This window comes from Rothia nasimurium (assembly GCF_928381415.1).
Taxonomy (GTDB): domain Bacteria; phylum Actinomycetota; class Actinomycetes; order Actinomycetales; family Micrococcaceae; genus Rothia; species Rothia nasimurium_H.
The window spans coordinates 115343-171956 of the sequence record NZ_CAKMSF010000002.1 but is presented as its reverse complement, the minus strand read 5'-3'; the positions used below and the strand labels follow the sequence as shown (position 1 = coordinate 171956).

At 60.2% G+C, this 56614-nt stretch carries 52 protein-coding genes and 1 riboswitch (1 of these 53 only partly in view); of the genes, 29 read left to right on the top strand and 23 right to left on the bottom strand.

What is annotated here, in order from left to right:
• Positions 1–6: 6 nt before the first annotated feature.
• Positions 7–768 carry a hypothetical protein gene (locus L7A20_RS02640; RefSeq protein ID WP_237222315.1) on the bottom strand — a complete coding sequence of 254 codons (762 nt, stop codon included), beginning with the start codon at positions 766–768 and terminating at the stop codon, positions 7–9.
• 341 nt (positions 769–1109) lie between these two features.
• On the opposite strand from L7A20_RS02640, the gene mfd reads away from it, so the two are divergent.
• On the top strand, positions 1110–4754 hold the full coding sequence (gene mfd / locus L7A20_RS02635) for a transcription-repair coupling factor (RefSeq protein ID WP_237222314.1): 3645 nt from the start codon (positions 1110–1112) through the stop codon (positions 4752–4754).
• A 157-nt stretch (positions 4755–4911) separates the two neighbouring features.
• Here mfd and L7A20_RS02630 read toward each other — a convergent pair whose 3' ends face one another.
• The 4 genes from L7A20_RS02630 to L7A20_RS02615 all read right to left on the bottom strand — a co-directional run bounded on the left by L7A20_RS02630 (position 4912) and on the right by L7A20_RS02615 (position 8538).
• Positions 4912–5238, bottom strand: a complete 327-nt coding sequence (locus L7A20_RS02630) for a hypothetical protein (RefSeq protein WP_237198656.1) — start codon at positions 5236–5238, stop codon at positions 4912–4914.
• An 87-nt stretch (positions 5239–5325) separates the two neighbouring features.
• The gene (gene deoC, locus L7A20_RS02625; protein ID WP_237222313.1) at positions 5326–6018 is read right to left on the bottom strand and encodes a deoxyribose-phosphate aldolase; all 693 of its coding nucleotides are present in this window, start codon (positions 6016–6018) and stop codon (positions 5326–5328) included.
• 28 nt (positions 6019–6046) lie between these two features.
• The gene (locus tag L7A20_RS02620; RefSeq protein ID WP_237222312.1) at positions 6047–7735 is read right to left on the bottom strand and encodes a phospho-sugar mutase; all 1689 of its coding nucleotides are present in this window, start codon (positions 7733–7735) and stop codon (positions 6047–6049) included.
• Positions 7736–7752: 17 nt separating this feature from the next.
• On the bottom strand, positions 7753–8538 hold the full coding sequence (locus L7A20_RS02615) for a purine-nucleoside phosphorylase (RefSeq protein ID WP_237197539.1): 786 nt from the start codon (positions 8536–8538) through the stop codon (positions 7753–7755).
• Positions 8539–8658: 120 nt separating this feature from the next.
• On the opposite strand from L7A20_RS02615, the gene L7A20_RS02610 reads away from it, so the two are divergent.
• Entirely contained in the window at positions 8659–10077 is a 1419-nt protein-coding gene (locus tag L7A20_RS02610; RefSeq protein ID WP_237222311.1) for an NAD(P)H-quinone dehydrogenase, read from the top strand.
• Positions 10078–10366: 289 nt separating this feature from the next.
• Here L7A20_RS02610 and L7A20_RS02605 read toward each other — a convergent pair whose 3' ends face one another.
• From L7A20_RS02605 to L7A20_RS02595, 3 genes are all read right to left on the bottom strand, one after another.
• Positions 10367–11761, bottom strand: a complete 1395-nt coding sequence (locus tag L7A20_RS02605) for an MFS transporter (RefSeq protein ID WP_237222310.1) — start codon at positions 11759–11761, stop codon at positions 10367–10369.
• A gap of 165 nt (positions 11762–11926) precedes the next feature.
• Positions 11927–13744 (bottom strand): acetyl/propionyl/methylcrotonyl-CoA carboxylase subunit alpha, encoded by a 1818-nt coding sequence (locus L7A20_RS02600; protein WP_237222309.1) that lies wholly within the window; start codon positions 13742–13744, stop codon positions 11927–11929.
• A 109-nt stretch (positions 13745–13853) separates the two neighbouring features.
• Positions 13854–14564, bottom strand: coding sequence for a Maf family protein (locus tag L7A20_RS02595; RefSeq protein WP_237222308.1), 711 nt, complete (start codon positions 14562–14564; stop codon positions 13854–13856).
• 108 nt (positions 14565–14672) lie between these two features.
• On the opposite strand from L7A20_RS02595, the gene L7A20_RS02590 reads away from it, so the two are divergent.
• The 4 genes from L7A20_RS02590 (at position 14673) to L7A20_RS02585 (ending at position 16468) form a co-directional block, all read left to right on the top strand.
• Entirely contained in the window at positions 14673–14879 is a 207-nt protein-coding gene (locus L7A20_RS02590) for a CopG family ribbon-helix-helix protein (protein WP_237205964.1), read from the top strand.
• Between the two features lie 261 nt (positions 14880–15140).
• Positions 15141–15917, top strand: coding sequence for a transposase family protein (locus tag L7A20_RS12065; protein WP_423817418.1), 777 nt, complete (start codon positions 15141–15143; stop codon positions 15915–15917).
• Positions 15914–16072, top strand: coding sequence for a DUF6973 domain-containing protein (locus L7A20_RS12060; RefSeq protein WP_423817422.1), 159 nt, complete (start codon positions 15914–15916; stop codon positions 16070–16072). Before L7A20_RS12065 ends, L7A20_RS12060 begins: the two co-directional genes overlap by 4 nt.
• Before the next feature lie 78 nt (positions 16073–16150).
• Complete coding sequence (locus L7A20_RS02585) at positions 16151–16468, top strand: hypothetical protein (RefSeq protein WP_237198649.1); 318 nt, start codon at positions 16151–16153, stop codon at positions 16466–16468.
• Between the two features lie 880 nt (positions 16469–17348).
• On the opposite strand, the gene exaC is transcribed toward L7A20_RS02585, so the two are convergent.
• Positions 17349–18872 carry an acetaldehyde dehydrogenase ExaC gene (gene exaC, locus L7A20_RS02580; RefSeq protein ID WP_237222307.1) on the bottom strand — a complete coding sequence of 508 codons (1524 nt, stop codon included), beginning with the start codon at positions 18870–18872 and terminating at the stop codon, positions 17349–17351.
• 222 nt (positions 18873–19094) lie between these two features.
• On the opposite strand from exaC, the gene L7A20_RS02575 reads away from it, so the two are divergent.
• Complete coding sequence (locus L7A20_RS02575; RefSeq protein ID WP_237222306.1) at positions 19095–20498, top strand: dicarboxylate/amino acid:cation symporter; 1404 nt, start codon at positions 19095–19097, stop codon at positions 20496–20498.
• 76 nt (positions 20499–20574) lie between these two features.
• Here the strand turns inward: L7A20_RS02575 and L7A20_RS02570 are convergent, their stop codons facing one another.
• The 4 genes from L7A20_RS02570 to L7A20_RS02555 all read right to left on the bottom strand — a co-directional run bounded on the left by L7A20_RS02570 (position 20575) and on the right by L7A20_RS02555 (position 24919).
• Positions 20575–22278, bottom strand: coding sequence for a DUF885 domain-containing protein (locus L7A20_RS02570; protein ID WP_237222305.1), 1704 nt, complete (start codon positions 22276–22278; stop codon positions 20575–20577).
• Positions 22279–22331: 53 nt separating this feature from the next.
• Entirely contained in the window at positions 22332–22646 is a 315-nt protein-coding gene (locus L7A20_RS02565; RefSeq protein ID WP_237222304.1) for an acyl-CoA carboxylase subunit epsilon, read from the bottom strand.
• A gap of 14 nt (positions 22647–22660) precedes the next feature.
• Positions 22661–24265, bottom strand: a complete 1605-nt coding sequence (locus L7A20_RS02560; RefSeq protein WP_237209512.1) for an acyl-CoA carboxylase subunit beta — start codon at positions 24263–24265, stop codon at positions 22661–22663.
• A 369-nt stretch (positions 24266–24634) separates the two neighbouring features.
• Positions 24635–24919 carry a YciI family protein gene (locus L7A20_RS02555; protein ID WP_185173348.1) on the bottom strand — a complete coding sequence of 95 codons (285 nt, stop codon included), beginning with the start codon at positions 24917–24919 and terminating at the stop codon, positions 24635–24637.
• A gap of 116 nt (positions 24920–25035) precedes the next feature.
• Here L7A20_RS02555 and L7A20_RS02550 point away from each other — a divergent pair, with 116 nt between their 5' ends.
• The 9 genes from L7A20_RS02550 (at position 25036) to gatB (ending at position 35865) form a co-directional block, all read left to right on the top strand.
• On the top strand, positions 25036–25884 hold the full coding sequence (locus tag L7A20_RS02550) for a biotin--[acetyl-CoA-carboxylase] ligase (RefSeq protein WP_237222303.1): 849 nt from the start codon (positions 25036–25038) through the stop codon (positions 25882–25884).
• A 58-nt stretch (positions 25885–25942) separates the two neighbouring features.
• Positions 25943–26437 carry a PH domain-containing protein gene (locus tag L7A20_RS02545; protein ID WP_237222427.1) on the top strand — a complete coding sequence of 165 codons (495 nt, stop codon included), beginning with the start codon at positions 25943–25945 and terminating at the stop codon, positions 26435–26437.
• A gap of 221 nt (positions 26438–26658) precedes the next feature.
• A complete protein-coding gene (locus tag L7A20_RS02540; protein ID WP_423817417.1) occupies positions 26659–27786 on the top strand; it encodes an adenylate/guanylate cyclase domain-containing protein in 1128 nt (375 codons plus the stop codon).
• On the top strand, positions 27783–28859 hold the full coding sequence (locus L7A20_RS02535) for a PP2C family protein-serine/threonine phosphatase (RefSeq protein WP_336603562.1): 1077 nt from the start codon (positions 27783–27785) through the stop codon (positions 28857–28859). The genes L7A20_RS02540 and L7A20_RS02535 overlap by 4 nt, the downstream gene beginning before the upstream one ends.
• Before the next feature lie 100 nt (positions 28860–28959).
• The gene (gene ligA, locus L7A20_RS02530; protein ID WP_237222426.1) at positions 28960–31116 is read left to right on the top strand and encodes an NAD-dependent DNA ligase LigA; all 2157 of its coding nucleotides are present in this window, start codon (positions 28960–28962) and stop codon (positions 31114–31116) included.
• 539 nt (positions 31117–31655) lie between these two features.
• Positions 31656–32306 (top strand): transglycosylase family protein, encoded by a 651-nt coding sequence (locus L7A20_RS02525; protein WP_237222302.1) that lies wholly within the window; start codon positions 31656–31658, stop codon positions 32304–32306.
• A gap of 157 nt (positions 32307–32463) precedes the next feature.
• Entirely contained in the window at positions 32464–32760 is a 297-nt protein-coding gene (gatC, locus tag L7A20_RS02520) for an Asp-tRNA(Asn)/Glu-tRNA(Gln) amidotransferase subunit GatC (RefSeq protein WP_083093415.1), read from the top strand.
• Between the two features lie 9 nt (positions 32761–32769).
• Complete coding sequence (gatA, locus tag L7A20_RS02515) at positions 32770–34359, top strand: Asp-tRNA(Asn)/Glu-tRNA(Gln) amidotransferase subunit GatA (RefSeq protein WP_237222301.1); 1590 nt, start codon at positions 32770–32772, stop codon at positions 34357–34359.
• A complete protein-coding gene (gene gatB, locus L7A20_RS02510) occupies positions 34360–35865 on the top strand; it encodes an Asp-tRNA(Asn)/Glu-tRNA(Gln) amidotransferase subunit GatB (protein WP_237222300.1) in 1506 nt (501 codons plus the stop codon). It abuts the gene before it with no gap.
• Between the two features lie 497 nt (positions 35866–36362).
• Here gatB and L7A20_RS02505 read toward each other — a convergent pair whose 3' ends face one another.
• From L7A20_RS02505 to L7A20_RS02495, 3 genes are read right to left on the bottom strand one after another with little or no spacing between them, the layout of a single operon-like run.
• Positions 36363–37259 carry a hypothetical protein gene (locus L7A20_RS02505; RefSeq protein ID WP_237197364.1) on the bottom strand — a complete coding sequence of 299 codons (897 nt, stop codon included), beginning with the start codon at positions 37257–37259 and terminating at the stop codon, positions 36363–36365.
• A 4-nt stretch (positions 37260–37263) separates the two neighbouring features.
• Positions 37264–38301 (bottom strand): hypothetical protein, encoded by a 1038-nt coding sequence (locus L7A20_RS02500; RefSeq protein WP_237197362.1) that lies wholly within the window; start codon positions 38299–38301, stop codon positions 37264–37266.
• Between the two features lie 8 nt (positions 38302–38309).
• Positions 38310–40493, bottom strand: coding sequence for a S9 family peptidase (locus L7A20_RS02495; RefSeq protein ID WP_237222299.1), 2184 nt, complete (start codon positions 40491–40493; stop codon positions 38310–38312).
• Between the two features lie 138 nt (positions 40494–40631).
• A riboswitch (SAM riboswitch) is annotated at positions 40632–40749 on the top strand.
• A gap of 120 nt (positions 40750–40869) precedes the next feature.
• On the opposite strand from L7A20_RS02495, the gene L7A20_RS02490 reads away from it, so the two are divergent.
• From L7A20_RS02490 to L7A20_RS02480, 3 genes are read left to right on the top strand one after another with little or no spacing between them, the layout of a single operon-like run.
• Complete coding sequence (locus L7A20_RS02490; RefSeq protein ID WP_237222298.1) at positions 40870–42216, top strand: O-acetylhomoserine aminocarboxypropyltransferase/cysteine synthase family protein; 1347 nt, start codon at positions 40870–40872, stop codon at positions 42214–42216.
• Positions 42217–42230: 14 nt separating this feature from the next.
• Complete coding sequence (gene metX / locus L7A20_RS02485; RefSeq protein WP_237222297.1) at positions 42231–43457, top strand: homoserine O-acetyltransferase MetX; 1227 nt, start codon at positions 42231–42233, stop codon at positions 43455–43457.
• A gap of 31 nt (positions 43458–43488) precedes the next feature.
• Positions 43489–44175 (top strand): alpha/beta hydrolase, encoded by a 687-nt coding sequence (locus L7A20_RS02480; RefSeq protein WP_237222296.1) that lies wholly within the window; start codon positions 43489–43491, stop codon positions 44173–44175.
• Between the two features lie 27 nt (positions 44176–44202).
• Here L7A20_RS02480 and L7A20_RS02475 read toward each other — a convergent pair whose 3' ends face one another.
• From L7A20_RS02475 to L7A20_RS02465, 3 genes are read right to left on the bottom strand one after another with little or no spacing between them, the layout of a single operon-like run.
• Positions 44203–44517: a type II toxin-antitoxin system PemK/MazF family toxin gene (locus tag L7A20_RS02475; protein ID WP_237205947.1), complete on the bottom strand. Its 315-nt coding sequence runs from the start codon at positions 44515–44517 to the stop codon at positions 44203–44205.
• Positions 44518–44527: 10 nt separating this feature from the next.
• Positions 44528–44761 (bottom strand): ribbon-helix-helix domain-containing protein, encoded by a 234-nt coding sequence (locus L7A20_RS02470; RefSeq protein WP_272878323.1) that lies wholly within the window; start codon positions 44759–44761, stop codon positions 44528–44530.
• Between the two features lie 39 nt (positions 44762–44800).
• Positions 44801–45019 (bottom strand): RNA-binding S4 domain-containing protein, encoded by a 219-nt coding sequence (locus L7A20_RS02465; RefSeq protein ID WP_237206731.1) that lies wholly within the window; start codon positions 45017–45019, stop codon positions 44801–44803.
• Between the two features lie 139 nt (positions 45020–45158).
• Here L7A20_RS02465 and L7A20_RS02460 point away from each other — a divergent pair, with 139 nt between their 5' ends.
• The gene (locus L7A20_RS02460) at positions 45159–46541 is read left to right on the top strand and encodes a glycine--tRNA ligase (protein WP_237222295.1); all 1383 of its coding nucleotides are present in this window, start codon (positions 45159–45161) and stop codon (positions 46539–46541) included.
• 151 nt (positions 46542–46692) lie between these two features.
• On the opposite strand, the gene L7A20_RS02455 is transcribed toward L7A20_RS02460, so the two are convergent.
• On the bottom strand, positions 46693–47313 hold the full coding sequence (locus L7A20_RS02455; protein WP_237222294.1) for a GNAT family N-acetyltransferase: 621 nt from the start codon (positions 47311–47313) through the stop codon (positions 46693–46695).
• A gap of 196 nt (positions 47314–47509) precedes the next feature.
• Between L7A20_RS02455 and L7A20_RS02450 the strand changes: the two genes are divergently transcribed.
• Complete coding sequence (locus tag L7A20_RS02450) at positions 47510–48484, top strand: GNAT family N-acetyltransferase (protein ID WP_237222293.1); 975 nt, start codon at positions 47510–47512, stop codon at positions 48482–48484.
• A 6-nt stretch (positions 48485–48490) separates the two neighbouring features.
• Complete coding sequence (locus tag L7A20_RS02445; protein WP_237222292.1) at positions 48491–48826, top strand: MGMT family protein; 336 nt, start codon at positions 48491–48493, stop codon at positions 48824–48826.
• A gap of 7 nt (positions 48827–48833) precedes the next feature.
• On the opposite strand, the gene L7A20_RS02440 is transcribed toward L7A20_RS02445, so the two are convergent.
• Both L7A20_RS02440 and L7A20_RS02435 read right to left on the bottom strand, forming a co-directional pair.
• Positions 48834–49217: a hypothetical protein gene (locus tag L7A20_RS02440; protein WP_237222291.1), complete on the bottom strand. Its 384-nt coding sequence runs from the start codon at positions 49215–49217 to the stop codon at positions 48834–48836.
• Positions 49189–49728, bottom strand: coding sequence for a DUF3887 domain-containing protein (locus tag L7A20_RS02435; RefSeq protein WP_237222290.1), 540 nt, complete (start codon positions 49726–49728; stop codon positions 49189–49191). The genes L7A20_RS02440 and L7A20_RS02435 overlap by 29 nt, the downstream gene beginning before the upstream one ends.
• Positions 49729–50146: 418 nt before the next feature.
• Here L7A20_RS02435 and L7A20_RS02430 point away from each other — a divergent pair, with 418 nt between their 5' ends.
• Complete coding sequence (locus L7A20_RS02430; RefSeq protein WP_237222289.1) at positions 50147–50929, top strand: DUF2382 domain-containing protein; 783 nt, start codon at positions 50147–50149, stop codon at positions 50927–50929.
• A 127-nt stretch (positions 50930–51056) separates the two neighbouring features.
• The gene (dusB, locus tag L7A20_RS02425; RefSeq protein WP_237222288.1) at positions 51057–52253 is read left to right on the top strand and encodes a tRNA dihydrouridine synthase DusB; all 1197 of its coding nucleotides are present in this window, start codon (positions 51057–51059) and stop codon (positions 52251–52253) included.
• Positions 52254–52275: 22 nt separating this feature from the next.
• Here dusB and L7A20_RS02420 read toward each other — a convergent pair whose 3' ends face one another.
• Positions 52276–52695, bottom strand: a complete 420-nt coding sequence (locus L7A20_RS02420) for a hypothetical protein (RefSeq protein WP_237222287.1) — start codon at positions 52693–52695, stop codon at positions 52276–52278.
• 203 nt (positions 52696–52898) lie between these two features.
• On the opposite strand from L7A20_RS02420, the gene L7A20_RS02415 reads away from it, so the two are divergent.
• The 5 genes from L7A20_RS02415 to dnaG form a co-directional block, all read left to right on the top strand.
• Entirely contained in the window at positions 52899–53261 is a 363-nt protein-coding gene (locus tag L7A20_RS02415) for a DUF6176 family protein (protein WP_237198459.1), read from the top strand.
• Between the two features lie 177 nt (positions 53262–53438).
• The gene (locus L7A20_RS02410; protein ID WP_237222286.1) at positions 53439–53999 is read left to right on the top strand and encodes a GNAT family N-acetyltransferase; all 561 of its coding nucleotides are present in this window, start codon (positions 53439–53441) and stop codon (positions 53997–53999) included.
• Positions 54000–54047: 48 nt separating this feature from the next.
• Positions 54048–55385: a deoxyguanosinetriphosphate triphosphohydrolase gene (locus L7A20_RS02405; RefSeq protein ID WP_237198462.1), complete on the top strand. Its 1338-nt coding sequence runs from the start codon at positions 54048–54050 to the stop codon at positions 55383–55385.
• Between the two features lie 25 nt (positions 55386–55410).
• Complete coding sequence (locus L7A20_RS02400; RefSeq protein WP_237198463.1) at positions 55411–55614, top strand: hypothetical protein; 204 nt, start codon at positions 55411–55413, stop codon at positions 55612–55614.
• Positions 55615–55684: 70 nt separating this feature from the next.
• A protein-coding gene (gene dnaG / locus L7A20_RS02395) for a DNA primase (protein WP_237222285.1) crosses the window boundary here: on the top strand, positions 55685–56614 show its 5' end (the start). The gene runs 975 nt beyond the window's last position; only the first 930 of its 1905 coding nucleotides appear in the window; its start codon is at positions 55685–55687; its stop codon lies off the right edge, out of view.

The window sequence follows — 56614 nt, the reverse complement described above, 5'->3', positions numbered from 1 at the left end:
GTGTGTTTAGCAATCTGCGTTGTTGGGGAAATCGTGGGAAGCAATCTTCCATTCCCCGTTGTTTTCGACCAGAGTAAAAATGTTGAGTGAGCGGGGGAACTGGTTGGAGCTGACGGTGTTACCCGCAGCATCTACAACTTTGACTCCCGAGGAATCGAGGCAGACTTCCATGATTTTGGCTGCCTGGCCGTTGTACTCACCATCGGCGATGCGGGGGGTGCCCACGACGGCTGAGGTTCCCTCAACATGCCAGCCTGACTGGGCGTACTCGGTTGCGGTGGCAAGGTACTGGTCAAGGGCTGTGCCGGTGGCTGCCGCTTCAAGCTGCGCTGTGGTTTCTGCAGAGACGTAGCTATCAACCGCGTTTTCGTTGGCTTGAACGCTTTCGGTATCGCTGGAAATTTCTTCCCCGGTGCTGTTTGCATCGCTGGACCCGGTAGCTGGTTCAATTCCGCCGAGCGCCCCTTGGATAGCGGTGTAGAGCTGTTCGGTGGTTTGAACTTCTTCGGTGTCTACAGCGGCTTCGCTCGCTTCAGCGAGGGCTTCGGAACCCGCGAAGTTTTCGGTGAGCGTTTCACCGGCGCTATTTGTTGCGGTTGCTGCTGCTGCAGAGGCTGAGCTTGAAGCGCTTTCGGAGCTGCTAGCGTTGCTGTCGGATGAGCCGCAGGCCGCAAGGGCTAGAGTGGCGCTGGCGCACAGGGCAAGGACGCCGGTGCGCAGGCTGGGCGCGCGCAGGGCAGCAGAGAGGGGTGTCCCTAATTGTTTCATTAAGTCCCTAAAAGTTGTGGTGCGTGGTGGGGTAAAGCTCGCTGGTGCTCCGTGCGAAAGGAGTGGGGTTTTGCCAGAGTGCTTTACCGGTCATCTCATACTACCGGTTGGTCCTCGGGTGGGTTAATAGCCTTAGGCGGAAAAGATGGGGTTACTCGGTAGTAACTTATGGGGACAAGAATGGTTTTCCTCGAAAATACTATTGGTGTTTATCACACTTGTATTAGTTATTTCCTTGAATAGAGGCTTCTACCATCTTTGCGGTTTAGCCCTTAGGGTAGTGAAGATGCCTGTGGGATAATGGAGCCTGCACCAACCGGCCTTACCCCAGGGGAGCGAAGATGTCACTGAGCGGCCTTGCCCAAGCCCTCACCCACGAGCCCAGCTATACCGCAATCATCACGCAGGCAGGTGTAGACCCCAAAGCGCGCATCGACGAATTTTTGATTGGCTCTCCTGACGGGGCCAGGCCCTTTCTGCTTGCCGGTATAGCCCAGCAACTTGCCGCCCAGAACGAGTCGACCCCGCCCGTCCTGCTAGCTGTCACCGCTACCGACCGCGAGGCCGAAGACACCGTCACCGCCCTAGAATCGGTGTTAGAGCCTGGGCAGGCCCAGCTCTTCCCGGCCTGGGAAACGCTGCCCCATGAGCGTCTCTCCCCGCGAAGCGATACCGTGGGCCAGCGCCTAGCGGTCTTGCGCGCCCTCGCCGAGGGGGGTGCGTCCGCTCCCTGGGTGCTCGTTGCCCCTATCCGCTCGGTGCTGCAGCCCCTGGTCGCAGGTCTCGAAAAAATGCAGCCGGTGACCCTGCGGGTGGGCGAAGAACAAGACTTTGATGCCCTGATTAAATCTCTCGCATCGGCCGCCTATTCCCGCGTTGACCTGGTGTCAAAGCGCGGAGAATTTGCCGTGCGCGGCGGCATTATCGATATTTTCTCACCGACTGCAGCTCACCCCGCCCGTATCGAATTCTTTGGGGACGAGGTCGAGAATATCCGCTGGTTCTCGGTTGCTGACCAGCGCACCCTGCCCGGCAAAGACCACCCCACCGAGCTACTCGCCCCTCCCTGCCGCGAACTCCTGATTACCCCCAGCGTGATGAGCCGGGCAGCCCGCCTCAAGGGATCCTTCCCGGGCGCTGCCGCCATGCTCGAAAAAATTGCCGGTGGTATTTATGTTGAGGGCATGGAGTCCCTGATTCCCCTGCTGGTTGACGATATGGTGACCCTGCTCGACCACCTGCCCCCGGGGTCCCTGCCCCTCATTATCGAGCCGGAAAAGGTACGCTCCCGCGCAACCGACCTGGTTGCCACCAACGAGGAGTTCCTGCTGGCGGCCTGGGATTCTGTCACCGACACAACGGACGCCCCCATCGACCTGGGTGCCAACGGCCCCGATGGTCTGAGCGCCGGTAGCTTCCGCACCATTGCCGCCCTGCGAGAAACCGCCCTCGCGAAGGGCTTTGGCTGGTGGGCTATAACGGCCCTGGGCGTCGATGATGCCATCGATGACGGGATTGACTCGGTCCAGCTGGCTGCCCGCGCCCCCCATACCTACTCGGGCAACGTGACCGAGCTGCTGACCGAAGTTGGGAAGAAGGTAAAGGACGGCTGGCGGATTACCGTGGTGACCGACGGGCCAGGCCCGCTCACCCGCCTGCTCGATCTTTTCCAGGAAGCCGAGATACCGGCGTCCCGCGTGGACAGCCTGACAAACCTTCCTGAGCCGGGCATCATCGAGATGACCACCGCCTCCATGGGGCGAGGCTTCATGATGGACGGCGAAAAGCTGGGTCTACTGACCGAGGCAGATATCCTGGGCCGCACCAGCCCCTACGCCACCCGCGACCTGCGCAGCGGCAAGCTACCGGTGCGCCGCCGCAAGAACGCGGTTGACCCCATGAGCCTGTCAGCCGGCGACTACGTGGTGCACGAACAACACGGTATCGGCCAGTTCGTCGAGCTGATCCAGCGCCCCATTGCCGGGGCAACCGTCATGCCCGGGCAGCCCAAGCCCATGAAGGAATACCTGGTGCTGGAGTACGCCCCCTCCAAACGGGGCGGGCCCAAGGACCGCCTTTTTGTGCCCTCGGACCAACTGGACCAGGTCTCTAACTACGTGGGCGGCGACGCCCCGGTGCTCTCAAAGATGGGTGGCTCCGACTGGGCTAAGACCAAGTCAAAGGCCCGCAAAGCCGTCAAGGAAATTGCTGCTGACCTGATTAAACTCTACTCAGCCCGCCAGGCCTCCCGCGGCCATGCCTTCGGCCCCGACACCCCCTGGCAGCGGGAACTGGAAGAAGCCTTCCCCTACAACGAAACCCCCGACCAGCTCTCGGCTATCAACGAGGTCAAGGCCGATATGGAGCGCGAAATCCCCATGGACCGCCTGATCTCGGGCGATGTGGGCTACGGCAAGACCGAAATCGCCGTGCGTGCTGCCTTCAAGGCTGTGCAGGACGGCAAACAGGTGGCCGTCCTCGTTCCCACCACCCTGCTGGCCCAGCAGCACTACGAGACTTTTACCGAGCGTTTCTCGGGCTTCCCGGTCTCCATCAAGGTGCTCTCCCGCTTCCAGAAAGCCAAGGAATCGGCTGAAATCGCTGAGGGCATTAAGAACGGGTCGGTCGATGTGGTCGTCGGTACCCACCGCATTCTCTCCGAGTCGGTGGACTGGAAGGACCTGGGCCTGGTCATTATCGACGAGGAACAGCGCTTCGGTGTTGAGCACAAGGAAAAGCTCAAAACCATGCGCACCAACGTGGACGTGCTGGCCATGAGCGCTACCCCTATCCCGCGAACCCTGGAGATGTCCCTAACCGGTATCCGCGAGACCTCTACCCTTGCCACCCCGCCCGAGGAGCGCCACCCCGTCCTCACCTTCGTTGGCCCCCGCACCGACAAGCAAATTACCGCAGCTATCCGCCGCGAACTTATGCGTGAGGGGCAGGTCTTTGTGGTGCACAACCGGGTTTCAACCATCGAAGAGACCGCCAACGAGATTCAAAAACTGGTGCCCGAGGCCCGCATCGCGGTTGCCCACGGGCGCATGAGCGAATCCCGCCTTGAAAAAATCATCGTGGACTTCTGGGAACGCAAGTTCGATGTGCTGGTCTCGACCACCATCGTCGAAACCGGCCTGGATATCTCAAACGCCAACACCCTGATCGTGGACCAGGCCCAGAATTACGGCCTGTCCCAGCTCCACCAGCTGCGCGGACGCGTGGGGCGCGGCCGCGAGCGCGCCTACGCCTACTTCCTCTACCCGGCTGAGAAGGTGCTGACCGAGGTCGCCCACGAGCGTCTGAAAGCGGTAGCGACCCACAACGAACTGGGTGCCGGTATGCGCCTGGCCATGAAGGACCTGGAAATTCGCGGTGCCGGTAACCTGCTGGGCGGTGAACAGTCGGGCCATATCGCCGGTGTTGGCTTTGACCTCTACCTGCGTCTGGTGGGGGAGGCCGTGGCTAACTTCCAGCACGGGGAGAAGGAAGAAGCTCCCGCTGAGATTAAGGTCGATCTGCCGGTCAACGCCCACATGCCGCACGACTACGTGAGTTCAGAGCGCCTGCGCCTGTCTGCCTACCGGCAGATTGCCCAGGCCCAGACCGCTGAAGAACTGGCAGAGGCCCGCGAGGAGCTGGTCGACCGATACGGTAACCCTCCAGCTCCCGTTGAAAACCTGTTCAAGGTTGCAGCGCTTCGCCAGCGCGCTCGCGCTGTGGGGCTGAGCGAAATCGTGGCGATGGGCCCCAAGGTGCGCTTTTTCCCGGTCAATGACCTGCCGGATTCCCGCCAGATGCGACTAGACCGCATGTACCCGGGTGCCCAGTACCGTCAGATTCCGGGCACCGAGAACTGGCAGATTCTGGTGCCCCGCCCCAAGACGTCCGCTGTTGGGGGTAAAGATCTGGTCGATGATGCCATGGTGGAGTGGACCGAGCAGTTCATTCACGCCATCTTCGAAGCCGGCGTCGCCGGTTCATAGCGCGGTAGGTACCATCTGAGTCAGAAAAACCCATCTGGTTTGTGGGTTTTTCTGAACTAGATGGTACCTACTCCCATCGGTGCCTTTGCAGGAAGAAACAAGGGGCGGCCCACCTGAATAGGTGGGCCGCCCCTTGCTATGAGCAGCGTGCGTCTCTTTACTTGAGTGAGAGCTCAGTGCCGCTGGTGCGAGCCTTTTCGTTGGTCTTCGAAGGCAGGAACCACAGGGGGATGATGAAGGTGACGCCGTAGAGCAGAACAGCTACGGTCCACCAGCCCCAGCCGCCCTCGGGGTACATGCCCAGGGTGTAGAGGCAGCCCAGCAGCAGTACGAAGCAGAGAACGAAGAGGGCGATGTTTGAGCCCAGCTCCTTGGTGCCTGAGTACTGGGGGGTGCCGCTACGCGCGGGAGCGCCGGATTCCATCCCGAAGGATTCAACGTTGGAACGCTTCTCAGCGTCTGACTGAGCAGTGGTCTTAGCCATGGGGAAGTCCTTTTCGTGTGTGTACTTTATTACTCAGTATAGGTGCTGCCTCAGCGGTTCGCACCATATGACGGAGAAGAACCTGGCTTAGTAGCCGCCCTCTGCCGCTTCGCCGGCGCCGATGATGGCGATACCCTTTGAAGCACCGATGCGGGTGGCGCCTGCTTCAATCATGGCGAGGGCTTCTTCGCGGGTGCGGACGCCGCCCGAGGCCTTCACGCCCAGGTCGGGGCCGACGGTGGCGCGCATCAGGGCGATGTCTTCGACGGTTGCGCCGGAGGACGAGTAGCCGGTGGAGGTCTTGACGAAGTCGGCCCCGGCTTCAACGGAGGCCTGGCAGGCCAGAACCTTCTGGTCGTCGGTCAGCTCGGAGGTCTCAATGATGACCTTGAGCAGGGCACCACCGGCGTGGGTAGCCTCGGCGACAGCCTTGATATCTGCCACCAGGGCGTCCTTCTTACCTGCGCGGGCGTCGGCGATGTTGATAACCATATCGACCTCGCGGGCACCGGCCTCAACGGCGGTCTTGGCTTCGAAGGCCTTGACCTCGGTGGCGGAAGCGCCGAAGGGGAAGCCTACGACCACGCAGGGGACGGACGCTGACCCGGCAAGTTCTTCGGCCAGCACGGGGGCCCAGACGGGGTTAGCGCAGACAGAGGCGAAGCCGTACTGCTTGGCTTCGGCACAAAGGCGTCGGACGTCCTCTTCTGAGGCAGAGGGGGCCAGGATGGTGTGGTCAATCATGGCAGCCAGATCGGCTGATGAGAGTTCGAGAGTCATGGTGTTCTTCCTTGAAATCTTGGTTCGGTTAGAGGCCCAGAGCCGCTGACATGTCTGCCTTAAGCAGGGCCAGCTTGGTATCGGCTACGGTGCGGGCTTCGGCAACGGTGGTACTGACAGGTACGACCACTTCCAGGTAGCACTTGAGCTTGGGCTCGGTGCCGGAGGGGCGCACGATGACGCGGGTGGAGTCCTCGGTGTAGTAGCGCATACCGTCGGTGGGCGGCAGGGTTTCGGTGCCCTCGGTGAGGTCTTCAACCGATACTACGGGGGATTCGGCGAGCTCTGCGGGCGGGGTAGCGCGCAGGCGCTTCATCATCGCTGGGATCTGGGCGAGGTCGTCAACGCGGACGGAGAGCTGGTCGGTGGCGTAGAGGCCGTGCTCGGTGGCAATCTCATCGAGAAGCGCGGGGAAGGAGGAACCGGCGTCCTTAAGCTCCTGGGCGTAATCGGCCATGACCAGGGCGGCTGAGATGCCGTCCTTGTCGCGCACCTGGGCGTGGTCTACACAGTAGCCCAGCGCTTCTTCGTAGCCGAAGGTTAGGTTATCGACGCGGGCAATCCACTTGAAGCCGGTCAGGGTTTCGTAGTGGGCTACCCCCGCAGCCTTGGCGATGGCCCCTGCCAGGCGGGAGGAAACAATCGAGTTGGCGAAGGTTGCGCTTTCGGCGTCGGTGACGGACGCCAGCACCCGGGTAGCTAGAATCGCACCGGTTTCGTCGCCGCGCAGCATCGCCCAGGCACCGTCTCGCTTGACGGCGAAAGCCGCGCGGTCGGCGTCCGGATCGTTGGCGATAATCAGGTCGGCATCAACCTTCTCGGCCAGAGCCATGGCAAGGTCGAGGGCACCGGGCTCTTCGGGGTTGGGGAAGGCCACGGTGGAGAAATTCGGGTCGGGATCTGCCTGCTGGGGCACCAGGGTCACGTTAGTGAAACCGGCCTGATGCAGCACAGCCTCAGCGGTCTTACCGCCCACCCCGTGCATGGGGGTCAGAACGATCTTGAGGTCGCGTTCCTTCTGTTCGACCAGGGGAGTGACGCGGGCGATGTAGTCGGTAGCCACGCTCTCGGGCAGGACCGTCCAGCCGTCAGCGGCCAGTACCGGGGTTTCAACAGCGGCGATAGCGGCTGCGATATCCCCGTCGTAGGGAGGGATAATCTGGGCGCCGCGGGCACCGGGCTCAACGGCTGCTCCGCCCAGGTAGACCTTGTAGCCGTTGTCGTTGGGCGGGTTGTGGGAGGCGGTGACCATGACGCCAATTTCAGCCCCGTATTCGCGGGTCGCCCAGGCGGTCACAGGGGTGGGCAGGGCTGAGGGCATGAGGTGAACTTCAATGCCGGCAGCGGTGAAGATAGCGGCGGTGTCGAGGGCGAAGACGTCCGAATTCTTGCGGGCGTCAAAACCCACCACGGCAGAAATCTTCTCCCAGCCCTCGGCGGACGCGCGCGCGGTGGCGTAGTCTGCCAGGCCCTGGGCGGCACGCTGAACGACGACGCGGTTCATGCGCATGGGGCCAGCACCCAGTTCGGCGCGCAGACCCGCGGTGCCGAACTGCAGGGTGCCAGAAAAACGGTCGGCCAAATCGGCGGTTGCTACCTCATCGCCGGCCTCCACCTGGGCAATGATGCCCTCAAGCTGGGCTTTGGTTTCAGCGTCGGGATCGATAGCGGCCCAGGCACGGGCCTGCTCAAGAAGCTGCTGAGTATCTAGTGACATGGGGTTTCCTTGCGTTGTTAGAGGGCCGCAATAATATCTGCGAGCAGACGGGAAATGCGGGGGCCAGCAGCTTCGCCAGCTTCGATGACCTCGGCGTGGGATAGCGGGGTCTCCTGAATACCGGCAGCCAGGTTGGTGACCAGTGAGATGCCGAAGACCTCAAGACCCGCAGCGCGGGCGGCGATGGCTTCAAGAGCGGTGGACATGCCCACCAGGTCAGCGCCCAGTACACCTGCCATCTTGACCTCGGCCGGGGTTTCGTAGTGGGGGCCGGGGAACTGCATGTAGACACCCTCCTGCAGGGAGGGGTCAATGCCGCGGGCAATCTCGCGGATGCGCGGGGAGTACAGGTCGGTCAGGTCAACGAAGTGAGCACCGGTCAACGGGGACGCCGAGGTGAAATTCAGGTGGTCAGAAATCAGGACGGGTTCCCCGGCTGAGTAGGCGGGGTTCAGGCCGCCACAGCCGTTGGTGAGAATCATGGTGTCAGCGCCAGTTGCGGCTGCGGTGCGTACACCGTGGACGACGGCCTCAACGCCACGACCCTCGTAGTAGTGGGTGCGGGAGCCAATAACCAGGGCTCGTTTACCGTTCTCGGTCAGAATAGAGGTAAGGGTACCGGGGTGGCCCACGACGGCAGCCTTGTGGAAACCGGGGACCTCGTCGGCAGAGAGCACGTGGGTGGCTTCGCCAATGAGGGAGGCAGCTTCGCCCCAGCCCGACCCCAGCGTCAGCGCCAGGTCGTGCTTCTCGACGCCAGTTTTCTCGGCAATGAACTCCGCGGCCTCACGGGCACGAACCAGTGCCGGGTGGTGAGGGTCAGCGGTGGAAACAGCGGAAATATTTGAATCATTCAACACCCTTCTACGGTACCAAACCTGCCCAGAGTTGAGCGTGCGTGCGATGTGCGACACAATAAAGGGGTGACTCTCAAAACAGACTACGCATCGCACAAAATTGTCATTCTCGGCGGTGGCCCCGGCGGTTATGAAGCCGCCCTGGTCGCTGCAAGCCACGGCGCCGACGTCACTATCATCGAAGATAAGGGCATGGGCGGCTCTGCCGTCCTCACCGACGTCGTGCCTTCCAAAACCCTGATTGCCAGTGCGGACGCCCGCAACCGCTTCGGCAAGGCCCAGGAGCTCGCTATTTCGGTGGGCGATAATGACGCGCCGCCGCCCATTTCGGTTGACCTGGCCAAGGTGAATAAGCGCCTGATTGACCTGGCACATCAGCAGTCCCACGATATTAAACGCACCCTTGAACGTAGTGGCGTCAAAGTGATTGATGGCCGCGGTAAGCTGGTGGATCGCCACACCGTGCAGGTGACCGATTCCAGCGGGCTGACCTATGACCTGACCACCGAGTTCATTATTCTGGCGGTGGGTACCCACCCCCGCGAGCTGCCCACCGCTAAGCCGGACGGTAAGCGCATTCTCAACTGGACCCAGCTCTACTCACTTGAAGAGCTACCCGAAGATCTGATTGTGGTCGGGTCCGGTGTGACCGGTGCGGAGTTCGCCTCGGCCTACAACGGTTTGGGCTCGCGGGTTACCCTGATTTCCTCCCGCGACCGGGTGCTGCCCGGTGAGGACGAGGACGCCGCGACCGTCCTTGAAAATGTTTTCGAACGTAAGGGCGTGCGCGTTATGCCCCGCTCCCGCGCAGAAGCCGCCTGCTACAACGAGGCCGGCGACGGCGTCATTGTCACCCTGGGGGACGGGCGCAAGGTGGCTGGCTCCCACGTACTGATTGCTGTGGGCTCGATTCCCAACACCGAAAATCTGGGTCTTGAGGACGCCGGGGTTGAGGTCAGCGAATCGGGGCACATTAACGTGGATCGCGTCTCCCGCACTAACATCCCTAACATTTATGCGGCCGGTGACTGTACTGGGGTTTACCCGCTGGCCTCCGTGGCTGCGATGCAGGGCCGTGTCGCTGTGTCGCACATGCTGGGTGACATCGTCAAGCCCCTGCGCACCCACCAGGTTGCCGCCAACATCTTTACGGCTCCTGAAATTGCAACCGTCGGTGTGAGCCAGAGCGAAATTGAGTCGGGGAAGTACCAGGCTGATATGGTCATGCTGCCGCTGGCGACCAACCCGCGCGCCAAGATGATGGCGGTAGAGGACGGCTTCATCAAAATCTTCGCCCGCAAGCACTCGGGAACCGTTATCGGCGGTGTGGTGGTAGGCCCCCGCGCCTCAGAGCTGATTTTCCCGCTCTCGCTAGCAGTCGATAAGAAGCTGCACGTGGACGATATTGCCGAAACCTTCACGGTCTACCCCTCACTGACCGGCTCCATCTCGGAAGCCGCGCGGCAGTTGCACACCATGAAGTAAGTGCGTCGCCCATAAGAAAACCGCCCGTTCCTCTTGAAGGAGCGGGCGGTTTGGTGGTGCCTTGGCTCTAGTAAGTTTTAGAAACTTCTAGTAAATGAGAGGGTGGCGCCCGCTCGGAGCCGACTGGCTGGGGCTGGCATGAATCGCTGTGATGAGCGTCGAGATTCCGAGCGCGCGAGGAAAAATAATCTCGGCGCGAATCTGGCGAGCTTGCGAGCCAGTCAGCGAACCGGCGAGAGGGTCGGCAGCGAGCGTGAGCCTGGCCTACTCTTGGTCTAAATCCTTAAACCTACTTAGTGCGGGCCATGGTGGTCAGATCCACGTCGCGGGTTTCATGGGTGATGGCCATGAAGATCAGGGTCAGCAGACCTGCGCCGGCCAGGTAGAGGCCAACTGCGCCCACACCGCCGTTGGCGTTGAGCCATACCGCTGCGTAGGGGGTCAGAGCTGCGCCCAGGATGGATGCGACGTTGTAGCTGATACCCGAGGCGGTGTAGCGGACGTTGGTGGGGAAGAGCTCGGGCAGGTAGGCGCTCATGGAGCCGAAGGTCAGGCCCATGAGGGTCATGCCGATGGCCATGAAGAGGACGATGCGGACGGTGTTGGCGTCCTCACCGGTGCCTACAAGGGCGGGGTCCATGAGGAAGCCGAAGGAGAGACCGAAGACGATGATGGCGCCGGTGATAACCAGCTGGGAGGAGCGGCGTCCGTATTTATCAGCTAACCAGCCGGAGACAGGAACCATGGCTGCGAAGAAGAGGATAGTGATGAGCTGGATGACGAGGAATTCGCGGTAGGCGATACCCAGGCCGCCCTTTTCTACCTTGCCGATGCCGAAGGAGAGGATCCAGGCGGTCATGAGGTAGAAGAGTACGTAGGTGGCGAGCATGATGAAGGTGCCCTGGATCATGGGCCACCAGGCTACCTTGAAGGCTTCTGCGAGCGGGGTCTTGACCTTTTCGTCTTTTTCGAGGGCCTGTTTGAAGACGGGGGTTTCTTCGAGCTTGAAGCGCACGTAGAGGCCGACTGCGACCATGACGATGGAGGCGATGAAGGGGATGCGCCAGCCCCAGACGAGGAAGTTGTGGTCGATGGTGTCGCCGGCTGCGAGGGAGGTGAAGCCCATGGCGATGGTGAGTAGCAGCATGAAGCCGTTGGCGAGGATGAAGCCGAACGGGGCACCCAGCTGGGGCCACATGGCGGCGCGGGCACGCTTTCCTTCTTCAGCGTATTCGGTAGCCAGCAGAGCTGCGCCTGACCATTCGCCGCCCAGGCCCAGGCCCTGGCAGAAGCGCAGGATGGTCAGCATGGCCGGTGCCCACAGGCCAATCTGGTAGTAGGTGGGCAGCAGACCGATGAGGAAGGTGGCGATACCCATGGTCAGGAGTGCGCCGACCAGGGTTGCCTTGCGGCCTACCTTGTCACCGAAGTGGCCAAAGACAATGGAACCGATGGGGCGGGCGATGAAGGCCGCGCCGAAGGTCGCCATGGAGGCCAGCAGCTTGGCGGTGTCGTCCTCGCCGGTGAAGAAGAGGGCGGGGAAGACTGCCACGGCGGCGGTGGCGTAGATGTAGAAGTCGTAGAACTCGATGGTGGTGCCGATGAGCGATGCCAGGATGACGCGGCTGCGGGGCACGGTCTGCTCGGTGGCAGAAGAGGCCGGGGCGGTGACTGTTGTGCTCACGTGAACTCTCTAGTGGTGTATGGATTGTGCTGTATGGTTTTACTCTAAAACCGGCGTCCTCTATGTGAAACTTAGATTCCACTATGTGAGCATAGGGGTGTGGGGTAAAGAGATAGCCCCTCTGCCTGGCGGCAAAGGGGCCTATCTGAGCTTGTATGCGTGGGTTTACTTGATGGTTGCGATAATCGCCCCGGCAGAGACGGTATCGCCTGCCTTGAGCTTCAGCCCCGTGACCTTACCGGCCTTGTGGGCGGTGATGGGCTGTTCCATCTTCATGGCTTCTAGCACCACAATCAGGTCGCCCTCAGCTACCTTGGCGCCGTCCTTGACCGCTACCTTGACGATAGTGCCCTGCATGGGGCTGGTGAGCTCGTTGCTGTTGGCAGAGCCGGACGTGCCCCCACGGCTTGAACGGGACTTACGGGCCTTAGAAGCGGCAGCAGGCTTGGCTGAGGTGCCACCGATAGCGGGCAAGACAACTTCCATACGCTTGCCGTTGACCTCAACAGTGATTTTCTGCCGTTCCTCGTCAGCCTCGGGCAGGGTGAGGGCGCCGTCGTAGGCGGGCAGGGTGTTCTTAAATTCGGTTTCAATCCAGCGGGTATGAACGGCGAAATCACCGCCGGGGGCAGGGGCAAAGGCAGGCTCATCGAGCACCGCGCGGTGGAAGTTGGCGACGGTGGGCATGCCCTCAATGACTAGCTCACCCAGGGCCCGCTTGGCCCGCTGCAGGGCCTGCTCGCGGGTTGCGCCGGTGACAATGAGCTTGGCAATCATGGAGTCAAAGTTGCCGCTGACGGTATCACCGGCAACCACGCCGGAGTCCCAGCGCACGCCGGGGCCAGAAGGCACAACCAGCTTCTCGATGGTGCCGGGGGAGGGCATGAAGCTGCGGCCGGCGTCCTCACCGTTGATGCGGAATTCAAAAGAGTGGCCGCGCACCGCGGGATCGGTGGGCTCAATGGCCTCACCGCGGGCAATACGGAACTGCTCACGTACCAGGTCAATGCCGGTGACCTCTTCGGATACCGGGTGCTCCACCTGCAGTCGGGTGTTGACTTCCAGGAAGGAGATGGTGCCGTCGGTGCCCACCAGGAATTCGCAGGTACCAGCACCCTGGTAGCCGGCCTCGCGCAAGATAGCCTTGGAGGCCTCGTAGAGGCGCTCGTTCTGCTCACCGGTCAGGTAGGGGGCAGGAGCTTCTTCTACCAGCTTCTGATTACGGCGTTGCAGGGAGCAGTCACGGGTGGATACCACAACAACGTTGCCGTGGGCATCGGCCAGGCACTGGGTTTCCACGTGGCGGGGGGAATCCAGGAAGCGTTCGATGAAGCACTCGCCGCGACCAAAGGCAGCAATGGCTTCGCGGACTGCTGATTCGTAAAGCTCGCCGATGCCTTCGCGCTCGCGGGCGACCTTGATGCCGCGTCCGCCTCCACCGAAGGCTGCCTTGATGGCAACGGGCAGGCCGTACTCGTCCGCAAAAGCCTCAACCTCTGCTGCGCTCTTAACCGGGTCCTTGGTGCCGGGTACCAGCGGGGCACCGACCTTCTCGGCGATATGGCGGGCAGCTACTTTATCGCCCAGGCGGTTGATGGATTCAGGTGAAGGGCCGATCCAGGTGAGCCCGGCGTCGATGACCTGCTGGGCGAACTGGGCGTTCTCGGAGAGGAAGCCATAGCCGGGGTGTACGGCATCAGCACCGGAACGCTTGGCGACCTCAAGCAGCTTATCCATGACCAGGTAGGACTCGGCCGCAGTGGTGCCACCCAGCGCGTAGGACTCATCGGCTAACAGTACGTGCTGGGCCTCGCGGTCGGGGTCGGCGTAGACAGCGACGGTTGCTAGCCCCTCGTCCTGGGCGGCACGAATAACGCGAACAGCAATTTCACCGCGGTTAGCAATCAGTACCTTGCTGACGGGGCCGGTGTGGCGCCCCTTCACCGGGGTAAAGGCCTGGGCCAGGTCGTTATGTGCAGTCACTGTGAAAGCTCCTCGGGTTATCGTGCCGTGCTGGCGTGCCGTTACTGGCTATGACGCATTATGAGCAGGCGCCGGGTGACGGCGCCTCACAAAAGTCGTATCTTGAAATTTATCGCGAATTTTTCCAAATGTCGCTGATTGAAACACCAAAGTTAGCCAGCATTGTGCGTAGGGCATGCACCGAAAGCCCCACCACGGTGTGGTATTCGCCCTCAATTCCCTTAATGAAGGCCGCACCGAAACCATCGATTGTGAAGGACCCAGCCACCCACAGGGGCTCGCCGGTGGCCACGTAGCGCCGGGCTTCTTCGTCGCTGAAGGTATCGAAATGGACGGTGGCCGTGCGCAGCTCGCTAGCCTCGGGGTACTTGTCGCCGCTCTGATGAGGTGAAGTGGCGCGGGTGTCAACCAGCCAGTGGCCCGTGTGGAGCTGCCCGCTGCGTCCGCTCATAGCGGTGATACGTTCTAAGGCTTTCTCTGCGCTGCCGGGCTTGCCGTAAGCGACACCGTCGAGCTCGAAAACAGAATCGCAGCCCAGGACCAGGGCACCGGACGCTTCAGGCAGGGCTGCAACAGCCTGTGCCTTAGCCTTGGCTAGGAGCTGAGCTGTTTGTGCAGGTGTGATGTCGCCCAGTCCGGCCTCGTAGGCGGCCTGCTGGGCCTCGCGCAGGGCAGCGTCCTCATCGACATCGCTGACAATAACGGTGAAACGGACGCCGGCGTCCTCCAGGAGTTTCTTACGGGCAGGGGATGAAGAGGCAAGGACGAGCCGCACCGGCTGTTCGCCCGCTAGAGCTGCGGTTTCAGTAGGGTTGTGCATGGGTAACAGTCTAACGGGGCTGACGAACCCCGAACCCACAACATGTGTGATGGGCCAAGTCTGCACATCGGTATGGAGCTGATGGTATCAACTTGGTATTGTGGGTGTATGGCTCTTACCTTGCGACTTCCTGAAGATTTAGACCACCAGCTTGCAGATTTAGCAGAGCGCGAGCATTTATCTAAGCACTCCCTCATCGTCGAGAGTGTGCGTCGCATGCTAGAAGAAAGAGAGCATCGGGCCATGGTAGAAGAGGGGCTTGCTTACGCGCTTGAGCATGATGCAAAAACTTTGGAACGATTAGCCGACTCATAAATAACGAACCACACGGGTTTTCCTCAATATTTTTTTTTGCGTCTCAACGGCTTAAAGCATGTGATGGATTCGGATACCTCCTACCAGCTCATCATGGCTGGTATGGGTTTGATATGGCAGCTGAATTGTCTGAAGATGCTGAGGCTTATTCAAAAGTAGACACGCACCCCACACCCACCAACTAGACAACGGCCCCACCCGCGGCAAAAATATGAGCGTTAAATCTCTACAAATAACCTCAAGCCATACCGGACAAGACCGTTGCTACACCAGCGTACAACCGGCCTCACAGCCACGCAATTCGCCACACTACACACAGCCCTCACCCATCACCTCACCTGGTCAAAACCAGGCGGAAGACCACCAGCGCTAACCCTCACCCAAGCCCTCAAAATCACCCTGCTCTACCACCGCCACAACCTCACCGAAGAACTCCTCGCAGAACTTTTTGCTGTCTCTCAATCGACAGTCTCACGAGCTATCAACACCATCGAAAAGGCCCTGGAGAAGATTCTCACTCCGCTGACTCAGCCTTTGAAAGAAAGCCTCAAAGCACCCGGGTCCTTAGTAGTTGACGGGACTCTGATACCCACGTGGAATTGGCGATCACTTGGTAAAACAAATTTCTCTGGAAAGCACAAACGAGCCGGATTCAACCACCAAGTCATTTGCACCTTGGATGGAAAGTTGCTGGCTATCACAGACCCGGTGCCCGGGGCCAGGCATGATGCTTACGCCTTCAAACATCATGGCTTGGAAAGATATCTTGATAAGAGCACTGTGGCTGATAAGGGCTATATCGGGTTGGGGTTGGCTACCCCGGCCAGGCGTAAGCCGGGTCAGCGGCTGAGTCGGGAGCAGAGGCGGAATAATCGGGTGCTGAATCGGCTGCGGTCGGTGGTGGAGCGGGTTATCGCTCACATCAAGACTTGGCGGATTCTTCATACGGGGTTTAGGCGGCCGTTGGGGTTGTATGGGCGGGTGTTTGCGGTGGTGCGGGGGTTGGTGTTTTTGGCTGCGGGTGGGACTTTTGAATAAGCCTCGCTGAAACCATTGCCAACAATCATGAGCCAGTAGCAGATGACCCTGAAGAGGAAGTAGTTATGGACTTACACAATAATGTTGTGGGGCGAGAGATTGGTCGGCGTGTTGGTACTGAGGACGATGCTAAACAGGGGGTCAGGACGCAGTGACTTCTGATGAGCTGCAAGTGATAGGTTAGATAAACCTAGACTCGAATTCCTTTCTGACAGAAAGAAGGCAGTATCGTTATGAATCTTGTAAAGAATCATAAACTCTTTTTTCTCTCCTTCTGTTTTTGGCTATTTTTGATGGCTTTTGAATATTTCGTCCGTTTTACTGCGGGGATAGCTTGCCATACTTCAAATGAGTATATTCAAGGCGAAGCCTATTGGGGGTTTTTCCCTGTAATTGGAACTCGTTGTGTATGGGATAGCCTGCCTGATGGGGTGAGTGCTTATTCTGGTCCTGGCCTTACAACGGTGGCTGCTCCGGTGATTCTGTGTGCGTGGTTGTTAGAGGCTTGGTTGCAGGGGCGGAAGAAGAAAGAAGCTTATTCCAAAGGGTAGATGGAGCAGGCTCACGGCGAGCGTGAGCCTGCGGAACCCCTTATGAATAAGCCTCATATAATTGCTACCGAAGTGTTCTGCTCCTGATAATTTTCGTTGAACGAATACGCAGGAGCGAAGGATGTAAATCACAAAAAGTTGTTGCAGTGGCTGAGAGAAGAGTAATACGCTTCGTTTGACATAATCAAATCTCCTTGATGCCAGTCTGATAACTGTAACCTACATTGCACAGCATGGGGCCGTGCGGGTGTCAATAGGAAATTGAAAACTAAATGAGAGTCTGGCTGTATAAATCAATAACTATTTCTTAAAAAGAAGACTTTGGAAAAAGGCAATAAAAAATACTAGAACTATACATACCAAAGAGCTTGCTGTGAGCGCAAGAACTAGGGTGATAAAAAAATTAAACTCTAAAATACTGTCGAATAACTTAATAAATATAAATGCACTAAAAATTCCAACTATTGTTATAAGGTAATCTTTGAATGTTTTTTCCTCTGTCATCCTCGGGTGCCTCCATTGAATGTTTTAATTTTATACTATATCTATATTTTATTCTTAAATTCTTACGTAGGTCAAGAGAATTTATTAGGATTCTTTAATTTAACAAGTTCGGCGTATCTTCTCGAACGAGAATTTTAGCTGCCTCAACATTGGGGAAAGTATGATACTTATTAAACAGAAAAGGGCAACAATGTAGAACTGGTAGATAGTAAGGCTTATTCATAAGGATAGGTGGAGCAGGCTCACAGCGAAGCTGCTGGCTCGGCGGCTGGCGTGAATCGCATTGTGAGCGAAGCGAACCATGCGAGAGGGTCGGCAGCGAGCGTGAGCCTGCGGAACCCCTTATGAATAAGCCTCAAGCTATCAGAAGCAGGTATTAGAAGAGCCCCATCGGCTTATCTGAGTAGCTGACCAGCATGTTCTTGGTTTGCTGGTAGTGGGCTAGCATCATCAGGTGGTTCTCGCGGCCGATGCCTGACTTCTTGTAGCCACCGAAAGCGGCGTGGGCCGGGTAATTATGGTAGTTGTTGATCCAGACACGGCCAGCCTGAATGGTGCGGCCTGCCCGGTAGGCGGTGTTCTGGTCGCGCGTCCAGACGCCCGCACCCAGACCGTAGTCGGTGTCATTGGCAATTCGCATAGCCTCATCGAAATCAGTGAAAGAGGTAGTAGCCAGAACGGGGCCAAAAATCTCTTCCTGGAAGATACGCATGTCGTTGCTGCCGGCAAAGACGGTCGGCTGAATGTACCAGCCGTCTGCCAGGTCACCGCCCAACTCGCAGGCCTCGCCGCCGACGAGAACGTCCGCGCCCTCGTCCTTACCAATCTTCAGATAGCCGGTAATCTTATCCCACTGCTCCTTCGACGCCTGGGCGCCCACCATGGTCTCGGTATCCAGCGGGTTACCCTGCTTCATAGCCTTCACACGCTCAATGCCGGCCTCCAGGAAGGAATCGTGAATCGGCTTCTGAATCAGTGCACGGGAGGGGCAGGTGCAGACCTCGCCCTGGTTCAGGCCGAAGGAGGCAAAGCCTTCGAGTGCCTTGTCGTAGAAGGAGTCCTTCTCGGCAGCAACATCGGCAAAGAAGACGTTGGGGGACTTGCCGCCCAGCTCCAGGGTAACCGGGATGATGTTCTCGGAAGCAGCCTTCATGATGATGGAGCCGGTGGTGGTCTCGCCGGTAAAAGCAATTTTGCGGATGCGCTTGCTGCCAGAGAGGGCGGCACCTGCCTCGGGGCCAAAGCCGTTCACAACGTTCAGCACACCGGCGGGGAGTACATCCTTCCACAGGTCAACCAGGTAGAGCACCGAAACCGGGGTCTGCTCGGCGGGCTTGAGCACGATGGTGTTGCCCGCTGCCAGGGCCGGAGCAATCTTCCAGATGGCCATAAGGATGGGGAAGTTCCAGGGGATAATCTGGCCGACCACGCCCAGTGGCTCGTGGAAGTGGTAGGCCACGGTGTTCTCGTCAATCTCTGACAGGCGGCCTTCCTGGGTGCGGATAGCGGACGCGAAGTAGCGCAGGTGGTCAACGCCAAGCGGGATATCTGCGGCCAGGGTTTCACGCACGGGCTTGCCGTTCTCCCAGGTCTCAGCCACGGCGATGGATTCCAGGTTATCTTCCATAATCTGGGCCAGCTTGAGCAGCAGGTTAGCGCGCTCGGTGGGGGAGGTCTTGCCCCAGGTCTCAAAGGCCTTCCAGGCTGCGTCAATAGCCTTGTCGATATCAGCTGCGGTACCGCGGGCGACTTCTGCAAAGGGCTTGCCGTTAACCGGGGAGATATCTTCAAAATACTGGCCCTCGGCCGGGGCTGCCCATTCCCCTCCGATGAAGTGGTCGTAGCGGGACTTGAAGGTGGTGATGGAATCTGCTGAGCCGGGTGCGGCGTAAACAGTCATTGCCTCTCCTTTGAGTTGTGTCTGATCAAGACGCGTGGTGGACCAAGCCACCTGTTCACAAAAAGCACATAAAAGTAACTTGAGTCACAGTTTAGTGGTGGGTTGTGCAAAAGTGAAGAGCGCTACGTGAAAAACCCTGCCGGCCTGTGACCCACAGCAAAATGTGTCTTAGCTTTACATCCCGGTTCACAAGCCCCAACCCCTGGCGTACAGTGTTGAGACATGTCAAACCACACCACAGCACTTCCTTCCCGCAAGAGACTTCCCGCCTGGGCTACGTCCTTCGGCAATCAAATTATCGCCGCCCTCATCCTGGGCGTGATCTTGGGCCTGGTAGCCACCAACCTCGGCGGCGATGCCACCGAGAACCCCAACTGGCTCATGACTACCCTCTCCACTATTGGCTCCTCCTACGTCACCCTGCTCAAAGCGGCGGTCGTACCCCTCATCTTCACTGCCGTGGTGTCGTCCATCGCCAACCTGGCTGAAGTATCTAACGCAGCCCGCCTGGCCACAAAAACCCTGCTCTGGTTCGCCTACACCGCACTCATCGCCGTCCTCATCGGCCTGGTGCTCGGGCTCGTCACCCAGCCCGGTGCAAATACCGGCCTGGCGACCCCCGAAACCTACGAGGGACGTACCGGCTCCTGGCTGGGCTTCCTCACCGGTCTGATTCCCGCCAACTTCCTCGGCCTGGGCGTGAGCATCTCAAACTCGGGCGACACCGTCACCGGCTCAGCTAGCTTCAACGTGCTCCAGATCCTTGTGATTTCAGTAGCCGTGGGTATTGCAGCCCTTAAGACCGGCCCCGCAGCCAAGCCCTTCCTTGACCTCAATAAGAGCGCTCTGGCCATTATTCAGACCGTCCTCTGGTGGATTATCCGCCTGGCCCCGCTCGGCACTATCGGCCTGATCGGCCGAGCCGTCTACGCCTACGGCTGGACCTCCATGGGCTCTCTGGCCCGTTTCGTAATTGTGCTCTACATCGGCCTGGCCCTTGTGCTCTTCGTGGTTTACCCCGCCATCGCCCGCGCCAACGGTCTGTCTATTAAGCAGTTCTTCTCGGGCGTCTGGCCCGCTGTGCAGATGGGCTTCGTTTCCCGCTCGTCCATGGGCACCATGCCTCTGACCCAGTCCGTAGCTGAACGTAACTTCGGTGTGCCCCGCGCCTACGCCTCCTTCGCGGTTCCCCTGGGCTCCACCACCAAGATGGACGGCTGCGCCGCGGTCTACCCCGCCCTAGCGGCCCTCTTTGTGGCCCAGTTCTACGGTATCGACCTCAACATCACCCACTACCTGCTCATCATCATGGTGTCGGTGCTCGGCTCCACCGCCACCGCAGGAACCACCGGTGCAACGGTCATGCTCACCCTCACCCTCTCCACCCTGGGCCTTCCCCTCGACGGCGTTGGCCTGCTTCTGGCCATCGACCCCATCATCGACATGGGCCGTACCGCCGTCAACGTCGCAGGCCAGGCCCTGGTTGCGCTCATCGTCGCCAAGCGCGAGGGCATTTTAAACGAGGACCTCTACAACGCCCCGCGCACCGAGGGCGGATTTGTAGCTGAGGACGTCTACGCCCGCCTCGGCGAGGCACCGCAGGTACCTGCCGCGGCAGCGTCCTAACCCTTAGCCCTACTTCGTAGAGAAGCGGGCCCTGCGCACCTATCGGTGTGCAGGGCCCGCTTCATGTTGACGCCACTTAGGCAGCTAGTGCCCGGCGCAGGGTATCAAGCCCGACTGAGCCCAGCTTGAGGGCCCGGGTGTGGAAGTCTCGGTCAGAGATTCCGGCGGCGCGGGCGTCCTCACGCAGCTGTAACCAGACTCGCTCACCCACCTTGTAGGAGGGGGCCTGGCCCGGCCAGCCCAGGTAGCGCAGGAACTCAAAGCGGCGCTGGCCCTCAGAGATATCGAGGTTGGCCTCTAGGAACTTATAGCCCTTCTCTGCGTCCCAGATGCCCGGTTCTACACCCAGCTCGGTCACCCAGCGTTCTGGGATCTCAAAACCGCAGTGCAGGCCGATATCGAAGACCACGCGGGCTGCGCGCAGGCGCTGGGCATCGAGCATGCCCATACGGTCGCCGGGGTCAGAGAGATAACCCAGCTCGTCCATGAGACGCTCAGCGTACAGGGCCCAGCCCTCACCGTGGCCCGAAACCCACACGGCGTTAGCACGCCACTGGTTCAGGGCCTCGGCCATAGCGGTCGCGTAGGCAACCTGCAGGTGGTGGCCGGGTACGCCCTCGTGGTAGACGGTGGAAGTTTCGCGCCAGGTGCCAAAGGTATCTTCACCTTCGGGCACCGACCACCACATGCGACCGGCGCGCTCAAAATCAGCGGACGGGCCGGTGTAGTAGATACCGCCCTCCTGGGTGGGGGCAATCATGCACTCGAGCTTGCGCAGCGGGCCCTCGATGGTGAAGTGCTCTTGGGCTAGGTAGTCAACGGCGGCGTCGGACAGCTTCTGCATCCAGGCCTGGAGCTCATCGGTGCCGTTGAGGGTGCGTTCGGGGTCAGCATCGAGCAGGGCCTTTGCCTCGTCAATAGTGGCACCGGGCTTGATAGCTTCGGCAACCTCCTGCTGGGCCGCGATGATGCGGTCGAGTTCCTCAATACCCCAGGCGTAGGTCTCTTCCAGGTCAAGGGTGGTGCCCACGAACTGACGGGAGTAAAGGGAGTAGCGCTCGCGGCCCACAGCATCGGCCTCGGGCGCGTCGGGGCGCAGGGTGTCTTTGAGGTAGGAGAGAAGTTCGCTGTAGCCTTCCTTGGCGGACGCCGCCCCCTGGATGGCTCGGTCGGTGTGCTCGGGGGCTGCTTCGGCTACCTCTTGTGCCAGAGCGTCGAAGAAACCGCCTTCGGCAACGTAGGCGGCTACCTGCTCGATGACGATATCGACCTGACGCACCGCTGCCACCTTACCTGCGGTGCGGGCGGCTTCTAGGGTCTCGATATAACCGCGAACCGCTTCCGCAACGTTACCCAGGCGGCCAGCAATGTGCCCCCAGTCCTCGGCTGTTTCACGGTTCATCAGGTCAAAGATGGCGCGAATACCCTGAACAGGGGAGGCAATGTTGTTGAGTTCCCAGTCGCCCAGGCCCGCCTCGTGCAGTTCGAGCTTGAGACCCAGGCGCTCGCGCATGGCATCGACAGTAACCCGGTCGATGTCGTCGGCCGGTTCAACGGCGTCAAGGGCTGCCAGAGTAGCGCGGGCTAGGTCAATCTCTGCCTGGGTGCCTGCGGGGGAGTAGTCGGGGTACTCGGTTTCCCGTCCCTTGCGGCCCTCGATGGTGGCCGCTGCCGGGTCTAGTTCCAGGGTCTTCTCGTAGTAGTCGTTGGCAATGCGGTCGACCTCGGTCTGAGCGCGGTCGGCCTTAAAAATTTCGGGTAAATCTGGGTGTAGTGTCATACACCCCATTCTAGGTTACTGTGACCCAGAAAACAGGGAGCTGGGTGGGTGAACTACTGGGGTCGGGCCCGCTTCCAGGAACCCGGCCCGGGGCGCAGTCGCATACCCAGGCGCTGGGTGTGGTTGAGGCGGCGCTGCCACATTTCCAGTGCGGTCTCCTGCTGGGAATCAGCCTGGGCCTGTAGCGCCACCACGACGCTGGTCAGCGCAGCCAGCTCTTCTTCCGTGGGGTTGCCCCGCACCACCGACAGCACAGGGGCGGGCACCTGCTCATCGCCGGCGTCCTGCTCCTGGTTTTCAAGGGGCGCGGACGCCGGTGCCGGCTTCTTGCCGAAGCCCAGCAGGGACAGCGGGTTGGGAGTTGCCATGTTCTACCTACCCCTTACAGCGGAATGTTGCCGTGCTTTTTAGCGGGGGAGGCTGCGCGCTTATCGCGTAGGGCCCGCAGGGAAGAAATAATGCGTACGCGGGTCTCAGAAGGGGCGATAACCTCGTCGATGTAGCCCAGCTCAGCAGCCTGATAGGGGTTGAGCAGCTCCTCTTCGTACTTGGCAATCAGCTCAGCGCGCTTAGCCTCAACATCGCCGCCCTCTTCGGCCACAGCGGCCAGCTCGCGGCGGTAGAGAATATTGACCGCACCCTGGGCCCCCATCACACCAATCTGGGCTGTGGGCCAGGCCAGGTTGATATCGGCGCCCAGCTTTTTTGAACCCATCACAATGTAGGCTCCGCCGTAAGCCTTGCGGGTAATCACGGTAACCAGCGGAACGGTCGCCTCGGCGTAGGCGTACAGCAGCTTGGCGCCGCGGCGGATAATACCGTTGAACTCCTGGTCGGTACCGGGCAGGAAGCCTGGCACGTCAACAAAGGTCAGAATCGGAATGTTGAAGGCATCGCAGTTGCGCACGAAGCGGGCAGCCTTTTCAGAAGCATTGATATCGAGGGTGCCAGCGAACTGCATGGGCTGGTTGGCCACAATACCCACGGTCTTACCCTCAACCCGGGCATAACCAATCATCACGTTGGGGGCGTAGAGGGCCTGCATCTCAAAGAAATGGCCATCATCAACCACCGACTCAATCACAGCCCGCATATCGTAGGGCTGGTTGGCTGAATCGGGAATCAGCAGGTCAAGGTCAAGATCATCGACGGTGACCTCGGGGTCCTGGTCATGATCCAGGGGGAAGGTCTCGGTGAGGTTGTTGGAGGGTAGGAACTCAACGAGCTCGCGGACGAAATCAAAGGCGTCCTCTTCGTCCTCAGCGAGGTAGGTCGACGTACCCGTCACCGCGTTGTGCTGGCGGGCACCGCCCAGGGTCTCCATATCGACCTCTTCACCGGTCACGGTCTTAATGACGTCGGGGCCGGTAATAAACATGTGGCTGGTCTTATCAACCATCACAATATAGTCGGTCAGAGCGGGGGAGTAGGCCGCACCACCGGCGCAGGGGCCCATAATCACCGAAATCTGCGGAATCACGCCCGAGGCACGTACATTCATGCGGAAGATATCGGCAAACATGGCCAGGGAAGCTACACCCTCCTGAATGCGGGCGCCACCACCGTCATTAATGCCGATAATGGGGCAACCGTTCTTCAGCGCGAACTTCTGTACCTTCACAATTTTCTCGCCATTGACCTGCGACAGAGAACCACCGTAGACGGTGAAATCCTGGGAATAAACCGCAACCAGGCGGCCATCGATAGTACCGTAGCCCGAAACCAGGCCATCACCCAGCGGCTTTTTCTTCTCCATACCAAAAGCCGTAGTGCGGTGCTTAGCCAGGGCGTCAAACTCCACAAAAGAACCCTCGTCAAGCAGCATCTCGATGCGCTCGCGGGCAGTCTGCTTGCCGCGTTCGTGCTGGCGGTCAATAGGGGCCTGGCCGGTGGGGGCAAGAGTCTGCTCGCGGCGGGCGTAGAAGTCAGCAATCTTACCGGCGGTGGTGGTCAAATCGGGGGCATCTGTGGTGGGGTTCTCGCTCATGCTGTGCCTGCCTCGTGCGCTTTGGGTCAGTGGTGTGGGGTGACCTGGGATAAGGGCCATTCTTTTCAACTATAGACCTGCCACCCCGCCCCACCCAATTATTCTTGGGATTTTTGAGCGATTTTTCTAAATAAGGGCGGGTGGGGGGGGGGGGGAGGCTCGCAGCGAAGCTGCTGGCTCGATGGAGTGAGCGGGTGCGAGCGCGCGAGCACATAAGAGCGAACGGAATCCGCCGTCAGGCGGGGCGTGAGGGTCAGGCTTGCGCCTATTCCGCCCGCAGATTTGTTTCCTCGCTCGCTCGGAATCTGCTGGGCTTCATGAGCGCGAGCCTGCCCTATCCGCCCTATTGGCTAGCGTTCATCTCGTTCGTTACTTGCCGACCTTGCCAATCACAGCGTTCCATTCGCGTGCGGTGTAGCCGGTGAGCACGCCGCCGGTGCTCATGGGGTCGGCTGCGATAATGCGGTCGAGGTCGTCGCGGTCTTCGGCAACGAAGATGAGCAGGGCGCCTGCGGGGTCGCCGTCGAGGAAGGCGCCGGCCGCATGCAGCTTACCTTCTTCGTGGAGCTGGGCCAGATATTCGCGGTGGGCGGGGCGGTGCTCAGCCTGCAGATCGGCGGGGCCGTAGGAGTACTGCACAGCGTAGACGGTCATGGTAGAACCTTTCGTAGGGGTTAGACAGTTCCAGTATTGCACCGCTAGGCCGCTCAGGCTGGGCGTGACCCCGTAGAATAGCGGTCGAAACTTAGTATGTGAGATAAGGAGTGCGCATGGGGCACCTTCAGGCTGACCTGGTTGATGTGAGCGGGTTTGAGCGGGTGGAGCTTCTGCCCTCGGTGGGGTCAACTAACGAGTATGCCCGGCAGATTCTGGTGGGTGATGCCCTGGTGCGCCGTAGCTATGGGGAGCTCTCGCTGGTCTCGACCGCCGACCAGAATGCGGGAAAAGGACGCCTGGATAGGGTTTGGGTGGCCCCGGCCGGTGCCGCTTTGGCAACCAGCTTTATCGTTCGTCCTCATGTCAACCCGGCCAACAGGGTTGCGCCTGACCAGTACCACTGGTTTACCTCTTTAGCCGCCTTGGCTGCCTGTGATGTTTTTGAGCAGCTCTCAGGGCTGCACCCTTCTATTAAGTGGCCTAACGACGTACTGCTGGGCAACCGTAAAGCCTGCGGTATTTTGGCCCAGCTCGTGATTGAACCTGAGGGGCAGATTTCGGTTGTGGTGGGTATCGGGCTCAACCTAAACCTGGCGCAGGAGGATTTGCCCGTCCCTACCGCAACCAGTGCCCTGCTGGAATCTGGACAGCCGGTTGACTTGAACCGGGCGCTGACGGCCTTAGCGACCAGCTTCGCCCGCTACTACCGGGAATTTGCAGCCACCGGCTTCGATGCGGGTGCGGCTACCGGCGGGGCCTCTCTCCTGGACCGCCTGCGGGAGCGCATGAGCACCCTGGGAGCTACCCTTACCATTCACCTGCCCGGGGATGAGACCTTCAGGGGCACCGGGGTCGAGTTAACCGCAGAAGGGGAGCTAGTCGTCCGCTCCGATAGCGGCGAGGAGCGAAGCTTCACCGTGGGGGACGTGGTGCATGTACGCCCCCAGGGGTACGGGTGCTAGCCTCTTAACCCGGAAAATATCGGGGAATCTTCAGGAAGCATCGATAGACTCACCAGTGATGAAACTACGAGGCGACCTCTACCCCGCAGAACACACCCTTGCCGCAACGCGTGCCCACGGGGTGCTTTTGGTGCGCCCCCTAACGTATTTTCTTGTTGCCATGACTGCCTGGAGTTTCGCCTCGGCCCTGGATGCCGGTGCCCCTGTCTGGCGCTACCTGGCACTGGCTCTTGCGCTGTGGCTGGTCTGGCTGGGTGTGCGGGGGGTGGCGCGCTGGGTGAATACCAGCTACCTGCTCACTAACGGCCGGGTTGTGATTAGACGGGGCTGGGGCCCCGGTCAGGACGTCAGTGTTCCGCTTGCCGAGATTGAGGGAGTGAGTGTGGGGCACCGGCACTTGATGGGGCTAGCCAATGCTGCTGCCCTGACCGTCCACGCCCGTGGAGTGCAACACGTACTGCGGGCCGTACCCGACCCCGAACGCTTTAGTCGGGGGATTCAGGAGGCCCAGCGGGCTCTGCTGAGCGGGTCTACCTCCCGCTACCGGGTATAAACTTAAAATATCTGTCTGATAAGCCTAAACAGGTTGTTTGGGTTCGAAAAAAGGTGACGGCGGGCATAGAATAGGCGATGGCGCTTAGCGGGTGGTGAACATTTCGTAGCCTGGCTCACAGTAACTAGGTATTCTTGAAGTAGGCAACTATTCGCCGTGCCAGCCCTAGACCTTACTACCTCTAGAACCACGCAGCACTAACCAAGAGAAGGAAGACTCCAGTGGAGAAGTCAGCACCCGGTAGCGACCCCGCCGAACAGGCCGGAACCGCACCCAACCGGAGCAGGCACCACCATAACCGCGTGCAAAGCCAGCTCTACCGTAGCGACGAAGCCCGCCAGGGCGTGCTGGAACTCGAACGCGCTCTACTGGGAGAAAACCGTAGTATGAAGCGCGGCGAAGTAGCTGACGACGCCGGGGTTTCGCTGCTGACCGCCCGCAAAATCTGGCGCTCCTTGGGGCTACCTAACCTCACTGATGACGACGCCTACTTCACCCACGCTGACAGCAAAGCCCTGACCACGGTTACCTCCCTTATTAAAGAGGGCAAACTGACCGAAGAGGCCGCCCTGTCGCTCACCCGGTCGGTGGGGCAGATGATGGACCGCATGGTGGTCTGGCAGGTCGAAGCCCTGGTGGAAGACATGGTTATCAATGGAGGGCTGACCGACACCGAAGCCCGCGGTGAACTGCTAAGTCTCCTTCCGCGCCTTATAGAAGACCTAGAAGATATCACCGTCTACGGCTACCGCCGCATGCTCAATTCGGCCATCTTGCGTCTTGCCCTGCGCGATGAAGAAGATGGAACTGACCTGGCAGACAGTGACCTGCCCCTAGCCCGCGGTGTGGGTTTTGTCGACCTGGTCTCCTACACCTCACTCTCACGCGAGATGAACGAGCGGAACCTGGCTCGCCTGGTTAAGAACTTCGAACAGCGCTGCGCCGAAGTGATTGCGGTAGGCGGCGGACGCATCATTAAAACGGTTGGGGACGAGGTCATGTACCTGGTCGAATCCCCCGAAAACGGCGCCCGTATCGCCCTGACCCTCTCAAAACTTATTAGCGAAGACCCCCAGCTCCCCGAAGCCCGCGTATCCTTCGTGTGGGGCAGGGTACTGCCGCGTCTGGGCGACATCTACGGACCTACCGTCAACCTGGCCTCCCGCCTGGTTGCACTGACTGAACCCGGGGTCGTCCTCACCGATGACTCGACCGCTGAAGCGCTGGAAGACGACAGGCGTTTTGTACTCATCCCCCAAGGCGTGCGCAACGTGCGCGGTTTTGGCAATGTTAGGCCCGTGGCAATTACCCCGGGCATCGGTAATGAACTGGAGATCGATTTCGAATGACCACAGCCCCCAACCTCACTATCTACGCGGGCAAGTCAACCGACGTAGGCCAGTACCGTGACAACAATGAAGACTCTATGGTCGTTGCCGGCACCCTCTGCGTGGTCGCCGACGGCATGGGCGGGCATGAAAAGGGCGAAGTTGCCTCACGCCTGTGCACCCGCACCCTGGCCTACGCCCAGATGTTCACCCGCCCCGGCGGCATGACCGAGGAAGAAGAGGCAGCGTTCCGGCAGGAAGTCGCCAGCGAAGCCCTCAACGACGAACCGGGCGGCCGCCGCCTGGGCAGGCGCCGCAAAGAAACCTCCGCCCTCAACCGCCAGATTCTCAAAACCCTCGATAAAATCAAGGAAATCATTGGTGAAGCCGATGAGGCTATCAAAAACGCCCTTGACCTACGAGCAGGAACAACCGTTACCGGTGCCTGGCTCACCCAAATCGGGGAACAGCAGATGTGGTTTATCTTCAACGTGGGCGACTCCCGCACCTACCGCCTGGTTCGGGCCGAAGAAGCCCAGACCGAAGAGGCCCTTTCTATCTCTAACGGGCCGGTTGAGGGGCTAGAGCTGGAACAGATTACCGTAGACCACTCTGAGGTTCAGTACCTGGTCGATACCGGCCAAATTACCGCTATGGAAGCCCTGACCCACCCCCGCCGCAACGTCATTACCCGAGCCCTGGGCACCGGTAACTACTGGGAACCCGACTTCTGGGTTATCCCCGCCCGCGAGGGTGACCGCCTGATGATGTGCTCCGACGGCCTTTCTGGCGAACTCTCCCACAACTACATGGCCCGGGTACTTGCTACCGTCGAGCACCCCCAGGACGCGGCGGACGTGCTCCAGATGGCTGCCCTGCGAGCCGGAGGCCGGGACAACATCACCGTAATCGTGGCAGACGCTATTACCGTAGAGGATGCCGAAGCCCGTGCAGCCGAGCTCAAAGCCCTGACCGAGACCGATGCCCACGAGATTGTGGCCAACATCGACGGTTACGACTACCCCCACACCGCCACCACCGAAGAAGAACAGTTCCACTCTGAAAAAGAACTGCACCGGGGTATCAACGGCTAGAGTTCAGCCAGTGAGGTTATAGGGCAGAATAGATAGGGTGAGTGAAAACAAAGACCTTCCCGGTGTAGAAGAAGAAACCGTCCACGGTGTTGACCGCGACCTGGTCGAAGGCCAGGGCGTAGCCGCTGATATCAAGGAGCGCTACGCCCAGCTCGTAGACCGTGTGCGCGCAGCCCGCCAAAGCTACTACGTCAACGACGCCCCCACCATCTCGGACGCCGACTACGACGCCCTTTACCGTGAGCTCGAAAAGCTAGAGGCCCAGCACCCCGAACTCATTGCTAACGACTCACCCACCCAGGAGGTCGGTGGCGAAGCCTCCTCAGCTTTCGCCCCGGTAACCCACCTGGCTCGTATGTACTCCCTGGAAGACGTCTTCTCACTTGAAGAGCTCGGTGCCTGGCTAGACCGTGCCGAAGCCAACGCTAAGGAGATGACGGGCGCTCGCCCGGCCTGGCTGACCGAACTCAAAATCGACGGCCTGGCAGTCAATCTTCTTTACCGCAAGGGCAAGTTGGTGCGGGCCGCCACCCGCGGTGACGGAACCACCGGCGAAGACGTCACCCACAACGTCCTAACTATCGCCTCGATTCCTACCCAGCTCGCCGGTAGCAACCACCCCGAAGAAATCGAAATTCGCGGTGAAGTCTTTATCTCATCGGCTGACTTCAAGGCCCTCAACGAGCAGATGGTGGAGCAGGGCAAGGCCCCCTTCGCCAACCCGCGTAACGCTGCGGCCGGTTCCCTGCGTCAGAAGGACGCCGCCCTCACCGCCGAGCGCCCCCTGAGCATGTTCGTGCACGGTATTGGGTCCCGCACCGGCCTGGATATTTCAACCCAGTTCGAGACCTACACCCAGCTCCAGGAATGGGGTCTGCCCGTTAGCCCCTACTCCCAGCTGCTTACTAGCCGCTCAGAGATTCTTGAATTCATTGCAACCTACGGTGAAAAACGCCACTCCCTGGTGCACGAAATCGACGGCATCGTCATTAAGGTCAACGATTTTTCCACCCAGGAGCGCCTGGGCTACACCTCCCGCGTGCCCCGCTGGGCCGTGGCCTACAAGTATCCGCCCGAAGAGGTCAACACCAAGCTGCTCGATATCCGGGTGGGGGTTGGCCGTACCGGCCGCGTGACCCCCTTTGGTGTGATGGAACCAGTCAAGGTGGCTGGCTCAACGGTTGAGATGGCGACCCTGCACAACCAGGACGTGGTCAAGGCCAAGGGTGTGCTCATCGGCGATACCGTGGTGCTACGCAAGGCCGGGGACGTCATCCCCGAAATTGTGGGGCCTGTGGTGGCCCTGCGCGATGGGAGCGAACGGGAATTCGTAATGCCCACCGACTGCCCCTCCTGCGGCCAGCCCCTGGCGCCCGCTAAGGATGGGGACGTAGACATCCGCTGCCTCAACGCCCGCTCCTGCCCCGCCCAGCTCACCGAGCGCGTCAACCATCTGGCTGGTCGCGGTGCCTTCGATATCGAGGCTCTAGGCTATGAGGCCGCTAAGGCCCTGACTAACCCGGCTGCCCCTGAACGGCCCCCGCTTATTTCTGAGGCCTTCCTCTTTGACCTCACCGCTGAGGACCTGGCAGACGTGCGCATTGAGCGCGAGAAAAAGGTCAAGGGGGAGCCCACCGGCAAAACTGAGCTGGTTCCCTACTTCTATACGCGGGGTACCGCAAAGAAGCCGAGTGCTCCTACCCGCAATACCGAAAAGCTCTTTGAACAGCTGGAGAAGGCAAAGAGCCAGCCCCTGTGGCGGGTGCTGGTTGCCCTCTCTATTCGGCACGTGGGGCCCACTGCGGCCCGGGCCCTGGCGACCGAGTTCGGGTCGATGGACGCAATTCGCGAAGCAAGCGAGGAACGCTTAGCAGGCGTTGACGGCGTGGGGTCCATCATTGCTAGCTCCCTCAAGGAATGGTTTGCTGAAGACTGGCACCGCGAAATCGTAGACCGCTGGGCAGCAGCCGGCGTGCGGATGGAGGACGAACGGGATGCTTCAATCGAACGCACTCTTGAAGGCCTCACCATCGTGGTGACTGGAACTCTGGCTCGTTTTACCCGCGATAGCGCGAAAGAAGCCATTATTGTGCGCGGTGGAAAGGCCTCGGGTTCGGTGTCGAAGAAGACCAGCTATCTGGTTGCCGGTGAATCTGCTGGTTCTAAGCTCGATAAAGCTGAACAGCTGGGTGTGACGGTGCTGGATGAAGAAGGTTTTGAGGCGCTTTTGGCGCAGGGGCCGGACGCCCTCACCTAGCGGCTAGGTCACAGGCAGGTCACAGGATTTTTTGCTTCTGTGACCTAAATGTGACCTATACCCCTGTTCGCCACGGGGTGAGTGGCAGAAAATTTAAGAAATTTTTAAGGGCCTAGCAACCTGACTTAAAAACAGACAAGTCTCTGGCGGGTTAAAAATTTGTCCCCCTTTTAACCCGCAGAAATCCGCGCTTTTCCCCGGTGTTAAGGGTGATACAAGCCTGTCTTTAAAGTCTGCCACCCTGGAGGGTGACGGGGGTCTCTCTGGGTGGGGTGGGGAGTGTTCTGTCTCAAAAATGGGTTGGCAAAGCCGAAATCGTTACGTTATCGTTATCAACGAATCAAAAACGACCGCCAAACCAAAGGTGCGACGGTCTATAGCTCACAGTGGAAGCTGTGGGCGCATGCTGGGCTCTACCGCACACCTGATGCCGTCTACAGGGTAAAGCCTCAAACAATCCACTCAACGATTACGGGTAGACGGCAATGCGATGAAGCCCAGGGATGGGAAGAGCGTAAGGTGGCCTTACGGAGCATTTCATGACTTCCAACATTCGTCGTTCAGCAGCAGTACTTGCAATCGGTGGCGCAGCAGCAGCAAGCCTGGCCGCTACCCCCGCAGCCAACGCCGCTCCCCTCGAAGCTTGGGACGCCCTCGCACAGTGCGAGTCAGGTGGCAACTGGGCCATCAACACCGGCAACGGCTACTACGGTGGCCTGCAGTTCTCACTGTCCTCTTGGGCAGCAGCAGGCGGCACCGGCAACCCCGCAGCTGCCTCAAAGGCAGAGCAGATTCGCGTTGCTGAAAACCTCCTTCAGATGCAGGGCTGGGGCGCCTGGCCCTCATGCGCTGCCAAGCTGAACCTCTACGCTTACGGCACCTCAGGTGCAGCAGCAACCGTCGCTGAGGCCCCCGCTGCAACCACCACCGTTGCTCCTCAGGCAACCCAGGTAACTGAAGTTGCTGCAGCTCCTGCTGTTGAAGCTACACCTGCACCCGCAGCAGAGGTAGTTGCCGAAGCAGCACCCGCAGCTAACACCTACACCGTCAAGGCTGGCGACACTCTGTCAGAAATCGCTTACGCTCACGGCTTCAACGGCTGGGACGAAGTACTGGCAGCTAACGCTGACCTGATCCAGGACGCCGACGTCATCGAAATCGGTTGGGTTCTGACCATCCCCGCTAAGTAAGGGCCACCGGGTTCTTAGACCTTGAGCGGATTCTGATCTCACACTGTCGCCCCCTAGCCTGCATAGGCTAGGGGGCGATTCTTTTTTAAATCGTGTTATGACCGTCGGCGGGCTAAGATAGAGACTGAAAACCTATGTCTAACTCGTGGAAGTGATTATGTCTGCTATTACGAGTGAGCAGGTGGCACACCTTGCCATGCTGGCTCATATCGAGATGACTGATGAAGAGCTGGCCGCTATGGCCGCTGAGCTCGACGTCATCGTAGAATCCGTCAAGTCAGTCTCAGACGCCGTCTCAGACGATATTCCGGCAACCAGCCACCCCATCCCGCTCAAGAACGTCTTCCGTGACGACGTGGTGGGCGAAACCCTGACGGCTGAAGAAGCTCTCTCGGGTGCCCCCGATGCCGAAGACGGTAAGTTCAAGGTTCCGGCAATTCTGGACGAAGACTAAGGAGCGGGCATGAACGACATCATCAAACTTTCCGCAGCAGAACTTGCTGACAAGCTGGCCGCAGGGGAACTGACCTCTGTTGAGGCAACCCAGGCCTACATCGACCATATCATCGCCACCGACGGCGAACCCCTAGACGCAGATAACCGCGCAGCCGGTAAGAGCGGTCTCAACGCCTTCCTGCACCTCAACGCTGAAGAGGCCCTGGAAGTTGCTGCCGCTGTAGACGCAGACCGCGCCGCCGGCAAGGAACTCCCTGCCCTGGCAGGCGTCCCCATCGCCGTTAAAGACCTCATTGTCACCAAGGGCCAGCCCACCACCGCCGCCTCCCGTATGCTTGAGGGCTGGATGAGTCCCTACGACGGTACCGTCACCCAGAAGATCCGCGAAGCCCGTATGCCCATTCTGGGTAAGACCAACCTGGACGAGTTCGCTATGGGTTCAACCACCGAGCACTCAGCCTTCGGCGTCACCCGCAACCCCTGGGCCCTAGACCGTATCCCCGGTGGCTCCGGCGGCGGCTCCGCTGTAGCTGTTGCAGCTTTCCAGGCCCCCCTGGCCCTGGGTACCGATACCGGTGGCTCCATCCGTCAGCCCGCAGCCGTCACCGGCTCGGTTGGCGTTAAGCCCACCTACGGCTCGGTCTCCCGCTACGGCGTCATTGCCATGGCCTCATCCCTGGACCAGGTCGGCCCCTGTGCCCGCACCGTCCTCGACACCGCCCTGCTGCACGAGGTTATCGGCGGTCACGACCCCAAGGACTCCACCTCCCTGAACGAGCCCGTGCCCGCCTACGCGGACGCCGCCCGCGCTGGTGCCGCTGAAGGCGGTCTCAAGGGCCTGCGCGTTGGCGTCATCAAGGAACTGACCGGCGAGGGCTTCCAGCCCGGCGTCATGGCCCGCTTCAACGAGTCCCTGGAACTGCTCAAGGAAGCCGGCGCAGAAATCGTTGAGGTCTCCCTGCCCTCCGTCAAGGAAGCAATCGGGGCCTACTACCTGATTATGTCCTCCGAGGTCTCATCTAACCTGGCTAAGTACGACGGCGTCCGCTTCGGCCTGCGCAAGCTGCCCGAAGAAGGCAACGTCACCATCGAGCGCGTCATGGCAGCCTCCCGTGCCGCAGGCTTCGGTTCAGAAGCCAAGCGCCGCATCATCCTGGGCACCTACGCCCTGTCAGCTGGCTACTACGACGCATACTACGGTTCAGCCCAGAAGGTACGCACCCTGATTCAGCGCGACTACGCCAAAGCCTTTGAGGTAGCGGATGTGCTGATCAGCCCCACCGCCCCCACCACCGCCTACAAACTGGGTGAGAAGACCAAGGGCGATCCCATGGCCATGTACAAGGGCGATATCGCAACCGTCCCCACCAACCTGGCCGGTGTACCCTCCCTCTCCCTGCCCGGTGGCCTGGCCGATGAAGACGGCCTGCCCGTCGGCATCCAGTTCACCGCCCCCGCCCACGAGGACGCCCGCCTCTACCGCGCCGGTGCTGGCCTAGAAGCCCTGCTGACCGCCAAATGGGGTGGCTACCTGCACGAGCAGCTGCCCGATACCGCCGCCCTAATCCGTGACTTCGACTTCGAGGGAGCTAAGTAAATGTCTGACGAAATCCTGTCCTTTGAAGAAGCCATGGAGAAGTACGACCCCGTACTCGGCTTCGAGGTTCACGTAGAACTCAACACTAAGACCAAGATGTTTGACGCCGCGCCCAACGAGTTTGGCGATACCCCGAACACCAACGTCACCCCCGTCTCCCTGGGCCTGCCCGGGGTCCTGCCGGTGGTCAACGGTAAGGCTGTTGAATCAGCTATCAAGCTGGGTCTGGCCCTGGGCTGCGAGATCGCGCCCGTGAGCCACTTTGCCCGCAAGAACTACTTCTACCCCGATACCCCCAAGAACTTCCAGACCTCCCAGTACGACGAGCCCATCGCCGCCAACGGGTCCCTGGACGTTGAGCTGGAGGACGGCACCGTCTTCACCATCGACATTGAGCGGGCTCACATGGAAGAGGACGCCGGTAAGCTGACCCACAAGGGCGGCACCGCTGGCCGTATTCAGGGCGCAGACTTCTCCCTGGTCGACTACAACCGCGCCGGTGTTCCCCTGATTGAAATTGTTACCCGCCCCATCGTGGGTGCGGGCGACAAGGCTCCTGAACTGGCCCGTGCCTACGTGGCTGCCATTCGCGAAATCGTCAAGAACCTGGGTATCTCCGACGCCCGCATGGAGCGCGGTAACGTACGCTGCGACGCCAACGTCTCGCTCATGCCCAAGGGTTCCACCGAGTTCGGTACCCGTTCAGAAACCAAGAACGTCAACTCCCTGCGTTCGGTTGAGCGTGCGGTGCGCTACGAGATTCAGCGTCACGCGGCCGTCCTCGAAGCAGGCGAGAAGGTTGTTCAGGAAACCCGCCACTGGCACGAAGACACCCGCGAGACCACCAGTGGCCGCCCCAAGTCTGATGCCGACGACTACCGTTACTTCCCCGAGCCCGACCTGGTTCCGGTCGTCACCGACGAAGAGTGGATTGAGCGTCTGCGCGCCGAGCTGCCCGAGCCTCCCGCCGAGCGCCGCCGCCGTCTGAAGGCCGACTGGGGCTTCTCGGACGAAGAGTTCCGCGACGTGGTCAACGCCGGTGCTATGGACGCCATCGAAGAGACCGTCGCCGCCGGTGCTCCCGCCTCAGTTGCTCGTAAGTGGTGGATGGGCGAGATTGCCCGTATCGCCAAGGAGCGCGAGGTTGAGCTGACCGAAACCGGTGCAACCGCCGCTACCATCGTTGAGCTCAACCAGCTCATTGAGGCTAAGAAGATTAACGATAAGATCGCTCGCCAGGTGCTGGGCTTCGTGATCGACGGTGAAGGCACCCCGGCTGAGATCGTTGAGAAGCGCGGCCTGGCCGTTGTCTCTGATGACTCGGCTCTGACCGCCGCTATTGACGAGGCTCTGGCCGCTATGCCCGATGTTGCCGACAAGATTCGCGCCGGTAAGGTCCAGGCTGCTGGCGCCGTGGTTGGCCAGGTTATGAAGGCTACCCGCGGTCAGGCAGATGCCGGACGCGTGCGTGAGCTGATTCTTGAAAAGCTGGGTGTTGAGGGCTAAGGTTCCCTGACCTACTGAGCTATGTGCCGGGCGTTCTCCCCTGTGAGGAGGGCGCCCGGTTTTTCTTGCCCTGGAGGGGAAAGGGTACAAAGAAGGCGCCCGCTCTGGGAAAGAGGGGCGCCTTATTACTTTGCACCGCGGGTAGGGCTCTGGGGATAAGAGCTCTACCCGGTGAGCGGCCGATGCACTAGGGAAACAAATCGGCCGCGGCGCTAGATAGCAAAAATCGCACTGAGGCTATCTAGCTTTTCTCGATATAACGCGGTGGGAGGTTGTGCACTAGTACAGAGGGGGGAAACTAGGAGCGAAAACATGCACCAGGGGCGGGATGTCCTTTTGTCAGAAGCTCTGAACCTCTAGCACCGGTTAGGGTTATCGAGTGTAAGGGAAGGTGGTTACCACATCCACCAAACCTTACATGTTTAGGTTATGTTCTCCCACGTCTCACTTATATCGCAGAGTGATCAGGGGACCTAGATATTGGGCGTGGTGGGAATCTAGGTAGCAGCCGACCAGCTCAGGGTAAGGCGGGTGTCTTTAATACTGGGGTAGAAATGGGAGAGATAATCGGTTACTTCTCCGACACAGGTAATAGTGGCATTTGAAGCGTTGGCATCGGTTTGCTCGGTGAAGCGGACGGCTAAGGGTTTTCCTGCAGTAGTCAGTTTGATAGCGGCGGAATAGCTGCGGTGGGTGAAGGGCAAAAGGAGCTGGTAGCTGCCGTCTGCCTGTGGTTGGACTGTACCGCGGACATTGAACCGCAGCATAAAGGTTTGTAGGGGTTGGATGAAGCTGGTGGGGGTGAAGACCCATTCCTGGTCTTCGCTGACGCGCGATACGGAAAAGTGCCGGTTGTCGCAGATGAGCTCTTGCCCCTGGGGCAGGGAGAAGACGAAGGCCGAGCAGCCTGATTCGAGGCTGAGCAGGGTGTAGGTGGCGTGGAGGGTAAAGACACCGGGGTCAGTCGGGTCAAGCTGAATATCCAGGTAGCAGCTTGAGGTTAGTACCTGGGGGTTAGTGCGGAGGAACTGTACGGTTTCTGAGTCATCGAACCCCTGGGTGGCTGCCTTGTGCAGGGTCTTACGGGTTCGCTCATCGAAGCCGAAGGTCTCGCTCAAGAGATCAATGGTTTCGCTACTGATGTGTTCGCCGGTAATGGCTCGACGCACCCGGTCTTTGTACTTGTGGGGTGGGATTTCTAAGCCGTAGACCGTATGTTGGTGGGCACTCATAGCGCGGGCGATAGCCCTGATAGAGAACGGGTTGGCCTCGCCCAGTTTTTCGTGGTGGACGTAGCGTTCCCACACATCGCGGACGTAGGGTTCAAGGAGTTCTGAACGAAGCAGGGAGCTCACCAGGTGGGTCGTGGAATCGGTGCCGGAAGGAGAAGACATGGTTTTAGTGGGAGTTCGAGGAGTCGAGAGAGGAAGGATGCACGGAGGTGCCCCCGTGGTAGTGGCGGACGGCTCCATCATGGTCTGATTCCCAAAAGTAGGCGAAGACAGTGTCTTCGGCGATGGGGAAGCTCATAGAGTAGCGGAGCTGAGCGGGAAGCTCTATCACTTCGAGCAGGTTTTCATCGCGCATGGCTTGGGACCAGATTTTCTGGTGCATATTGGTGGGTGGGGCATCGAAGGTAAGGGCCAAGCTGGTGTTGAAGCGGGCCGGCGTAAAAGGCCCTAGAGAAGCGTAGTTGAACTTCTCTCGTTTACGGAGCATGGGTTCGATATTGAGGTCGATCCGGTAGCGGATCTGGTGCACCTGTCCGTAGCGAATAGGGTAGGGCGTCCTAATAGCTAGCTGCCACATGGTGTTTTCCTCGTGATGGATATGGGCGCGTTCATGCTCGTTCATAGAGATGAGTTCGCCACCTTCAACAAGGGTGGCGGTAGAATCCGTGGACTCGAAGCGCGGAGAGATGAGGGTGAGCTCATCAACCTCAGAGCGGATAATCTCGGTGACGACGAAGTGGCGCATGAACCCGAAACGGTCGACATGGCCGTCCATCAGGGTGGAGAGGGAGGTGTAGTTGCGGGTGTCGATGGTGCGTTCGGCGCTGGTGAGGGTCTCTGCCCGCTGGGCGAGCTTGCGGCTGAGACTGTGGGCTGAGAGGGCCCGCTGCAGTTCTCTGGCTTCGGCTGAGGTGAACTCGAAGGCCGTGATGAACATGTGGGCGGTGGCGTCCGAAATCGCTTCACCGTTGAGGGCGCGCGAGACCCGGTCTTTGATGGTGGCCGGGTCGATGTCCTGGTCGAGGTAGTCAGAAAGCTCGTAGGCGATGAAGGTGGCTACGGCTCGTTGGTTGATGGAGTTACCCCGGCGTCTTTGCACGTGCCGCATCCACTTTTCCCGGTAGGGCGGCTTATTCAGCAGGGAGAGCAAGATTTCGTGGGGGACGCGCGGGGTGAGATCTACTAGATCAGCGGACGGGGGCATGAGCGGGTTTACTCCGTGACGCTAGTGGCACCCAGGTGGGTGAGCAGGAAGGAGTAGTCCCAGGCAATTTCGCGCCAGGCGGTGTAGCGGCCTGAGCCGCCACCGTGGCCGCCGTCCATCTCAATTTTGAGCAGGGGAGTGGGGGAGGCCGGGTCGATGGTTTCGCGCAGGGCTGCTACCCACTTAGCCGGTTCGACGTAGAAGACGCGGGTGTCGTTGAGGGAGGTAACAGCTGCGATGGCCGGGTACTTGACGGGGCGGATGTTTTCGTAGGGGGTGTAGGACTTCATGTAGTCGTAGACCTCCTTGTCGGTGATGGGGTTGCCCCATTCTTCCCATTCCAGGGCTGAGAGCGGCAGGTTGGGGTCGAGAATGGTGGTGAGGGCGTCCACGAAGGGGACCTGGGCCAGGCAGGCCGCGTATTTTTCGGGGGCCATGTTGACGACGGCGCCCATGAGCAGGCCGCCGGCTGATCCACCCATGATGCCGATACGGGCAGCGTCCACCCAGACCTGGGAAGCCAGGAAGTCGGTGGCGTCGACGAAGTCGGTGAAGGTGTTTTTCTTAGCCAGCTTCTTGCCCTCGGTGTACCAGGCGCGGCCCATTTCGCCGCCACCGCGGATGTGGGCAACGACGAAGATAACGCCGCGGTCCAGCACGCTGAGGCGGGCAGTGGAAAAGTAAGGATCCATGGAGGACTCATAGGACCCGTAGCCGTACTGAATCACGGGGTTTTCCTGGGCCTTATCGAGGTCGGCGCGGTGCATGACGGAGAGCGGAATCATGGCTCCGTCCGCTGCCGGTGCCCACATGCGGTAGGCGGTGTAGTTCTCGGGCTCGTAGCCGATGACGGGGGTGCGGCGGCGTAGCACGAGGTCGTCGGTATCGGGGAAGTAGTCGTAGACGCTGCTGGGGGTGAGGTAGGAGGTGTAGTTCAGGCGGATAACCGGGGACATGATGTTCACACCGGAGAAGGCTGACGTGTAGAGCTCTTCGGTGAATCCGCCGGGCTCGTAGAGGTCAATACCCTGGGGGTGGGCAGAAGCTGCCTGCTCAGCGAGAGCGGTACGCGGGGCAACGAATACCTTAACGGTGGTGCTCTCGCGGGCCATGAGCACCAGGTGGTTGCGGGAGAACTTGAAACCCTCTAGGCGGACGTCCTCGCGGTGGGGCACCAGGGGAATCCAGCTGGCCTTGAAGTCGGCAAAGGGTACATATTCTTCCCGCAGGGGGGCCAGCACGATTTCACCGTTGGGGGCCTCGTGGTTGTGGCCGATGACCAGGTAGCCGGTGCCCTCCACGTCGATGACGTCGGTGGAGTACTCGATACCGGCGTCCCGCTTCATAATGAGGGTGGGCTCTAGCTGGCCCAGCTCGTGGATGTTAATAATACGGGTCTCTGAATACTCGGAGTTTGAAGAGGTAATGACCACGTGGGTGCGGGAGGACGACATGCCGGCTCCCAGCCAGAGCCCGTTGTCGTCCTCGCGGTAGAGGGCAAAATCTTCAGACGAACTGGTGCCGATAGCGTGGGCGCGCACCTCATAGGGGCGCCAGGACTCATCGGCTACCGAGTAGATCAGGTGCTTAGCGCCGGAGGCAAAGAAGGCGCCAGCGAAGACGTCCTCAATCTTTTCCTCCAGAATCTCACCGGTGTCAAGGTTCTTGAAGTACTGGGTGTAGCGCTCGTCGCCCGAGTCATCAACACCGAAGGTCAGCAGGGAGCCGTCGCGGGTGACCTGGAAGGAACCCAGGGAGAAAAAGGCCATGTCGCGGGCAAACTCGTTACAGTCCAGCACGACCTGCTCGCCGTCAAGCGGCTCACCGGGGCGGACGACCGGCGGCTGGTAGCGCTCTTCAACGCTGCCCTCTGTAAGGGCGGGGACGCGGCACATTACCGGGTACTGCTCACCGGCAACCGTGCGGTTAAAGTACCACCAGGCCCCGCGGCGCGAGGGCACCGACATATCGGTGAGCTGGGTGCGCCCCTTAATCTCTTCAAAAATAGCGTCGCGCAGGGGCTGCTGGTCTTCTGTGACAGCTTCGGTAAAGGCGTTCTCAGCGCGTAGATGCTCTAGAACCTCGGTGCTTTCCTTATCGCGCAACCACTCATAGTGATCAATAAAAATATCACCGTGATGGGTGCGCTCAACGGGTACACGCTTGGCAAGAGGAGGAGTCAGAGACATCATCAGCCCTTTCGTAAAAACTCGCTTCCCACCATTCTAAATGACGCTCATAGAACGTAACGTACGCAATACAAGGACACATGCTGAAACTTTAGAGCCCTTTCTTGACGGTCCCCGGGTGAGCCAGCCAGACTAGAGACAGGTCAAGAGAACCAGCGCTAAGCCCCAGCTAGCTGGTCGGCAACCCTCCACTCGCGGTGGGGTGCCCTGGGTGATGACCGGGCGTACCCACCGAGAACCAGGTACGCAAGCGCGGGACCGATGTGCCTCTATCTTCTGCGAGGGCATCAGATTCTTTTCCTCCCTACCCGGGCGGAAGATACGGCATGCGGCCCGTTTCACTGAAAAGACAACCACTGAAACATCATGGAGTAACCGCATGACCACCGAGAACACCGTTCCCACCCCCTCCAACCCCGCCGGCTGGAAGTTCGAAACCCAGCAGATTCACGCAGGCCAGGAACCCGATGCGGCAACCGGCGCCCGTGCCCTACCCATCTACCAGACCACGTCCTTTGTCTTCAAGGACTCCGCCCAGGCAGCAGGTCGCTTCGCCCTCTCAGAGCTGGGCCCCATCTACTCCCGCATCAACAACCCCACCCAGGAAGCCGTTGAAAACCGTATCGCTGCCCTCGAAGGCGGCGTCGGTGCCCTGCTGCTGGCCAGCGGCCAGGCAGCCTCAACCTTCGCGATTCTGAACATTGCAGGAGCCGGTGACCACGTTGTTGCTTCCCCCTCCCTTTACGGCGGCAGCTTCAACCTGCTCAAGTACACCCTCAAGAACCTGGGTATTGAAACCACCTTCGTCGATGACCCCGCCGACCCCGAGTCCTGGCGAGCAGCAGCCCGCGAGAACACCAAGGCCTTCTACGCAGAAACCCTGCCCAACCCCCGCGGCGACGTCCTCGATATCGAAGCTATCTCGGGTGTAGCCCACGAGGTTGGTGTGCCCCTCATCGTCGATAACACCATTGCCACCCCCTACCTGCTCAACCCCATCAAGCACGGTGCTGACGTGGTCATCCACTCCGCCACCAAATACCTGGGTGGCCACGGCACCTCGGTCGGCGGCGTCATCGTAGACTCCGGTAACTTCGACTACGGTGCCTACCCCGACAAGTACCCCCTCTTCAACCAGCCCGACGAAAGCTACCACGGCCTGGTCTACGCCCGCGACCTCGGTGCGGACGGTGCCTTCGGAGTCAACCTCTCCTACATCCTCAAAGCCCGCGTCTCCCTCCTGCGCGACCTCGGCTCCTCCATCTCACCGACCAACGCCTTCAACATCGCCATCGGCCTTGAAACCCTCTCCCTGCGCGTAGAACGCCACGTAGAGAACGCCCTCAAAGTCGCCCAGTTCCTCAAAGACCACCCCCAGGTCGAATCGGTCACCTACTCCGGCCTGCCCGATTCCCCCTACTACGAACTGGCCCAAAAGTACCTGCCCAAGGGGGCTGGCGCCGTCCTCGGCTTCACCCTCAAGGACGCCGACGCCGAAACTGCCCAGAAATTCGTGGACTCCCTCTCCCTCCACTCCCTGCTGGTCAACATCGGTGACGTGCGCTCCCTGGCCGTACACCCGGCGTCCACCACTCACAGCCAGTCCACCACCGAAGAGCTTGAAGCCATCGGCATCAACCCCGCCTTCATCCGCCTCTCGGTAGGTATCGAACACATCGACGACATCCTCGCCGACCTCGAACTCGGTTTCACCGCTATCCGCTAAGGAAAGGTAGCCCAATGACGACCGCCCGCCCCGCTGAGACCACCCCCACCCGTACCGACGGCGTCCTCACCTACGCCAAAGTCGGCGATCTGACCCTTGAATCAGGGGCAGTGCTGCCCGACGTCACCATCGGCTACGAAACCTGGGGAACCCTCAATGAGGCGGGCGACAACGCCATTTTGATCCTGCACGCCCTGACCGGAGACACCCACGTCTCGGCAGGGCGGGTAGGGGCGGACGCTAGCGAGCAAGACCGCGCCTACGCCGAAGCCGCCGGTTGGTGGCCCACTGCCGTCGGCCCCGGCCGCGTCATCGATACCGACAAATACTTCGTCATCTCACCCAACATGCTCGGCGGCTGCTACGGCACCACCGGCCCAGCCTCACCCGCCCCGGCCAGTATCGACCCCGAACAAAAACCCTGGGGCTCCCGCTTCCCCCTCGTTACCATCCGCGACGGCGTCCGCGCTGAAAAACGCCTGCTCGACCAGCTCGGCGTTACCTCCCTCCACCACGTCATCGGCGGCTCCCTTGGCGGTGCCCGCGCTGCCGAATGGGCCGTCACCTACCCCGAGCTCGTCCGCTCCTGCGCCGTCATCGCCTCCGGCCCCGCCGCTACCGCCGAACAAATCGCCTGGGGCCACATGCAAAACCTGGCAATCCGCCAAGACCCTGCCTTCGCCGGCGGCGACTACTACCCCGGCCCCGGCCCCGTCACCGGCCTGGCCCTGGCCCGCCGCATTGCCCACACCACCTACCGCTCCGCCGCTGAACTCCACTTCCGCTTCGGCCGCGACGCCCAAGACGGACACAACGTCCTGCACCCCCTCACCGCAGACCGCGGCCGCTACCAGGTCGAAAACTACCTCGACCACCACGGCACCAAACTCACCAACCGCTTCGACGCCAACTCCTACCTGGCTATCAACGAAGCCCTACTCTCCCACGATCTTGGCCGCGACCGCGGCGGCCTCGAAAAAGCCCTCGCCCGCACCACCTGCAACTGGACCATCGCCTACGTCGACTCCGACCGCCTCTTCTTCCCCTCCGACTCCCACATCCTGGCAGCCTCCCTGCCCAACCCCGTAGAGCCAGCCGTCATCCACTCACCCTGCGGCCACGACGGCTTCCTCATCGAACACGAACAGCTCGAAAGAATCCTCGCCACCAGCATCGAAACCCAGGACGCCGCCGACGAAGCAAAACCGCGGGAGCGCAAGCACCTGTGGGCAGTGGCCTAAGGCTGGCTCTGCCGGTGGTAAGTTGGGGGTTATGAACCAGTACACTGTTGAATATTCAAAGGCAGAACCCTTTCGCCGGGGTACCCACCTGGTTGTCCTTCTGCACGGCTACGGCTCCCACGAACGTGACCTGCTGGGGCTCACCCCCTACCTGCCCAGCGAAAAGGTGACCTACGCGTCCGTCCGCGCGCCCCAGCCCGTCGGCTACCCGCTACCAGCTGATGCTGACTCCGCCTACATCGAGAGCCCCGCCATGGGCTACCAGTGGTGGCCCCTCAACCAGCAACTAGACACCGTGGGCTTTACCGCCATCGAACTGGCTGTCGACTATCTGCTGGGCTGGCTCGAACCCATCGCCGCCGACTACAGCAGCGTGACCCTGCTGGGCTTCTCCCAGGGCATGGCCCTTGCCACCTCGGTGGCCCGCGCCCGCCCCGATCTCATCAAGGCCGTGGTGGGGCTCTCCGGCTACGCCGTGGCCGGGGGAGAGTACTACTTCAAGGACGCCCAGCTAGCGGACGAGCCCCTGCCCCTCTTCTGGGGGCGCGACGAAGCCGACCCCGTCATCACCCCCGACAAAATTGCCTACACCCAGGAGTGGGTAGCCGGCCACACCGCTCTCACCGCCCAGACCTACACCGGCATCGGGCACGGAGTCGCTGCCGCAGAACTCACCCACATCACAGCCTTCCTCAATGAGAAAGTGCTTGCCGAATAATGATGTGTAAGGACTGCGGGCTCGCCTTTAACGGGCTAGGGGAGCCCGCAAATCAAACGCGAAAATAATTGCCTGGGCTAGCTGTTTTTCCTGAAGCTCCGTGAGGTAACCAATCGTCCGCCCTAGGGCGTCCTGACGGATCGTCAGGATGTTATCCACAGAAATAGCGCACTCACGGTCAAGACCGTTAGCAGGTCCTAGTAAGACCTCGCTCGATAGCCCCTTGATCGTTGAGGTGATAGGGGCGATGGTCACCTTAGTCATCGCAAACCGCGTAGGCTCGCGCGTCAAAATGACCGCTGGCCTTGTCTTATCGAGATGGACTAAACAAATTTCGCGCACGATTCAACGCCTACTGCTGAGACGAAGGCGTGCTGCTGGCCCAGTCCACTAACTCGTCCAGGTCATCCTCTGGGCCCAGAGAAGCCAGAATAGCTGCGTCAACTAAAGCCGCCCGGCGTCGCCTCTCATGCTCAAGCGCCTCAGCAACAATCTCAGCGCGGCTTCTAGCCTGGCCTTCCTCAACCTCATGATCAAGAAAGGCCACTAAATCATCGGGTAAACGGACTGCAATCTGAACTGTCATAACCCGAGAATACCAATATGGGATTCGCTTGGCTAGAGGTTATTCAACCTCCACCTGCACGGTCACGCCGTTCAGCTCAACGGTATCGCCAGCATGCAGCTGACGGCCGCGCTGCTCACAAATCTCACCGTTCACCTTCACCAGGCCGTCCTGAATCACCTCACGGGCATGCACCCCGTTCTCCACCAGATTCGCCAACTTCAAAAACTGGCCCAGGCGAATCATCTCATCACGAATAAAAACAGACTCAATACTCATACCCACCACTCTACCCGCGCCCGCACCCAGGCACCCAGGTGCGGTAGGCTTAAAGACGTGTGCGCCACCCTGGCCCACCTATCTTTAACATCCAAGCACGCCACAACCGGTGGCGCAGGCTCATAGGAGACACCAACACATGGCACCGAAGTCCAAACTCGACAACGTTATTTCACTGGCCAAGCGCCGCGGATTCGTCTTCCAGGCAGGTGAAATCTACGGAGGCTCCCGCTCAGCATGGGACTACGGCCCGCTCGGTGCCGAACTCAAAGAAAACATCCGCCAGCAGTGGTGGCAGACCTTCGTGCGCGGTCGCGAAGACATGGTCGGCCTCGACTCCGCCATCATCCTGCCCAAGGCAGTCTGGGAAGCATCAGGCCACGTAGCCACTTTCACCGACCCCCTCGTCGAATGCCTCTCCTGCCACTCCCGCCACCGCCAGGACCACCTGATTGAAGCCTTCGAAGCCAAGAAGGGCCGCGCCCCCGAAAACGGCATGGACGACATCGTCTGCCCCAAGTGCGGCACCAAGGGCCAGTGGACCGAACCCCAGAACTTCTCCGGCCTCATGAAGACCTACTTGGGCCCCGTCGACAACGAAGAGGGCCTGCACTACATGCGCCCCGAAACCGCCCAGGGCATCTTCGTCAACTTCAACAACGTCGTCACCGCCGCCCGCAAGCGTCCGCCCTTCGGCATCGGCCAGATCGGCAAGGCCTTCCGCAACGAAATCACCCCCGGCAACTTCATCTTCCGAACCCGCGAGTTCGAACAGATGGAAATCGAATACTTCGTGCACCCCGACGACGCCCCTAAGTACTACGACCAGTGGATTGAAGACTGCTGGAACTGGTTCGTAGACCTCGGCATCAACCCCGACAACATGCGCAAGTTCGACGTGCCCGAAGACGACCGCGCCCACTACTCAGCCGGCACCATGGACCTCGAATACCGCTTCGGCTTTACCGGCTCCGAATGGGGCGAACTCATGGGCGTTGCCAACCGCACCAACTACGACCTCGGCGTGCACAACGAACACTCCAACGCCAAGCTCGAATACTTCGACCAGGGCACTGGCGAACGCTACGTACCCTACGTTATCGAGCCCTCCTTCGGTCTGACTCGCTCCATGATGGCCTTCCTCGTCGACTCCTACGTCGAAGACGAAGCCCCCAACACCAAGGGCGGCGTCGACAAGCGTACCGTGCTCAAGCTCGATCCGCGCCTGGCCCCCGTCAAGGCAGCCGTCCTGCCCCTGTCCAAGAAGGAAGACCTCGTCCCCACCGCCAAGAACCTGGCCAACGAACTCCGCCGCAACTGGAACATCGACTACGACGACGCCGGCGCCATCGGCCGCCGTTACCGCCGCCAGGACGAAATCGGCACCCCCTTCTGCATCACCGTCGACTTCGACACCCTCGAAGACCAGGCCGTCACCATCCGCGAACGCGACACCATGACCCAGGAACGCGTCTCCCTGGACCAGGTCACCGCCTACCTGGCAGCCAAGCTGACTAAGTAGGTATCTATAGGTACATAAAAGGACGGACGCGCGTTCGCCTGCTGACCCTCTTGGGGCTCGCGCTGGGGCGCTCACCCCAATTCACGCCAGCCCCGAGCCAGCAGGCTCTCCGCACGTCCGTCCTTTTCCTATACCTCCAGCACCTTCGGCGCTAGATTTCTACTCGCTTCAAATCCAGTGTCAGGTGGCCCGCGACCGAGCGGGCGGCCTCCCAGTCACTGCGCAGAACCGACTTGATGACCGCATCGTGGTACTCGCCGTCAATCAGAAAAGCCTCGCGGCGGCGTCCTTCCGCTACAAAACCGCAGGAGGTATAAACATGCTTGGCGCGTTCGTTGAAATCCAGCACCTCCAGCTCAATGCGGTGCAGGCCCAGCGTCTCAAAACCGTAATCCACCATCATCTTCGTGGCCTCAGTGCCGTAGCCCTTATTCTGGCCAGCCCGCCCAATCGCAATCCGGTAATTCACCGAATTATTATCAGGGTCGTACTCATTGAAAACAACCTCACCGACATACTTCTGCTGGTCCAGGGCAAAAACGGCCAGGTCCAGACGGTTCTTCTTCTCATTGCGACGGGAATACCACTCGCGGGTCATCGCCTCCTCAAAAGGGTGAGACTCGGTTGAACGAGAATGAACAGTGCCGGTCTTAATCAGAACCTCCGGCTCCTGCAGAATACCAATCATGGCATCAATGGCCTCGGCGTCGAAGGGACGCAGCTCAATGCGGGAACCTACGAGGGTGGGCTTGTGGGCAAGGGGAGAAGTCATAACACCACGCTAAACAATAGAGTCAAATAAACTTTAAGCCCTTAAAGTCTAGCCGGTAACGGGCTGGTGAAATCAAGGTGCGGCCCGGGCGGTTCACGCTCAGCGTGCGCGCCTTTTACCCCGCGGACGCCCGCAACTTAGGCAGGGGCGCTAAAGTAGATGGGTACACCCCACCGGCTACCCGAAAGGCACCACCGTGAGCACTGCCGAGAATACCTACACCCTACGCCCCTGGCGAGAGGGCGACACCCTAGCCCTGCTCGAATACTGGCACGATGCCGAAAACCGGCAGGTAGCCGCCTTCCGCTCGTCCTTCGGGCCCGACTCAGACACCCGCTTCTCCCGCACCCTCGTCGCCGAGCACCAGGGCGTTCCCGTAGCCGCAGGTACCGTTTACGAGACCGACCTGCACCCCAACCGGCTCTGGTCCTACATCGAAGTAGCCCCCGAGCATCGCCGGGCAGGCCTGGGCAGCCTGCTCCTAGAGGCCCTGAAGGATGCCGCCGCCTCAGCCCCCAGCGGCACCGTAGCTCTGCGCGCCAAGGTAGAACCGGCCTCCACCGGTCTCGACTTTGCCTCTGCTCGCGGTTTCACGGTCGCCCAGCGCTCGCGCATGGTCCGCATCGAAGCCGGGGCGGTGCCGTCCGTACCCTTGCGCCAAGACGAATCTGAACGCATTACCCAGGCCATCGAAGACCTGGCTACCGGGTCTGTCGCACTTACCCAGCGTTTCTGGGAGTTCTACCGGGCTGTGCACACCTGGGATGAGCCCGCCGACCTGCCCATCGGCCGTGTTAACCGCCTCTTCCTCTCCGACGAAGCTGAGGCCCTGGGTGCTGTGGTGCTGCGCGATGACGTACTTCGTGCCCAGGCGAACGGGAAGAAGGGCGACATTATCGCCTTTGCCGTGAGCTACCGCCCCATCGAGGTAGATGCCGGCCAGATGCCCGTCTCTGAAGATGATGCCACCGAAATTACCATTGGCTACCGGGTGGGGCACCCCGGCGCCCGCGAAGCTATTATGCAGCTGCTCTCGGTGCTGACTGGCTCCTACGCTGTGCAGATCGAGGTCGATGATTCTATGGAGGATCTAGCCGTGCTGATTGACCAGTTGCTGAAGATGGGGGCTGCCACCGTGACCAGTGAGTCCCTGGTGCTGGTTGACGGCTAAGCAACCATGGACGATACACGTGTAGAGAGAATCTTGCGCGTGGTTGAGCGTGTGCCTGCCGGGCAGGTTGCTACCTACGGGGATATCGGCGCCGTAGCCGGTGAGTCTCCCCGACTGGTGGGGCGCGTGTTGGCGACCTGGGGATCGAATGTGCCCTGGTGGCGGGTCTGCAATGCCCGCGGTGAGATACCGGGGCACCTAGAGCAGGCGTACTCCCATTGGCAGGACGAGGGCACCCCGCTACGAGCGGACGGGCGGGTCGCTCTGGGCGCTGCCCGTATGGACGCGGACGCCCTGGCCCGTCTCTCTGCCCCGCGGTTAGCTGAGCTGGGGGAGGGATAAGCAGGAGCTAGACGCCGATGTCGCGGGCTTTGCGTTTACGTTGATGAGATCGCTCAGAATGCAGTGTTATCCAGTAGCTGATAAGGACAAAGGTAACCGTTTGGAATGGAACTACGTCGGCAAATAGCTGAAAAATAAACCAGACAATCCAGCTAATAAGGATGGCGCCGAGGAGATTCAACGGCCGCCAACTCATAGGCGAGTCTTTAGATACTCGATTGAAGTGCTGCGATATGAGCACGCCGATGGAAAGTATCGCGAAAGAAATCGGCGCGTCAATAAAATCTTTGCTGACTGCCCAAACAAGTAGCGAATGAAGTAGCAATAGGGCGAAGACAAGCAAGGGCTTATATATGGTGTTGTTACCAGGGGAGTTCTGCTGAATCGTCATTGAAGATCACCAATCCTGTTACTTTGCGGGCTGAGTTGAAAGAGAGTTGGCCGACCGGCTCACCATTTTCGTGGCGTAGCCGGTAGGTGAGTACAAAGCCGGAGCCTGCCTGCTCTACCACGGTCTTTTTGACCTCAATAAAGGGGCCGCATGCCTCAAGTACCTGCTGCCAGGTTTTCAGAATCTTGCGTTTAGACAGTAACCGGGCGGTGGTGTAGGTCATGTGGCTGTGTACATGCTCAATGTCTTCGTGGGCAAGTGCGGCAAAGAGGGCCTCGGTGACTTGTTCCAGTTCCACCTGAATCTGCGAGAGAGACCGGGCATTGTAGACGGTCTCTGAAAAGCGCTGGGCAGCAGCCTGCTTAGTCACTCCGATAGCCGAACCGATGAGCTGCCAGGTGGCGCCGCCTGCGCGAGCCGCCTGCACGGCGTCCTCAAGCGCACGGGTTGCCTGGCTAACCTGCTCGTTAGCGGTGCGGACGGCGGTAATGCGCGGGTCGTTGGACTGCACTGGGCCTCCTTTCTTAGGTGCGTCAAGCAATCTTGACGTATCACAAGTATGTGATTGTTCTTGGGTGTCTGTCAAGAGATTTTGACGATTCACCGATTGGGTTTGAGGTGCTGCCCATACTGGGGGTGCGTATGTGGAAAATATTTACTTTAAAACTAACCCCCTGTTACTTTCTTCCTCCATCTGTCAAAAATGACATGACTAGGCATGTCATTGGTTGGCATGCCTAGTCATGCTCTGTTGTTCACCTCAGGGTGAAATATTGTCTTTTTTCTTAAAAAGTTCGCTTAGTAGTTGCTCAGCCTGCTGAAAGTATGTATGGTTATGAACAGTTGCTCAGCCTACTGATAGCGCTCATAGGGAGCGCAGGGCTGACGTAACACCCCGTACTGAGAGTCGCAAAGAAAGGCAACAGCTCATGGCTACCAACGAAACCATCGAAACCCTGCGTAACAGCACTGTATTCGGCACCGACGGCGAAAAGATCGGCAAGGTAGGCGAGCTCTACCTCGACGCCCAGACCGGCGAACCCACCTTCGTCACCGTCAACACCGGTTTCTTCGGCACCAACGAATCCTTCATCCCCGTGGACAAGGCCCGCTACGCAGGCGAAGAAATCCACGTTCCCTACACCAAGGAATTCGTCAAGGGCGCCCCCAACATCGCAGAAGACGGCGAACTCTCACCCGCTGAAGAGCAGCGCCTCTACGAGTACTACTCACTCACCGCAGGCACCGCAACCGCTGGCACTGCCACCGCAGGTGTGGCTAACACCGAGCGTCCTGCCACCGACGCCCACGCAGCCCAGGCCACTGCAACCGCCGAGAACGGCGACGTTGTCGCTCACGAAGAGCGTCTGAACGTCGGCACCGCAACCAGCGCAACCCAGACGGGCCAGGTCCGCCTGCGCAAGGTCGTCCGCACCGAAACCGAAACCGTTGAGGTTCCCGTCCGCAAGGAAGAAATCGTTGTAGAGCGCACCAACCTCAAGGACGGCGAAGTAGTAGAGAACTACGACTTTGACTCAGCTGAAGCTCAGGCAGACGTCACCGTCACCGCCCACGAAGAGCGCCCCGTTGTCTCCACCGAGACTGTAGCAACCGAGCGTGTCTCCGTCGGCAAGGAAGTTCACACCGACACCGAGCGCGTCTCAGCCGACGTCCGCAAGGAAGAAATCGTCGTAGAAGGCGACAACAAGTAAGTCTAGATAAAAGCCTCTAGTACTGAACCACAGCCTCACACAGGGCCCCGGGAAGAACCACCCGGGGCCCTCTGTGTTGCTCTAGCTAACAGCGCACCGGGGCCGTTTGTGCCAGAATTGGAAGGTTATGACAGAAGAGACTTTAGAGACCGGCCAGACCCCGGCCCGCGCTAAGCAGCTGAAACTGCCTCCCCTGCAACTGGGTAAGCACACCATTGACACCCCCGTGGTGCTGGCACCCATGGCTGGCGTTACTAACAAGGCCTTCCGCCGGCTCTGCCGCGACTACGGTGGCGGGCTGTACGTGACCGAGATGGTCACAGCGCGCTCCCTGGCGGAGCGCAACCCCGAGTCCCTGCGCATTATTGACCATGACGGCGACGAAAAAATCCGCTCCATTCAGATTTACGGGGTGGACGCCGTCAACGTGGGTAAGGCAATCCGCATGGTGGTCGAAGAAGACCGCGCCGACCATATTGACCTGAACTTCGGTTGCCCCGTGCCCAAGGTGACCAAGCTGGGTGGCGGCTCAGCCCTGCCTTGGAAGACCGACCTCTTTACCGCTATCGTCCAGACCGCCGTGCGCGAGGCCTCCCGCGGGGACGTGCCCCTGACTATCAAGATGCGTAAGGGCATCGACGAGGACCACCTGACCTACCTAGAATCAGCCAAAATCGCCCGCGACGCCGGGGTTGCAGCTATCGCCCTGCACGGCCGCACCGCCGCCCAGCACTACTCGGGTAAGGCTGACTGGGACTCCATCGCCCGCCTGCGCGAAGCTATCCCCGACGTGCCAATTCTGGGCAACGGCGATATTTTCTCGGCCGAGGACGCCATCGCCATGGTTGAACAGACCGGGGTGGACGGCATTGTGGTTGGTCGCGGCTGCCAGGGCCGCCCCTGGCTCTTTGGCGACCTTCAGAACGCTTTCGAGGGCTCGGAAGAGCGCCACCGCCCCTCTGTTTCTGAGGTGGCGGATATGATTTATCGCCACGCGGAACTGCTAGTTGAGACCTTTGGGGATGAGACCCGAGGCCTGCGCGAGATCCGCAAGCATGTGGCCTGGTACTTCCACGGCTACCCGGTGGGCGGCAAACTGCGCGCCAAGATGTCTACCGTGCCCACCCTTGAGGCCTTCCGCGAGTACCTGGCCGAACTGGATCACTCCATCGGCTACCCCGGTGCCGCTGTTGAGGGACCCCGTGGCCGAGCTGGCAACCCCAAGAAGCCTCACCTACCCGACGGCTGGCTGAACTCCCGCGTCCTGGGGGACGCCGAGCGTCTGGGTCTGGTGGATGCTGAACTGGATATCAGCGGCGGTTAGGGGAGCGGACGCCCGGGCCCGACTAGTCCATGTCGGGCGGTGGAGGGTCGGTGGGAGTTTTGCCCTTCCACAGGTTCATGTCCCACATGATGGAGAAGGGGCTCATCATATGGAGGCTATGAAAGACAGCTCCGCACTCTTCGCCGTAGATGTCGCTGTTTGGGTCTGATGCGGCGATGGCCCGCACCGCCGTGATGTTGAGGCCGATGACGAAAATCAGTAGGAGAAGCCCGAGTATCCACTCGTAGACGAGCAGGGGAACTGCTGCCATGGCGAGGAGGAGCGTGGCCCAACCTCTGAGGTTATTGCCCAGGAAGAAGTCGTGGGTGCCGAGGTAGCCCTGCCAGCAGGCTATCTGATAGGCCCTGGACTTGGTGCGGATCAGCCTTTCATACTGAAAACGCTCCAGATCGCCGTAGTTGGGTACGTACTTCTCGTTCATAGAAGACGACTGTACCTTCCAGTAGGGGGCACAAACCATAGGTTACATTGAGTGCTTACCAGAATCGCGCAGTGCCCACGACGCTGGTGGGCCCTGCGCGATTCTTGTGGACGCTAAGTGCCTGGCGGAGGGAACGGTATAACGTACACTCGCGGATGAAGAGATAGCCCTGGAGCTAAGAACACACTGGATAGAATCATGGTATGCAGATTGAACTGACGCGGTTTCGGGTTAAACCTGGCAAACGGCGCAAGGTTGATGAGTGGATGTTTTTCCTCAACGAGAACATGGAGGCTGTCAAAGAGACGCTAGAGCCTGAGCACATGTATGTTGAGACAATCTTTGCTGAAACGATTGACGGCGTCGATTACCTTTACTGGTACTCGGTGCGCGGTGAGGCAGGCTTGGAACAGAAAGTTACTGAGTCTGAGCACTGGTTAGATGAAAAGCACGTCGAGTACTGGCGTGAATGCATTGATTCTACTTACCCACCGCAAGACCTGTCGCCGCGTGTGCACATGCTGCCTGACCGCGTCCTTGCATCCATGAAGCCTCTACCCCAGTAAACAGTGCTTACCAGAATCGCGCAGTGCCCACGCCGTGTGTGGGCGCTGCGCGATTCTTGTAGACGGTGGGTTCGCGGCGCACGCCCGGACGGACGCGCCCGCCTTCCCGCCGCAGGTCAGGGAGGTAGGCGAGGGGCGCCCTGCCTCAGCTTGGGCCTACCCTCTAGACTTAAAGGCATGAGAACCCACACCCTCAGCCCCGAAACCCCGGCCGATACCGCAGAGATCCGCGATGTGCTCCTGGCAGCCTTTGATACCAGCTATGAAGCTGATCTGGTGGAAGCCCTGCGCGGCAACCCCAATGCCTGGGAGCCGGGAATCTCCCTCACCGCCCGTGACGCCACCACCGGTGCCCTCGTCGGCTATGTTCTCATCAGCCGTTGCTGGGTAGGCTCCTGGCCTGCCTATGCTCTTGCGCCGCTGGCCGTCCACCCTGATTACCAGGGCAGGGGAGTGGGTACCGCCCTTACCTTTGAAGCGCTGGCACGCGCACGCGCGTCCGCCCAGATCAGCAATGCACCCACCAGCCTGCTGGTGCTCGGAGAACCCACCTACTACAGCCGCTTCGATTTCGTGCCGGCAGCCCGCCACGGGGTGCGCGCCATCATCGACGGTATCGAGCCCGCCACCCTAGCTGAAGCCCTGCAACTGATCAACCTCACCCCTGACTTCCCACCCATCTCAGGCGAGGTCACCTGGCCCGCCGAATACGGCCTCGACCAGGGTGATGACCTCTAAACTGGAATCCCAGGCCTAGATTGAACCGGTAGAGAAAAGACGAGATCCATGAGCAGCACCTTCACCCCCGAACAGGCCCCCACCCCCGGCTATAGCGCAGCGGACGCCGAACGCTGGGTTCCCGAACATCACAAGTTTGTCTACCGCTCGCCCTTTGAACGCGACCGGGCCCGTGTGTTGCATTCCGCGGCCCTGCGCCGTCTCGGTGCCAAAACCCAGGTGGTTGACCCCGATACCGACGACTTCGTGCGTACCCGCCTGACCCACTCCCTCGAAGTTGCCCAGATTGGCCGCGAGCTGGGGCGCATGCTGGGCTGCGACCCCGATGTGGTCGATACCGCCTGCCTCTCCCACGACCTCGGCCACCCGCCCTTTGGGCACAACGGTGAAACCGCCCTCGACCGGCTAGCGGCGGACGCCGGTGGGTTTGAGGGTAACGCCCAGACCCTGCGCCTGCTCACCCGCCTTGAACCCAAGGTGATTAGGCACGACGGCGGTTCTGCCGGGCTAAACCTGACCCGGGCGTCCTTGGACGCAACCTGCAAGTACCCCTGGACCCGCGCCAACGCCCCCGCCCGAACCGACGGCAAACCCAACCGCAAATTTGGCGTCTACACCGACGACCTGCCCGTCTTCGAATGGCTCCGCGCCGGGGCCGCTGAAGCCGGGGCTGCCCCCACCCAAAAATGCCTGGAAGCCCAGGTCATGGACCTCGCCGACGATATCTCCTACTCCGTGCACGACGTTGAGGACGCCGTCTTCGGTGGTCACGTGCAGCTCGATGACCTGAAAAAGGCGGACGCCCGCCAGCAGGTTTTCGACAAAACCCGGCTCTGGTACCTGCCCGGGGTCGAGGACGCCACCCTCGACAAAGCCCTAACCCGCTTAGAGAACCTCAACCGCTGGGTGCCCAATATGACGGGGACCCGCTCGTCCATGGCGGCGTTCAAGGCCCTTACCTCTAAACTCATTGGGCGTTTTGCTGCCAGCGCCATGCTGGCAACCCGCGACGTCTACGGGGACGAACCGCTCACCCGCTACCAGGCCCAGCTGGTGGTGCCCGAAGAAACCGAGCACGAAATCGCCGTGCTCAAGGGTATAGCCACGGCATTTGTGATGGCTCCCCGCGATGCGGCAGCCGCACAGACAACCGAGGGGAACCAGCAGGAGATTCTTGAATTCCTGGTGCACGCCCTCTTTGATAACCCCAACTACCTCGACCCGGTCTTTGCCGCCGACCTACAGGAGCTGGGTCGCAATGACGATACTGCCCGTCTGCGCCTGGTAATTGACCAGGTCGCCTGCCTGACCGACCGCTCCGCGGTCGCCCTCTTCAAACGAATCACAGGAACCCACTGGGCGGTTGGAGACAAACCGCTGTGGTAGATACACACTGCTAAGGACGTGACACATGAGATACAAGAAATCCTTCAAACAGATCTTTATGGCGGCGCTGGCGAGCCTGCTCATCGGCTTGCTCGCCGGGTCACTGACCGGCCTGTGGCTTGTGGGCGTAGGCTCCTTCATCGTGACCCTGTTAATCGCGCTCTCACCGGAATCCTTCGGGCTGGGGCGCACCCGCCCGGGGCCACTCGATGACGATCTCTACAGCTAAACATATTGGTGCCCACAAGGCATAAAACTCCCGAGCCCCCGGCTTGACGCCCCCGACTAGAATTGAACCCGTGGCAGGCTTAATCAAACGAGAAGACATTGACGAGGTGCGCTCCCGCACCGACATCCGCGAAATCATCGAAGGGTACGTAACCCTCAAATCCGCCGGTATCGGCTCTTTCAAGGGCCTGTGCCCCTTCCACGATGAACGCACCCCGAGCTTCCACGTGCGCCCCCAGATGGGCACCTACCACTGCTTCGGCTGCGGCGAATCGGGCGATGTGATCAGCTTCCTCATGGAAATGGACCACACCTCCTTCACCGAAACCGTCGAAAAACTCGCCGCCCGTATCGGCTACGAACTGCACTACGAGCAGGGTAGCGGCATGAGCCGCGAAGAGGTAGGACGCCGCCAGCGCCTGCTCGATGCCCACAAGATCGCAGCGGAGTTCTTCCAAAAAAACCTCTACACCCCTGCCGCCGTTGAAGCCCAAAAGTTTCTCGGCGCCCGTGGCTTCGACCCCGCAGCCACCCAAAAATTCGGGGTTGGCTTTGCCCCGCGCGGCTGGGATAACCTGCTCAAATACCTCATGAACAAGGGCTTTACTACCGAGGAACTCCGTGAAACCGGTATGTTCTCAGAAGGGCAGCGGGGCCTCTACGACCGGTTCCGCGGGCGCATTATCTGGCCCATCCGCAACATCACCGGTGAAACCATCGGCTTCGGCGCTCGCCGCCTCTTCGACGACGACCAGGGGCCCAAATATCTCAACACCCCCGAAACCGCCCTCTATAAAAAATCACAGGTCCTCTACGGGCTTGACCTGGCCAAACGCCCTATCGCCAAGAAGAAGCAGATTGTGGTTGTCGAGGGCTACACCGACGTCATGGCAGCCCAGCTGGCCGGCATCGACACCGCCGTCGCCACCTGCGGCACCGCCTTCGGCACCGACCACATCAAAATCGTGCGTCGCCTGATCTCCGATGACGGCACCGGTGGT

Bases quoted from the DNA above. Each gene is read 5' to 3' on its own strand.
- deoC (WP_237222313.1), bottom strand. From the start codon at position 6,018: ATGACTCTCGAACTCTCATCAGCCGATCTGGCTGCCATGATTGACCAC.
- gatB (WP_237222300.1), top strand. From the start codon at position 34,360: ATGTCTGACGAAATCCTGTCCTTTGAAGAAGCCATGGAGAAGTACGAC.
- L7A20_RS02420 (WP_237222287.1), bottom strand. From the start codon at position 52,695: ATGAACGAGAAGTACGTACCCAACTACGGCGATCTGGAGCGTTTTCAG.
- L7A20_RS02490 (WP_237222298.1), top strand. From the start codon at position 40,870: ATGACCACCGAGAACACCGTTCCCACCCCCTCCAACCCCGCCGGCTGG.
- L7A20_RS02405 (WP_237198462.1), top strand. From the start codon at position 54,048: ATGAGCAGCACCTTCACCCCCGAACAGGCCCCCACCCCCGGCTATAGC.
- L7A20_RS02555 (WP_185173348.1), bottom strand. From the start codon at position 24,919: ATGACCGTCTACGCTGTGCAGTACTCCTACGGCCCCGCCGATCTGCAG.
- L7A20_RS02575 (WP_237222306.1), top strand. From the start codon at position 19,095: ATGTCAAACCACACCACAGCACTTCCTTCCCGCAAGAGACTTCCCGCC.
- L7A20_RS02620 (WP_237222312.1), bottom strand. From the start codon at position 7,735: ATGTCACTAGATACTCAGCAGCTTCTTGAGCAGGCCCGTGCCTGGGCC.
- L7A20_RS02440 (WP_237222291.1), bottom strand. From the start codon at position 49,217: ATGACGATTCAGCAGAACTCCCCTGGTAACAACACCATATATAAGCCC.
- L7A20_RS02545 (WP_237222427.1), top strand. From the start codon at position 25,943: ATGAAACTACGAGGCGACCTCTACCCCGCAGAACACACCCTTGCCGCA.
- L7A20_RS02570 (WP_237222305.1), bottom strand. From the start codon at position 22,278: ATGACACTACACCCAGATTTACCCGAAATTTTTAAGGCCGACCGCGCT.
- L7A20_RS02465 (WP_237206731.1), bottom strand. From the start codon at position 45,019: ATGAGTATTGAGTCTGTTTTTATTCGTGATGAGATGATTCGCCTGGGC.
- gatC (WP_083093415.1), top strand. From the start codon at position 32,464: ATGTCTGCTATTACGAGTGAGCAGGTGGCACACCTTGCCATGCTGGCT.
- L7A20_RS02495 (WP_237222299.1), bottom strand. From the start codon at position 40,493: ATGATGTCTCTGACTCCTCCTCTTGCCAAGCGTGTACCCGTTGAGCGC.
- L7A20_RS02585 (WP_237198649.1), top strand. From the start codon at position 16,151: ATGAATCTTGTAAAGAATCATAAACTCTTTTTTCTCTCCTTCTGTTTT.
- gatA (WP_237222301.1), top strand. From the start codon at position 32,770: ATGAACGACATCATCAAACTTTCCGCAGCAGAACTTGCTGACAAGCTG.
- L7A20_RS02525 (WP_237222302.1), top strand. From the start codon at position 31,656: ATGACTTCCAACATTCGTCGTTCAGCAGCAGTACTTGCAATCGGTGGC.
- L7A20_RS02500 (WP_237197362.1), bottom strand. From the start codon at position 38,301: ATGCCCCCGTCCGCTGATCTAGTAGATCTCACCCCGCGCGTCCCCCAC.
- L7A20_RS02415 (WP_237198459.1), top strand. From the start codon at position 52,899: ATGCAGATTGAACTGACGCGGTTTCGGGTTAAACCTGGCAAACGGCGC.
- exaC (WP_237222307.1), bottom strand. From the start codon at position 18,872: ATGACTGTTTACGCCGCACCCGGCTCAGCAGATTCCATCACCACCTTC.
- L7A20_RS02535 (WP_336603562.1), top strand. From the start codon at position 27,783: ATGACCACAGCCCCCAACCTCACTATCTACGCGGGCAAGTCAACCGAC.
- L7A20_RS02480 (WP_237222296.1), top strand. From the start codon at position 43,489: ATGAACCAGTACACTGTTGAATATTCAAAGGCAGAACCCTTTCGCCGG.
- L7A20_RS02470 (WP_272878323.1), bottom strand. From the start codon at position 44,761: ATGACAGTTCAGATTGCAGTCCGTTTACCCGATGATTTAGTGGCCTTT.
- L7A20_RS02430 (WP_237222289.1), top strand. From the start codon at position 50,147: ATGGCTACCAACGAAACCATCGAAACCCTGCGTAACAGCACTGTATTC.
- metX (WP_237222297.1), top strand. From the start codon at position 42,231: ATGACGACCGCCCGCCCCGCTGAGACCACCCCCACCCGTACCGACGGC.
- dusB (WP_237222288.1), top strand. From the start codon at position 51,057: ATGACAGAAGAGACTTTAGAGACCGGCCAGACCCCGGCCCGCGCTAAG.
- L7A20_RS02640 (WP_237222315.1), bottom strand. From the start codon at position 768: ATGAAACAATTAGGGACACCCCTCTCTGCTGCCCTGCGCGCGCCCAGC.
- L7A20_RS02550 (WP_237222303.1), top strand. From the start codon at position 25,036: ATGGGGCACCTTCAGGCTGACCTGGTTGATGTGAGCGGGTTTGAGCGG.
- L7A20_RS02630 (WP_237198656.1), bottom strand. From the start codon at position 5,238: ATGGCTAAGACCACTGCTCAGTCAGACGCTGAGAAGCGTTCCAACGTT.
- L7A20_RS02410 (WP_237222286.1), top strand. From the start codon at position 53,439: ATGAGAACCCACACCCTCAGCCCCGAAACCCCGGCCGATACCGCAGAG.
- L7A20_RS02460 (WP_237222295.1), top strand. From the start codon at position 45,159: ATGGCACCGAAGTCCAAACTCGACAACGTTATTTCACTGGCCAAGCGC.
- L7A20_RS02590 (WP_237205964.1), top strand. From the start codon at position 14,673: ATGGCTCTTACCTTGCGACTTCCTGAAGATTTAGACCACCAGCTTGCA.
- L7A20_RS02560 (WP_237209512.1), bottom strand. From the start codon at position 24,265: ATGAGCGAGAACCCCACCACAGATGCCCCCGATTTGACCACCACCGCC.
- mfd (WP_237222314.1), top strand. From the start codon at position 1,110: ATGTCACTGAGCGGCCTTGCCCAAGCCCTCACCCACGAGCCCAGCTAT.
- L7A20_RS02445 (WP_237222292.1), top strand. From the start codon at position 48,491: ATGGACGATACACGTGTAGAGAGAATCTTGCGCGTGGTTGAGCGTGTG.
- L7A20_RS02505 (WP_237197364.1), bottom strand. From the start codon at position 37,259: ATGTCTTCTCCTTCCGGCACCGATTCCACGACCCACCTGGTGAGCTCC.
- L7A20_RS02565 (WP_237222304.1), bottom strand. From the start codon at position 22,646: ATGGCAACTCCCAACCCGCTGTCCCTGCTGGGCTTCGGCAAGAAGCCG.
- L7A20_RS02595 (WP_237222308.1), bottom strand. From the start codon at position 14,564: ATGCACAACCCTACTGAAACCGCAGCTCTAGCGGGCGAACAGCCGGTG.
- L7A20_RS02455 (WP_237222294.1), bottom strand. From the start codon at position 47,313: ATGACTTCTCCCCTTGCCCACAAGCCCACCCTCGTAGGTTCCCGCATT.
- L7A20_RS02400 (WP_237198463.1), top strand. From the start codon at position 55,411: ATGAGATACAAGAAATCCTTCAAACAGATCTTTATGGCGGCGCTGGCG.